Here is a 57671-nt window from a genome sequence, read left to right on the forward strand (position 1 = left end):
GCTGGGGCGGTTGACCCACAATGGCGTACCGCTCAATGCCCTGCTGGCCACAGTGGCGCTGGCGGCGCTGTGCTTCGTCAGCACCGTTGCCAGCCCCCAAGAGGTATACATCTGGCTGCTCAACACCGCCGGCATGACTGAATTCATCATCTGGCTGAGCATCGCGGTGAGCCACTACCGCTTCCGCAAGGGGTACCTGCTGCAAGGCCGCGACCTCTCCCAACTGCCCTACCGCGCCCGGTTGTTTCCGTTCGGGCCGATCTTCGCCTTCGCGCTGTGCCTGCTGATCACTCTGGGGCAGAACTACCAGGCATTCCTGCAAGACCGCATCGATTGGTACGGCGCTGCTGCCACCTACCTGGGCATTCCGCTGTTCCTGCTGATCTGGCTGGGGTATCGGCTCCGGCACAAGAGCCGGCTGGTGCCCTACCGGCAGATGGACTTCAGCGAAACCACCGACTGACCCGAGGTGCGCCATAGCCGCCTCGCCCGCTTACCCGAAACTCGACGATAAAAAAGGACCGCACCATGACTCATTACCTGGACGTCACCGACCTCGCCCGCCTGGTCAATCGCAAAGGCCTGCCCGCCATGCTCGAAGAGATGGCCGAATACATCCGCCAGGACTACCTGCGCTGGCACGACTTCGAAAAATGCGCGCGCCTGGCCAACCATTCACCTGATGGCGTGATTGAGCTGATGCCAGCCTCCGATGCCAACCTCTATGCCTTCAAGTACGTCAACGGCCACCCCAAGAACACGCATCAGGGCATGCTCACCGTCATGGCCTTCGGCGCCTTGGGCGATGTCGACACCGGCAAGCCCTTGCTGTTGAGCGAAATGACCCTGACCACCGCCATCCGCACCGCCGCCACCTCGGCCCTGGCCGCCCGCCACTTGGCCCGGCCGAACAGCCGGTGCATGGCATTGATCGGCAACGGCGCCCAGAGCGAATTCCAGGCAATCGCCTTTCACGCGCTGCTGGGCATCGAGGAGATCCGCCTGTTCGACATTGACCCGCAGGCTACGGCCAAGCTGGCTGAAAACCTGGCGGCCTACCCGGGCCTGCGCCTGGTCCGTGCCGATTCCGTGGCACAAGCGGTGCGTGGCGCCGATATCGTTACCACGGTCACGGCCGACAAAGCCTACGCCACCATCCTCACGCCGGAGATGATCGAGCCCGGCATGCACCTGAATGCGGTTGGCGGCGACTGCCCAGGCAAGACCGAGCTGCACCGCGAGATCGTCGAGCGGGCGCGGGTGATCGTTGAATACGAACCCCAGAGCCGTATCGAAGGCGAGATCCAGCAGATGCCGGCCGATTCGCCGGTCACTGAATTCTGGCAAGTGGTCAGCGGGGCCGAGGCAGGCCGCCAGAGCGATGAGCAGGTCACGTTGTTCGACTCGGTGGGCTTCGCCATCGAAGATTACTCGGCGCTGCGCTATGTGATGGATGCAGCGAAGGCCCTGGGAATCGGCCGGGCCATTGAGTTGGTACCAGCGCTGGCCGATCCCAAGAACCTCTATGCCCTGCTGCAACCAGCCGTGGCGCAGGTCGAGAAGAAACGCGCCTGAGGCAGGTCAATCCGTGCGAGGGTGGCTGACCCTACACGTCGCCCGGCAAGCCGGCCTCCCACAAACACCCAGCAGCGCCGCTTACCCCTGTGGGAGGGCGGCTTGCCGGGCGACGTGCAGGCCAGCGCTTCAGGTAAAGGTCATCTCGGGAATCTCGCCTTCAACCACCAGCTTCCCCGCCGTCCTGGCCTTGATCTCCTCCACACTCACCCCCGGCGCTCGCTCGCGTAACACGAAGGCGCCGTCGATAATCTCGAGCCAGGCAAGGTCGGTGAGCACTTGGCGGATGCACCCGGCACCCGTCAGCGGCAGCGTGCACTGCGGCAGGAGCTTGGATTCGCCGTCTTTGGACGCATGAGTCATCACCACGATGATGTTCTCGGCACCGGCTACCAGGTCCATGGCGCCGCCCATGCCCTTGACCAGCTTGCCAGGGATCATCCACGAGGCGATGTTGCCGTGCACATCCACCTCGAACGCGCCGAGCACGGTCAGGTCCACATGGCCGCCGCGGATCATCGCGAAGGACGTGGCCGAGTCGAAGATCGACGCCCCGGCACGGGCGGTGACGGTTTGTTTGCCGGCATTGATCATGTCGGCATCCACCGTGGCCTCGGTGGGGAACTCGCCCATGCCCAGCAGGCCGTTTTCCGACTGCAGCATCACGTCCATGCCGGGGGGCACATAGTTGGCCACCAGGGTCGGGATGCCGATGCCCAGGTTCACGTAGTAGCCGTCCTGAAGTTCGCGCGCCACGCGCTGGGCCATTTGTTCGCGGGTCAGTGCCATGGTGTTGTCCTCACGCCTTCAAGGTGCGTTTTTCGATGCGTTTTTCGAAGCGGCCCTGGATCACCCGGTCCACGAAGATCGCTGGGGTATGGATGTGCGCCGGGTCCAGCTCGCCGGGGGCGACGATCTCTTCCACCTCCACCACCGTAATGCGCCCGGCGCTGGCCACCAGTGGGTTGAAATTCTGCGCGGTGTGGCGGTAGACCACGTTGCCGAAATGGTCAGCCTTCCAGCCTTTGACGATGGCGAAATCGCCGGTGATGGCCCGTTCCATCAGGTAGTGCCGGCCGTCGAATTCGCGCACCTCCTTGCCATCGGCCACGGGCGTACCCACCCCGGTGGCGGTAAAGAATGCGGGAATACCGGCGCCGCCGGCACGCAGCTTCTCGGCCAGCGTGCCCTGTGGAGTGAGCTCCACTTCCAGCTCGCCACTGAGCAGTTGCTGCTCGAACAGCGCGTTTTCACCCACATAGGAGGCGATCATCTTGCGGATCTGCCGGTCTTCAAGCAGCACCCCCAGGCCGAAGCCGTCTACACCGCAGTTGTTGGAGACCACCGTAAGGTCACGCACCCCGAGCGTGCGAATGTGCGCGATAAGGTTCTCCGGAATCCCACAGAGGCCAAAACCGCCTGCCAGCACGGTCATGCCGCTGGCCAGGCCCGCCAGGGCCTCCTCGTAGGAATACACACGTTTGTCGAGCCCAGCCATGCTGCCCACCCCTTGTTGTTATTGCGTTGTGCGTTGGCCCAGTATTGGCTGTTTTGCATCCATTTGTTAATTTTGATTTCGTCATGGATTGTTCTGGAAAACAAATAAAAGATGAACATCAAGCACCTGCGGGCTTTCGTCGCTGTAGCCGAGCACCTGAGCTTCGCTCAGGCCGGTGAGCGCCTGCACCTGTCACAGCCAGCGTTGAGCCTGACCATCAAAGCGCTGGAGCAACACCTGGGCGGCGCTGTGCTGACCCGCTCGACCCGCCATGTAGCCCTCACCCCTGAAGGTGAAACGCTGTTGCCCCTGGCACGGCGCCTGCTCGCCGATTGGGACAACACCGAGGAGCTGCTGCGCCAGCACTTCACCCTGCAAACCGGCCGGGTGTCGATCGCAGCGATGCCTTCGTTCGCCGGCAACCTGTTGCCCCAGGCGCTCAAGCGCTTTCGCGACCGCCACCCCCGGGTGAACGTGGCCGTGCATGACGTGATCAACGAGCAGGTCCTGGACATGCTGCGCCAGCGCCGGGTGGAGCTAGGCATCGCCTTCGAACCGCAAAGCCTGCGCGACCTGCACTTCACCCCTCTGTACACGGACCGCTTCGTGGCCGTGGTGCCGAGAGACTCCCCCCTCGCCGCCCACGCAACCCTCACCTGGGCACAGCTGCGCCAGGCCGATTTCATCACCCTGCAGCGCCCCTCGGCGGTGCGCTTGTTGCTCGAAGAAGAAACGCTCGCCGCCCACGGCAGGCTCCCGGTGGCCTTCGAATGCCACCAGCTGAGCACTGTGGGCCGCATGGTTGCCAGTGGCCTGGGGGTCAGCGCGGTGCCATCGTTGTGCATCGGCCAGATGCACGAGCTAGGGGCCTTGTGCAAGCCGCTTGCGGAACCGCACGTGCAACGCAGGATCGGATTGATGCACCTGGGTGAACATGAACTGTCGACGGCGGCCTTGGCCTTGCAGGACGCGCTAATCAGCGCGGCACTGGCGCCAGCGCCGCTTCACGTGAAGGAGAACGCAGATGAACACCATTGAAATCGCAGGCCGCCGCGTGCCGAGCATCGGCCAGGGCACCTGGCACATGGGTGAAGACACCCGCCAGCGTGACGCCGAGATCGCCGCACTGCGGCTGGGCATCGAGCTGGGGCTGACCGTGATCGACACGGCGGAAATGTACGGCGAAGGCGGCGCTGAAGAGGTCGTCGGTGCCGCCATCGCGGGCCTGCGCGAGCAGATCTACCTGGTCAGCAAGGTCTACCCGCACAATGCCAGCCGGCAGGGGGTGGTCCAGGCCTGCGAGCGCAGCCTCAAGCGCCTGGGCACCGACCGTATCGACCTGTATCTGCTGCATTGGCCGGGCGCCTACCCCTTGGAGGAAACGGCCGAGGGTTTCGAGCAACTGCGCGCTGAAGGCAAGATCGGCCACTGGGGTGTGTCCAACTTCGACGTGGGCGAGTTGCTTGCGCTGCCGGCCGGCTGCGCCACCAACCAGGTGCTCTACAACCCTGAGGCACGGGGTGTCGAGTTTGATCTGTTGCCCTGGTGCAGGGAGCATCAGATGCCCGTCATGGCTTACTGCCCGATCGGCCAGGGCGGCCAGTTCCTCGGCCACCCCACGCTCAACGCGCTGGCAGCCAAGCACCACGTGAGCCCGGCCGAAGTGTGCCTGGCCTGGGTCACCCGTGACGGCAACACCCTGGCCATTCCCAAGGCGGTCGACCCGGTGCACGTGCGCCTGAACGCCCGCGCCGCCGAGCTGACCCTGGATGCCGAGGACTTGGCCGCGCTGGACAGCGCCTTCGCTGCCCCAACACGCAAACAGCGGCTGCGCATGGTCTAGCGATATCGTCTACATGAAGGAGTCCTCATGAGCCTGATTGGTAAAACTGCCTTGATCACTGGGTCTACCAGCGGCATCGGCCTGGGCATCGCCGACGTGCTCGCCCGCGCCGGTGCAAGCGTTGTGCTCAACGGGTTCGGCGACAGCCAGCAGGCTGTCCGGCACGTGCAGCGGCACGGCGGCCGCGTCGGCTTTCACGGCGCCGACTTGACCGACCCGGTACAGGTGGAGCAAATGTTCGACTACGCACGGCGCGATGTCGGCCACGTCGATATCCTGGTCAACAACGCAGGCATCCAGCATGTGGCCACCGTCGAGGCCTTTGCCCCGGAACGCTGGGATGCGGTCATCGCCCTCAATTTATCGGCGGTGTTTCATTGCACGCGCCTGGCACTGCCTTCGATGAAGGCACGCAACTGGGGGCGGGTCATCAATGTGGCTTCGGTCCACGGCAACGTGGGTTCGGTAGGCAAGGTGGCCTATGTGGCAGCCAAGCACGGCGTGCTAGGCCTGACCAAAGTAGTCGCCCTGGAAAACGCCCAAACCGGGGTGACCTGCAATGCCATCTGCCCCGGCTGGGTGCTCACCCCGCTGGTGCAGCAACAGATCGATGCCCGCGTGGCCGCGGGCGAAAGCCTTGAGCACGCGCGCCAGGCGCTGCTGGCCGAGAAGCAGCCTTCGCAGGCTTTCGTGACGCCGGAGCAATTGGGCGAACTGGCGCTGTTCCTGTGCAGCGACGCCGCCGAGCAGGTGCGGGGCGCTGCGTGGAACGTCGATGGCGGGTGGCTGGCCCAGTGACAGCCTCAGGGTTGCTCGTTCGGCTCGTCGCCTACCAGGCCCCAGCCCGTGGAGCCCGGCGTGTCGCTGCCGCGCGGCGCCGCCGGTGCACTGGTGTAGTCGCCGGGGTTGCCGCCTTGAAGCTTCAAGCGCAGGCGCAGGTTGTTCACCGAGTCGGCGTTCTTCAGCGCCTCTTCGTCACTGATCGCGCCCTCGGCCACCAGCTCGTACAAGGCCTGGTCGAAGGTCTGCATGCCCAGGTTGGTGGACTTTTCCATGATGCCCTTGAGCTCGCCGAATTCGCCGCGGTGAATCAGGTCGCGGATGGTCGCAGTGCCCAGCATCACCTCCACGGCCGCGCGGCGCTTGTCGTCGGTAGTCTTGACCAGCCGCTGCGACACGAACGCCTGCAGGTTGTTGCCCAGGTCCTGCAGCAGCTGCGGGCGGCGGTCTTCAGGGAAGAAATTGATGATGCGATCCAGCGCCTGGTTGGCATTGTTGGCGTGCAGGGTAGAAATGGCCAGGTGGCCGGTGTCGGCGAAGGCCAAGGCGTGCTCCATCGTCTCGCGGTCGCGGATCTCGCCGATCAGGATAACGTCAGGGGCCTGGCGCAGCGTGTTCTTGAGCGCCGCGTGGAAACTGCGGGTGTCGACCCCCACTTCACGCTGGTTGATGATGCATTTCTTGTGGCGGTGGATGTACTCGACCGGGTCTTCGATGGTAATTATGTGGCCGCTGCTGGTGCGGTTGCGGTGGTCGATCAACGCTGCCAGCGAGGTGGACTTGCCCGAGCCGGTGGCGCCGACGAACAGCACCAGGCCGCGCTTGCGCAACACCACGTCAAGCAGGATCGGCGGCAGTTTCAGGTCTTCGAAACGCGGGATATCCAGCTTGATGTTGCGCGCAACGATGGAAACTTCACTACGCTGCTTGAAGATGTTCACCCGGAAGCGCCCCACCCCACTGAGCGACAGCGCCAGGTTCATCTCAAGGTGCTTCTCGAAGTCATGCCGCTGCTCTTCGTCCATGATGGCGTTGGCGATCTGCGCCACCTCGCCTGGCTTGAACGGGTCGGTGCCCAGCGGCCGCAACACGCCGTTGAACTTGGCGCACGGCGGTGCGCCGGTGGACAGGTAGAGGTCCGACCCGTCCTGGGTGGCGAGTATTTTCAGCAGGGCCTGAAGGTCCATAGCGTAGGTGGCTCACGCATAGTCGTGGAAGAAGTAGGTATAGCTTGGCCGGTTTTGCCCCCGCCAGGCAACTTGGGGTGCAGAGAATGAACGATCCACAGGCGGCCGCCGCCTTGCAAGCTTGCCTCGCGGCCCTGGCGCAGGTGTCCGGAGATGCGCTGGGTACCTGGGACTGGGACATCCGCGACGACGTGTTTACTGCCGACGCGCCGTTTGCCTTGATGCACCACGTTGCCGGCCAGGGCAGGCCGATCGGTGCCTATGTCAACGCGGTGCACCCAGACGACCGTGGCCGCGTGGCCCAGCGCATCAAGGCTTGCCTGCACGGTGACGGGCTGTTCGCCGAGCAATACCGGCTTCGTGGCGATAACGGCTGGCGCTGGGTATATGCCTGCGGCCGCGGCCTGCGTGACAGCCATGGCCGCCCTGCCCGTTTCATCGGCGCCTCGCTGGATATCACCGAGCGGCGCCGCCAGGAGCAGGCCCTGCAGGCACTGACCGAAACCCTCGAGCTGAAAGTCGCCGAGCGCACCCAGGCACTGGCAGAGGCCCACGAGCGCCTGGTGGTGGAAACCCAGGCCCGCGCCCAAAGCGAAGAGGCACTGCGCCATGCACAGAAGATGGAAGCGGTTGGCCAACTGACCGGCGGCATCGCCCACGACTTCAACAACATGCTCACCGGAGTGATCGGCAGCCTGGAGCTGCTCAAGCGCTACCTGGCCGCCGGGCGCACCGAAGACACCGCCCGCCTGCTCGACGCCGCCTCCACCTCCGCCCAGCGCGCGGCCGAGCTGACGCACCGCCTGCTGGCGTTCTCCCGGCGCCAGCCGCTGAACCGCACCAGCGTCGACGTAGCCGCCCGGGTGGACTCCCTGCGCGATTTGATCAGCCGCACCACCGGCGAACGTATCCGTGTGAACCTGGCCATCGCCGAGGGCACCTGGCCGGTGGAAACCGACGCCAGCCAGCTGGAAAGCGCCCTGCTCAACCTGGTGATCAACGCACGCGACGCCATGCCCGATGGCGGCGAACTGACCCTGGGCTGCGAAAACCTCACGCTGGACCGTTCACGCCCGAACCTGCCCATGGAACTGATCGGGCCTGGCGACTATGTGGTGTTGAGCGTGGCAGACACCGGTTCTGGCATGACCGAAGCGGTGCGGGTCAAAGCGTTCGACCCGTTCTTCACCACCAAACCCACCGGCCAGGGCACCGGCCTGGGGCTGTCGATGATCTACGGCTTCGCTCAACAGAGCGGTGGCCATGTGGCCTTGCAGAGCAGCCCTGGCCAGGGCACCCGCGTCAGCCTCTACCTGCCCCGCCACCAGGCGCCCATGCAGGCGCCGCAGGCGGCCGAGCCACTGCCCGCGCCCTTGGCGGTGGCCGGCGAAACCGTGCTGGTGGTCGAGGACGACCCCGCCGTACGGGTGCTGATTCTCAACCTGCTGGACGAGCTGGGTTACCAGAGCCAGGCCACCGCCGACGCCGAAAGTGCCTTGCCCTTGCTGGCGTCCAGGCTGCGCATCGACCTGTTGATCACTGATGTAGGGTTGCCGGGAACCAATGGCCGCCAGCTGGCGGAGATCGCGCGGCAACGGCGGCCGGGGTTGAAGGTGCTGTTCATGACCGGGTATGCAGAGAAAGCGGCGCAGCGGGAGGAGATTCGCGCCCAGGGAATGGACATCGTGGGCAAGCCGTTCACCTTGGATGAGTTGGCGGTGAGGGTGCGGGGGATGTTGGGGGATCGGCGTTGAAATCAGGTCATTGGAAGTTGACTTGGTCGAGCGAACAGGAGGTTTTCGAGCGATTACACGAAGGGGAAGAGCGCGCTTGGGTGGACGGGCGCGTGGAATAAAGATACGGCTATTTGATATCCCGTCATAAATACTCGGAAGCTTGCTTGGTAGCCCCTTCTATTACCAGTGCCCGGCAACGCCGGCCGGTGTCACGGCATCGTCGATGTCGTTCTGCCACATTACCGTTAATGTTGTGAATTGTTGTGAAGGCTTCGCAGATTCGTCAAATGCGCATGCTAAGCTCCCGCACGTTGCATTTCATAGCATTTATGCACAGCGGCCGCGCACCCAGGCTGCACTTTGTTATTCATCAAACAGCCTCGGGTTAGTTGACCAGGAAGTTGCTTCGCCCTGCGCGTATGAACAGTGGCTGCGCAGCCCTTCATCAGGAGAATAACCATGGTATCGAAAGTCGAAACGACCCCAAAGGACGACGCGGTCACTAATAAAAAAAGTAACGTCGCTGCCTGGGAAAACTCCGTCGAAAAAGCGTCTGCGCAAAAGGATGAATTGGGTAAAGGCCAAAAGCGCCCCGAGGGCGATACCCGTTCGGCTCAACAAATCATCGATGACACGCCGCTGCTGGCCCGCTTGGGCAACCAGAGCGGGGTAAAAGACAACCTTAAAAAACAGGTCGGCGACTTCGAGAAAGATGCAGACGCCGCTTACCGCGCAGCCAAAGTGCTGGAGCACGTCGAATACGTCGATGAAAGCGGCAAGATGACCACTGGCGAAAACGTCGGCAACAACAGCATCGACGGCTTCACCAAAGATGGCGAAGCCCGGCACGGCACCGAGGCCGGTCGCCTGCAGGACTTCGGCAAGTACGGCTACTCAAGCCTGCGTGGCGAGGTGGTGAAGTCAGACCTGGGCGAGAAACAAAAACGCCCTGACGGCGATACCCGCTCGGCCGAAGAGATCATCGACGCGACACCGCTGCTGAAAAACCTGGGCAACCAGAGCCATGTGAAAGACAACCTCAAAAAACAGGTGGGTGATTTCGAGCACGACGCCGACGCCGCCTACCGGGCCAGCCAGGTGCTGGAGCACGTGGTGAGCCTTGATGAAAACGGCAAACTGCTGACCGGCTACGACGCACGCAACAAAGACAACGACAGCATCGACGGCTTCACCAAAGACAAAGAAGCCCGCCACGGCACCGAAGCCGGGCGTTTGCAGGATTTCGGCAAATACGGCTACTCGAGCCTGAAGGGCGACCTGATGCACGTGAAGGACGCCACGCACACCGACAAGGCCGCACCGCCCGACGAGCCCGAAGACGTGCAGGCCCTGCGCGACAAGTACCACATTCCCACTTTCGGCGCCGAAGGCCTGATGGACATGGAGTTGCCAAACGACAAGACGGTCGGCGGGCAGACCGCCGAGAACTTCGTGCAGGGCATTCGCGATGACATCAAGAGCGGCAAGTTGGCCGAAGACTCGGACGAGGCCAAGATCGTCAAGCTCATGGATGCCCAGGCAGCATTGGACAACGGCTACGACCTGTACGGCTATGCCGAGAGCATCAACTTGGGCAGCGGCACTTACCGCGAAACCGACAAAGACCCAACCAAATTGACGGGCAATGACGTCAAGGAAATGGTTGACGAGGAGAAACTCGCTAAAGAAATTTCCGAGCTGATGGGCAAGGAAGGCATCAAGAACCGCTACGACGATGAACTCCAGAAGAGTGTCAGTAGTTTGTCGGAAGATCGGCTGAACGAAGTGCGTGAACAAGTCTTCCCTGCGCTCTTCAAAGAGGGCACCCGCGAGGCCAACCTGGACTTCGAAAACTACGTGATTGCCATGAATGATTCAGGCGACCCGAAGAAGTCAGAAATCGCCGAATTGGACGTCGACCGCTATTTCGAGTCGCTGCGTATCCTTGAGCCCGACAGCTACACCGCACGGCGCCAGACGTTCGACCAGAACATGATGACGCACCAGCTCGACACCTACATGGAAAACCCCGACAAGGTTTCGCCGGAGAATACCGAAAGCGGGTTGAAGGCCACCTTCACCATGATCAAGGGTGGCGTGAACGCTGCGCTGCTTGGGATGGACAAGGGCGATAAAGCCTACGACATGTACAAGAAGATGAAGGATGAGATCGACATCCTCGACGGCCACATCAAAGGGCTGACCCCGGCCGAAAACCAGAAGATCGCCGCGGCCATACGCCAGGCGGCGGCCACTGGAGACCCCAAAGCCATCGACAAGGTGGTCGACACCCAGCTCAAGGGCCTGGGCGCTAACCGCGAGGCGACCGCAGGCTCCTTGAAGCAAGTGCTCCACACGGCCAGCTCCACCGGCGGGCTCAGTGCCATGGCAGGCACCATGAACTTGGTCAGCGGGGCCCTGCAGCTGGCCAATGGCGGCGGCAACATGACCGACGACCAGAAGATCGCTGCTGCCAAAGACCTGGTGTCCGGTTTGAGCTTCACCAACGACTTCCTCAAGTTCGGCTCGAACATCGTGGAAACCCTCGGCGGCCGCAAAACCTACGACCCAGCCGTGGACACCGACGGCAAAGGCCCCTCCAAAATCAAAGCCACCCAGTGGCTCGGCCTGCTCGATGAGAACCTGCCGGACATCTGGGGCAAGAAAACCGCTGAAAAATCTGATGCACTGGCCGCCTCCATCAGCACACGGGTCAAGGAAGCTTCCGAAACCCTGGAAAAACTCGACGTGGGCAACCTGTCGGCCGATGAGGTCAAGGAATACGACAACGCCGCCAAGGCGTTGGGCGAACAGATGGGCGTCAAGAATATCCCCGGCGGTGGCAGCTCAGCGTCGAAGTCCGAGATCGCCATCGCTTCGGGGCGCTCGTTCCTGCGCTTCATGGCCGGCTCCGGGCTGGACCTGACCGGCGGCGTGATGGACATCGTTTCCGGTGCGCGCAAATTGAAAAAAGCCAAGACCGCACTGGAGAAAACCGACGCCGCCTTCACCATTGGCGGCGGCGCATCCGGCACTGGGATGGCGATTGCCAACACCATCTCGATGTTCGCCCCCAAAGGGGCACACCTGGCCGGCAAACTGGCCGGCGACGTTGCCGCTACCGTGGTACGCGGGCTGGCCATTGGCGCCCGCATCGCAGGCCCAGTGTTCGCCGTGGCCGGGGTGATCTTCGGCGTAGCCGGCACCCTGATCGCCGAGGCGGTCGAGCACGCCAAACTGCAGAAGCTCACCGATTCCCAAGGCAAGTTCTTCAAAGACCTCGCCGACGCTGGCGTGACCAAGGACGACTGGGGCGACAAGCTCGAATACGCGCGCTATGCCACCTACATGTACGGCGGGCGCGACACGCCCGACGACAAGTCGATGTTCGAGTACCAGGCCGACGAGTGGAAACACTTCAAGGAAACCGAGAGCGAAAAAGGCAGCTCCCTGGCCCGGTTAGCACCCCATTTGCACAAGGACAGCGACCCCGACAGCAAGAACCTGTGGGAGAAATTCCTGGCAGGCGGCACCAGCTCCAGCGGGCCACACGGCAGCGAGCGGCACACCGACGACTGGCGGCCGTGGAGCAGCACCGACATGGACGCGGGCAGCAAGCGAAACGCCTGATGCTACGCCGGTAGGTGGGTGCAGCGGCGCGCTGCACACTGCCTTTGCTCGCTCACGTTTCGTAAACAACGAAGTAGCCGCTTGCGAACCGTTCGATACGGGCGAAACCCAGCGCCCCCAAGTGCATGCCTGCGACCATCAAATGGTCTGAGCTGGCAATGTCCAGCAGCCGAGCTCGCGTGGCCGCTGACACGAGCGGGTCATGGTCGAAGGCAATCGTCACTTGCGGGTGTGCAATCTGAATGTGAGGAAAATGCACGATATCGCCCCATATCAACAACCCCCCGCCCCCGGACTCGAACCGGTAGCCGCAATGCCCGGCAGTGTGCCCGGGCAATGCCTGCGCACTGATACCAGGCAGCACATCATTGGTGGTGAAGGGGCGCAGGTTTTTCCGATACCGCTCGAACACGCTTCGCGCTAGCAGGAAGTTTCCACGCGCCCGTTCACTGGCTTGGCCTAGATTGCCATCGTCTTCCCAGAACGCCAGCTCTCGCTCGTGCACGACCAACTCGGCATTGGCAAAGGCCATTCCCCCGGCTGCATCGATCAGGCCGCCGATATGGTCGGGGTGGGCGTGGGTCAGCAGCACGGTGTCTATGTCGGCAGGTTGCACGCCGGCCCGTGCAAGATGGTTTAGCAACTCCCCACCCCACTGGTTGAGCCCGCCGGCACCTGCGTCCACCAGAATCGTCCGGCCCCGGCCCTGCACCAGATAGCAATTGATATGGATTGCCGCAGGGTCACTGATGCCGGCGGCTAACTGAAGCTGGGCCGCGTCTTCGGGTGAGATGTTGGCAAGAAAATCCAGACGCGCGCCCAGGTAACCGTCGCTCAGGGCGGTGACCGTAAACTCGCCAACTTGCTGGCTTGGGAGCCTGCGTTGATGAAGGTCAGGGCTCATGGCTGTAACTGCTCGGTGAGCGGTTGGTACACATTCAGCCCTTGCAAGCTCAATGCCTTGGCCTGAATGCAGCTGATCTTGGCCCACCAGCGCTGTGCGGGGTGCTTATCCAATGCGGTCGCGTGCAACGCGACGGGCGTAAGGCCTAATTCAATGAACCTGTGCGGCGCGTGATCACTGACCACCAGGCGTTCATCCGCGGTCACGGCCTTCGCTCGATCTTGCCCGGCGTAGAGGTTGCGCTGCCAATTGGTGATGTGCGCCTGCCAGCGGGAGAAATTGCCACCGCCTTTATGGCGGTACTCATCGCTTTGCAATACCGCCAGTGTGTCGACCGAATGCACAGCCAAATAGGCTGGGCCCGTGCCGCTCAAGGCCTTGAAACGCTGTGAAGAGCGGAAACCGCTCACCGAGATCAGCGCCGGTAGCTTTACCAAACTGTAAAAGTCGTTCCACTGGGCTTCGCTGAGGGGGTCAGCGTAGTTGCATTCGACGGTGTAGATCATAAAGCCACTGTATTGATTGATGTTTAATCATGCTAATGGCAGCTTTCACCCTCATAAAACGATATTTTGGCACCCTTCAGTGACTGAACATCAAGCTGAACACCTAAGCCCCAGGAAACGACCATGCGCCGAAAGCTCCCCAGTAACGCTGCCCTGATTGCGTTTGAAACAGCGGCTCGCCACGGCAGCTTCGCCCGTGCCGCCAATGAGCTGGCCTTGACCGAGGGCGCAATCAGTCGGCAGATAAGCCGCCTCGAAACCTTTCTGGGGGTCACCCTTTTCGAGCGGGTGGGCAACCGTGTGCGGCTTTTACCGAACGGTGAACGCTATGCGATGCAAGTGCGCGAGCTGCTCGACCGGCTGGACAGGGAAAGCCAATACGTAATGGGCCAGCCTGAAAACAGCGCAAATCTGGATATTGCTGCCAGCCCAACCTTTGCCTTGCGCTGGCTGATCCCCCGTTTGGGTGGCTTTAGCCAGCAACACCCGAATATCTGCGTACATCTCGCGCAGCGCAGCGAGCCGTTCGTGCTGACCGGAAGTGGTTTTGATGCTGCCATCCATTTCGAGCACCCAGCGTGGGCAGGCATGCACACGCATCGCCTGTTGGACGAGGTGTTGATTCCCGTTTGCCATCCAGCACTGGTGCAACACAGCAAACAGCCCACCGCCCTGGATTCGCTCCCGCGGCTGCACCGGCGGCAGACCCCGGATGCGTGGCAGCGATATGCCCAGCAAACCGGTATTGGCCTGAGCAACCCGGCAATGGGCGCGCGTTACGATTTGCATGCGATGTTGATCGAGGCCGCACTGGCGGGGCTGGGCGTGGCACTGGTACCCCGCCTGTACGTAGAAACGGAGCTGGCCCAAGGCCGGCTGGTTTCGCCCTGGCCGCAGAAGGAAAATGTCGCCAAGACGTTTTGCCTGGTGTTAACCGAGCCGCTTGAGTTGAGCCCCGCGCCCGTCCAGACATTCGCGCGCTGGTTGTTGCAGGAGGCGCAGGTGAAGCAAGGGTTCACGCTCATCGGATGATCCAGTAGATCCCGCTCCGTCACACCGCAGTTCAACTACCGTTGTATCGCCCCCCACACCAGGCCAAGGACAGCGGTGCATGGGCACTCCGTACCGGCCTGTGACCCTCGGAGCTCCAATGACCACGATCTACTACAACGTTCGCGACTATGGCGCAGTCGGCGACGGCGTGACCGACGATACGGCCGCGATTCAGGCCGCCATCAGTGCTGCCGGCGCAGCGATCGACTCTGCCGACGAGATACTCGATGCCCAGATCTACCTGCCTGAGGGCACCTACATCGTCAGCGGCAACCCTGATCGGAGCGCCGGCAGTTGCCTCCAGCTTTCCAGCCGCATGACCCTCAGCGGCGACGGGGCCGGCTCTACCTCGATCAAGCTCGCCGATGGCTGGGACAAGGCGGTGACTGGGATCGTGAGAACCTCAGGCGAAACGCAGCACGTCGGCATCCATGACCTGACGCTCGATGGCAACAGGGCCAACACCAGCGGCCGCGTGGATGGCTTCACCACCGGTGGGGAGAACCTGCGCGACAACCCCGATACCAACGTCACCCTCAGCGGTGTGGCACTGATCAATTGCAGTGGTAACGGGCTCAATGCCCAGGAGAACACCTACGGCCTGAGCGTGACCGACAGCGTGGCCAGTGGCAACGGCCTCGATGGGTTCTATGCCCACCTGGTCGGAACCTTCAACCCCTATGTAGACGCCGGGGGCTTCCAGGACAATCGCAGCGAGAACAACGGCCGCAACGGTTTCACGCTGGTGCTGGACAATTACCAGACCACCCTGGCCGACAACGAGGCCGCCCACAACGGGGGGCGCGGCATTCTCGTTCAGGGGCCCTTGGGCGAAGACCCCGACGACAGCGTTCAGATCACCGGGGGCGAAGTGTATGGCAATGCAGAGGAAGGCCTGCTGCTCAAGCAGACCGACTTCAGCCGAGTGAGCGGCGTCGCCGTGCACGACAACGGTGGCGCGGCCATAGGCTTGTCGGGTAGCTCCGGGAATACCCTCGCTGGCAATACGCTCTACAACAATGCGCTGACCCACGGCAACGCGGAAGTGACCGTGCAGGCCTCGGACGACACCGACGTCACGTCGATAGACTCCGCCACCGGCAATGCGATTTACAACAACATCATCAGCGGCGGCAGCGGCAGCTACGCGGTGACCGAGCGCAACGAAGACCGCGTGGGCTTCAATACGGTGTTCGATAACTATTTCAGCCACTTGGCCGACCCCGCCACGGTGTTTCACGGCACCGACAGCAACGCCTTCGGCAACCATGCCGGGCTGGTGATCACCGGCACGGGCAACAGCGACACCCTGAACGCCAGCGATGTGGCCGATACCCTGCTTTACGGCGGTGCCGGCAACGACCGCCTGACCGGCGGCGCCTATGAGGACCTGCTGTATGGTGGCAGCGGCAGTGACCGCCTGACCGGGGGTGCTGGCGCAGACACCTTCCGCTACACCCACGCCAGCGACAGCGTGCGCGGCGCCAGCGACCTGATCACCGACTTCACGCCGGGCGAGGACAAGCTCGACCTGGCCAGCCTGGGTTATTCCGGCCTGGGTGATGGCCATGGCGGCACGTTGCGGCTGATCTACAACGCCAGCCTGGACCGCACCTACCTGAGAAGCCTGGACGCCGATGCCAGTGGCCACTATTTCCAACTGGCGCTCGCCGGCAATTACCAGGGCCTGCTGCAGGCTGCTGACTTCGAAACACTGCTTCAAGGCACCGGCGGCAAAGACACCCTCAGCGGCACTGATGCCGATGAAACGCTGGCAGGCCTGGCCGGGCGCGACACCCTTAACGGTGGCGCAGGCAACGACTACCTGATTGGCGGCGCAAGCGCCGACCGGCTTACCGGCGGCGCCGGGGCAGACACTTTCGTGATCAACACCCTGCACGACAGCTACGCCAATGACAGCCGGGGGGTGGACCTCAGCGATACCATCACCGACTTCGACTATCGCCAGGACGTGCTCGACCTTGCCGGGCTGGGCTTCACCTCGCTGGGGAGCGGGCATGACGGCACCCTTCAGGCCACACGCATCGGCAGCAGCGACATGGTGTTGCAGTCACTGGACGCCGACGCCAACGGCAACTACTTCAAGCTACTGCTTGAAAACGCCAATTACATCAACGATGCCGCTATCCGCTTCGGCGACCCCATCGCCACTCATTTCAACGAGCAACCTGCCAGCTACGACGACTACTACCTCGACCCGCCGACCAGCGGGAACGATGTCATCGTTGGCTATTTCAGTGACGACCGCATCAGTGGCCTGGCGGGCAACGACACCCTGCGCGGTGAAGCGGGGAATGACACCCTGGCGGGCAACGCAGGCGACGACACCCTCGAGGGCGGCAGCGGTAACGACACGCTGTCGGGCGGGGCCGGCAACGACCGGCTCAGCGGCGGTTCAGGGGACGATACGCTGATCGGCGGCGCAGGGGCAGACACGCTCAGCGCAGGTTCGGGCGCCGATACCTTCCGCTTCACCAGCAGCACCGACAGCCTGAGCGGCGCCCACGACCTGATCACCGATTTCACCGCACGCCAGGATGTGATCGATGTGGCGGCCTTGGGTTACACCGGGCTTGGAGACGGCACCGGCGGCTCGCTGAAGGTCAGCTACGACGCCGAGCTCGACCGCACCTATGTCCAGAACTTCACCGCCACCAGCAGCGGCCAGCACTTCGAGATCGCCCTGGCGGGCGACCACAGCCGCGACTTGGGCACCGGGCAGTTCATCTTCGCCGAGGTGAGCCCGGAACTGACAGTGTTGGGGGTGTAAGGCCTGGTTGATCCTCCAAGGCGAGGGTCATTCTGTGTGGTACAGGCTGCCAAGGCCACTGCCGGCCACCGCCGCGCTGGCGGCACCCAAAGGCAGCGGTAGCCCCTGCCCCCACGCCGCTGCCAGAGCCTGCACATCCCGCGCAGGGTCGGACGCCTTGGCACGGGCGTTGCGCAGGCGGCAGGTTTCCGGATCAGTGGCGAACAAACCGCGCGCGAACACACGGCCCTGCTCCGCCAGCCGGGCTGTCTTGGGTGCGCGCAGGTGGGCAAAGGTCTGGAAAGCCTCCTCCAGGCCTCCCCTTGCCCCCTTCAGGCACCGGGCCAGATGCCACGCATCCTCAAGCGCCTGGCAGGCACCTTGCCCCGATGTCGGCAACGGGGCATGTGCGGCATCCCCCACCAGCAGTACGTTCGCGCGGCTCCAGGTATGCAGTGGCTCCAGGTCATGCACTGCAATCAGCCTGATGGCCTCTTCGGGCGTCGCGCGAATGACGCGCGAAATCGGCTCAGGCCATTGCGCGAACAGCCTCTGGACCTCGTTGCGCCCTTGCCTGCCGGGCATGGGGTCGCTCAGCGGCCGTGCCTGCGCCGCCGCCCAATAGACCAGGTCAGGGCGCACCGCCACGCAACCAAAGCGCTCGCCAGCCCCCCAGAAGTCTCGAATGGAAATGTCACTCACCAGCGCATGTGGGCCCTGTGCGACGCCGATCCAGTTCACAAAGCCCTGATAGATGGGTGTGTTGTCGCCAGCAACGAACGTACGCGCCACTGACGCCATGCGGCCGTCGGCACCGATGAGCAGGTCGGGGCGAATGCTCGGGCCCTGTTCGAAGTGAGCCACGGCCCGGCCATGGCCCCCCAGCTCGATGCCCAAGGCCCGGCGCCCGAACGCCACCGCAACCCCGGCCTTCACCGCGTGGTTGAGTAACACGGCCTGCAAATCGCGGCGCAGCACCGTGCAGGTGGGGTATCCCATTGCCCGGTCCAGCAGGCCGATATCAAGCCCCCCCAGGCTGTTCCCGGCCGCATCCTGGCGATGCACCGCCAGCGGCCGACCACCCATGGCCTGGATGTCGTGAAGTACCCCCAGGGCTTCGAGCACAAAGCAGGCGTTGGGCCAAAGCGTAACGCCGGCCCCCGAGGTTGCCGGCCCTGCGCGGCGCTCATACACACTAGGGTTGTAACCCTGCTTGCGCAATGCCAGGGCCATGCTCAGGCCCGCGATGCCCCCGCCCAGTATTCCAATATCCATGCTCAAGCGCTCCCCGCTCCACACCGGCAAAAGGGCATCTTAGATTTCGCCACTTGTGTTAACCAGCATGCAAAAATGGGATGTTTTCATACCTTAATCGGGATAATCGATGCGCCAGACACTGGATCTTAATGCTGTGCGGGTCTATACGGCGGTGGTGGACGAACAGAGCTTTGCCGGCGCATCGCGCCTATTGGCCATGCCCTCCTCCAACGTCAGCCGCCATGTCGCGGCACTGGAGCGCGGGCTCGGGACGCGCCTGCTGGAGCGAAGCACCCGGCACCTGCGCATGACAGAAGCCGGCCGATTGCTCTACGAACGAGCGAAACCCTTGCTCGACGCCGTGTTCTCCACACAACAAGAGCTTGGCGCGGCGCAGCAGGAACTGCGGGGGCCGCTGCGAATGTGCATGCCGGGGGAGGCGCCCAGGCTGCTGGGGCCCATCCTGGCCGAATTTTGCAGCCTTCATCCAGGCATCGAGCTTGAATGCGATACCCGGATGACCGGGCTGGAGGTGCTTCGGGAAAACATCGATCTTTCCATCGTTTTCCACCGAGGGCCTCAGCAGGACAGCGAATTCATCACCCGCGAACTGGCCACGCTGCCCAGCATCGTGGTGGCCTCCCCCTCTCTTTTGGCCAAGACCGGGATGCCCCGCCGCGTACGCGAGCTGAAGTCTCTGCCCTGCATCACGACGCTCAGTGCACTGAAAGGGCAGCCATGGCAGTTTCTGGATGCGGCCGGGCAGATCGTCAAGGTGCCGATCCGCAGCCGCTACCGCGTCAACAGTGGAGAACTCGCCGTGGCGGGCGCACGGCAAGGCATCGGGTTTGCAATTGTGGCGGCTTATCCCTGCCAGGATGACCTTGCGGCCGGCCTTTTGCAGGAGGTGCCTCTAGACCTGCGCCCAGCGCCTCTGCAGTTATTGGGCGCGTACAGCCATCGCCATTCGGTGACTGCCCGGGTGCGAGCCTTGCTGGAGTTGATCAGCGTGCGCTTGGGCGATGCCCCCGCGGGCCTCGGCGCCGAACCCTCCTGAGCATGCCGCTGCGCCCGGAAGCGCGCGGGAGCGCGCATGGGTAGCGCCCCGGGCGCAGCGGGTTCACGGTGCTCACCCGCCCACGTGCACCACACGCTTGCGGGCCTCCAACGCGGCGACCAGTTGCTCCATCGCCGCCAGCAGCGCCGGCAATTGGTCCGCCTCCCGCCGCACCGCTTCGCACAATTCAATCACTGCCCTGGCCCGCACGATACGCGCGCCGCCCAGCACCCGGTGCAACACTTCACGATCCACACCTTCTCTGGCCAGCAACGCATGATCCTGGCGTAACGCATCGATCAGGGTCTGCGCCAGGTTGGCCAAGGTGGTTGGTTCAGCCCCCGCCAGGCCGTCGAGCACCTGGGGGTCGTAGGGCAAAGGGTTGTCGGCTCCACCCTGCGCCGCCTCACCCTGCAGCGCCTCGGCCAGCGCACGCAGCCCCAGCGGCTTGATCAGGCAGTCATCCATGCCCGCGCGCAGGCAACGCTCGCGTTGCGCGCTGCCCGGTTCTGCGGTGTAGCCCAGCAGGCGCACCGGCGTGCGCCCCTGGCGTCGCTCGGCCAGGCGAATCGCCCGCGCCAACTGGTAGCCGTCCATGCCCGGCATGTGGCAGTCGCAAATGACCCTGTCGAACGGCTCGGCCAGCCAGTCGCGCAATCCGGCCCGGCCGTCGTTGGTGAGGGTCACCTGGTGGCCGAGGTGGCGCAGTTGCTGGTCGAGCAGCAGGCGGCTGGGGGTGTAGTCTTCGACCACCAGGATGCGCAGCGGTGCTTGGCGTGGTGGCTCGCCGGCGGCCGGTATGGGCTGGCCGCCCGGCAGCTCGGTGCAGGGCAGCTGCAGGCTCAGTTGCACACGTGTGCCCTCGCCTAGTCGGCTGCTCAACTTCAACGCGCCGCCCATCAGCCGTGCCAAGTGATGGCAGATGTTCAGGCCCAGGCCCGAGCCTGGCAGGTTGCCTTGCTGATGGTTGGTCGCCTGCGACCAGGGCTGGCCGAGGCTCGCCAGATCGCTGGCGGGGATGCCGATGCCGTTGTCGATCACCACCAGGCGCACGTGCAGGTGACCCTCGCCAGGCACGGCCAGCAGGCGCACGCGCACCTGGCCTTTCGGAGTGAACTTGATTGCATTGCTCAGCAGGTTGCCCAGCAGTTGCCGTAGCCGCAATGGGTCGGCCTGCACCGCCCACGGCCCGCCACGCTGCGCCATTCGCAGGCGCACGCCGCGGTGGCGGGCCTGGCCATTGAACAGCCGCACGCAGGCTTCTATCACTTCGTTCAGGGCCACGGGTTGTGGGTGAAGGCTCAGCTGGCCCGCTTCGATGCGGCTGATGTCCAGCACATCGTCGAGCAGCGCCAGCAGGCCGGTGGCAGCCTCGCTGGCGACGTCCAGCGCCAGCTCGTTGACCTGGCCCTGCTCGGCATGCCTGCGAGCGAGCTCAAGCATGCCCAGCACGGCGTTCATCGGGGTGCGGATCTCGTGGCTGGCAGTGGCAAGGAAGCGGGTTTTGGCGCGGTTGGCGGCGTCGGCATCGTCACGGGCCCGGCGCACCGCCTCGTAAAGGCACTGGCGCTCGGTCACATCCACCCAGCCGCAGATCAGGCCGGCGACGGCACCGTCGCTGCCACGGTACGGCAAGGTCCAGTGGTAGAGGGTTAGCACGCGGCCATCGTCCAGGTTCACGCGGTAGTCGGCAATGACCGGCTCGCCGGTGGCAACGGCCTGCCGGTAGACCTGCTCGAACGCTTCGCGCTGTGCCAGGGCCAGCGGCAGGCTGTCGGTGGCCCGCCTGCCCAACAGCGATTCGCGGCGCACACCGAAGGTTTCGAGGTAGCTGGCATTGCAGTTGAGCAGGCGCCCGCGGCGGTCGCGTACGTACAGGGGGTGCGGCGTGCCGTCGATCAGCACCCGCATGAACTCCAGCTGGTCGGTCAGCGCAGCTTCCGCCGCCTTGCGCCACTGCACTTGCCGGCGAAGGTACCCGGCCCAGGCCAGTGCGAGCAGGCACAACAGCACGGCTGCCACCAACCCGGCCACGATGGCCAAGCCATAGCGCGGCCAGCTCGACTCCCCCATCGCCACACGCCCGCGCCAGCGCCGGCTGATGTCTTCCAGCTCGGTGGGCGCCAGGTAATCCAGAGCCTGATCGATGATCCGCTGCAGTCGCCCATCTTCAGGGCCCATGGCGAACCGGAAGCGCAGCGGCGGCAGGGGCAATGCCGCACTGATGTGAAGCTCGCCAGGGGCGTCGCGGGCGATCAGGGCACGGGCACTCACCAGGCTCACCAACGCCGCATCGGCACGGCCGCGGGCGACCTGCGCCAGCGCCTGCTCGGTGCCCAGTGCTGGCAGGCGGCGCACCGAGGGTGCCAGGGCCTGCGCGGCCTGCCAGCCAGGGCTGCCTTGGGGAATGGCCAAGGTGCGGCCGGCCATGTCGTTCAACGTCGCCGGGGCATCGGCCTGCCGGCGGCTGACCAGCACCATACTGCTGGCCAGCCAGGCGCGAGAAAACAGCAGATGCCGGCGGCGCTCGGCCGTGGCCGGCACGCTGGAGGCCATGCGCGCACGGCCGCTGTCCACCGCCTCGATCAACTCGGGAAGGTTGGCCACCGGCAACGCCTCGAAGCGAAGGCCGGTCAGCTGGCTGATGCGGCTGAGCACATCGCCGGCAATGCCGCTGAGCATGCCTTGGTCGTTCAAATGCGCCACCGGCACGAAACGCCCGTTCACTGCCACGGTGATGGTGGGCTGCGAGGCGGCCCAGGCGCGATCGGCCTCGCTCAGGTTGAGCCGGCCCTCAGGCATTGGCACCAGCGGGTTGACCGCCCACGTGCGCAGCAGATGGCTGGGCAGTTCGCTACCCATTGCCTCGATGGCGCGGTCGACCAGCCCGCGCAGCCGGGCTTGCTTGGGGTTGATGGCGAAACCCAGGCCTGCGGGGCTTTCACTGCGCAAGGGCGCCAGGCCCAGGTTGTTCAGTTGGCTGCGGTCCAGCTGCCGGCGCAGCGCAACCGCGTTGCCCAGCACCACATCGGCTTGGCCGAACGACACTGCAGCCAGCGCAGCCAGCAGCGACGGGTAAGTGGTTACCACAGCGTGAGGGCACAGGCTTACCACCCGTGCCATGGGCATGTAACCGGCGACCACCGCCGCGCGCGGGCCGCAGTCGGCGGCCAGGGTGGGGGTATCGATGCGGCGGGCCAGGCTTGGGTGCTCGGTTGCGTAAGGTACGCTCAGGGCGGCATGGTGCAACACGGCGTCGAAGGCTCCGGCACCGCCAACCAGGTCAACCTCACCTTCGCGCAAGGCAGTGAACGCGGCATCGCGGTCGATGAACCGATGCACCTGCACCGGCACGCCCAGCAGTTGCCCCAGCAGCCCGGCCATGTCGGCGTTGATGCCCTCATAGGCCGGGCCGTCGCCGCTCATGTCAAAGGGTGGGTAATCAAGCTGGCCTACGCCAATGCGCAACGCACCGCGCGCCTGAAGCCACTGCCGATCGCCGGCGCTCAAGGCCAGCCGGCTGTGCCAGCCAGGTGAGGCCTGTAGCCTGCCGCGTAAAGGTGGCTGATCTTGCCCGGCGCAGGCTGAAGCCCAAGCCAGCAGCCACAGCATCAGCCAATGGCAGGCCCGGCCGCGCTCAGCACAACGCATGGCGGCGGGCAACGTCGGCCAGCGAAACCAGCGAGCTGCAGTGCAGCTTTTGCATCAGCCGAAGTTTGTAGCTGCTCACGGTCTTGACGCTCAAGGCCATGTTGGCGGCAGTGTCCTTGTTGCTGAACCCGCGCGAAAGGTGATGCAGCACCATCATTTCGCGGTCGCTCAGTGATGCGAGCGCGCGCACTTCGGAGTCGCTGGCGTCACTGGTGCGAACGCTGCTCATGGCCACGGCGGGGAAATAACTGTAACCCTGCGCTACGGCCTGCACGGCATTGCGCAGTTCACCGAGGTCGTCCGCTTTGGAAATGAACGCCATGGCACCTGCCCGGCGGCAGCGCAGGGCGTAGAACTCCGCGGGTTGAGAGGTCAGTACCAGCACCCGGATCGGCAGGCACATCGCGCGCAGCCGGGCGATCACCGCCAGGCCATCGAGCTGCGGCATCGCCAGGTCGACGATGGCCAGGTCCGGTACCAGTTCACGGGCCAGTTGCAATGCCAGGCGCCCGTTATCGGCCTCTCCCACGGTGCGTACGCCGTCCTGGCCCAGCAACAGTGCAACGCTTGCGCGAATGAAGGGGTGATCGTCAACGATCAGGGCTCGGTACACGGGCGCTCCTTGGCACGAGGGTGCAATACTTGCGGAGCGCCATTATGCGAAGGGGGGTGCTGACACTTCTGTAGGATTTTTCAGCAACACTCATCAGAAAAATGGAAATTTTGGGGACCACTCACCACCATCACCCCGTTGTTTTGTAGGACTTTTCCCAAGCACTGCAGGTCAATCCTACAGAGCCATCCCACGGACGACCTGCCATGCCCGAACCGATCCTGCCCCCCAGCCTGCATTACGTCGACGACGGCCAACCCGGCTGGCAACGCCGCAAGGTGCGCGGCCGCTTCGCCTATTTCGACCTGGACGGCGAGCGCATCCGCGACAAAGCGACGATCGAGCGCCTGAACAAGCTGGCCATTCCACCGGCCTATACCGACGTATGGATCTGCCCCGACCCGGCCGGCCACCTGCAGGCCACCGGCCGCGATGCACGGGGCCGCAAGCAATACCGCTATCACCCGCTGTGGCGCGAGCTGCGCGATGCCGACAAATACGCGCGGATGATCGCCTTCGGCAAAGGCCTGCCCAAGGTGCGCAAGCAACTGGAAGCTCACCTGGCCACGCCAGGGCTGTCACGCGAGACGGTGATGGCACTGGTGGTGAGCTTGCTGGACCAGACGCTGATACGCATCGGCAACACCCAGTACGCCCGGGACAACCGTTCCTACGGCCTGACGACCCTGCGTAACCGCCATGCTGAAGTCCAGGGCGCAGCCGTGAAATTCCACTTTCGAGGTAAAAGCGGTGTAGAACACGCCGTTGAGCTCAACGATAAACGCCTGGCGCGGATCATCCGCAGGTGCCAGGAATTACCGGGGCAGCAGTTGTTCCAGTACCTCGACGATGACGGCAACCGCCACAGCGTCAGCTCCCACGACGTGAACGAGTACCTCAAAACCCTGCACGGCGAGGATTTCACCGCCAAGGATTACCGCACCTGGGCGGGCTCGGCGCTGGCGCTGTCGATGCTTCGCGAGTTGCCCTGGCAACCGGACGCCGAAGCTAAACGGCATATCGTCGATCAGGTGAAGGCCGTGGCCAGGGCACTGGGGAACACCCCGGCAGTGTGCCGGCGCTGCTATATCCACCCCGCCGTGCTCGAGCGCTTTGCCATGGGGGAGCTGGAGAAGCTGCCCAAGCCCCGCAAGCGGGTGGGGTTACGCGAGGAGGAAGTAGTGCTTGCGGCGTTCCTGGAGAAGCTGGAACAGGTGGCGCATCAACTCTGACGGGGGTCGGGGTTGGCAGGGGCGCGCTTGTGCTCACCCTTCTCATTGAGCTGCTTGTTCTGCTCGCCGACCTTACCGGCGTTTTCAGGCTTGTGGTCGAGGTCTTCGCGTTTGGCTGGGCCAGTCATGGCAGGGCTCCCATTCGAGTAATGACTGAACTTCGACTGCACGCTGGTTCTGATAATTCAGCCTGGAACTCTGCCAGCAGCCCGCCGGTCAGCTGACAGACGCTTACCGCACAGGCTAAAGACGATGAACATTTCACTGAGCAAGCAAGTCGCGCTGGTTACCGGCGCCAGCTCGGGGCTGGGTTATGCCTGCGCCGAGACTCTCGCGGCAGCCGGTGCCTGGGTTGCAATCAACTACCACAGCCACGCCGAGCCTGCCGAGGCCTTGGCCGCACGCATCCGCGAACAGGGCGGCCAGGCCATAGCGTTGGCTGGCGATGTGTCGAGCGAAAGCGATGTAAAGCGCCTGGTCGAGCAGACGGTGGAGGCCTTCGGTGCGCTGGATATTCTCGTGGCCAACTCGGGCCTGCAAAAAGACGCAGCGATCGCCGACATGAGCCTGGAAGACTGGAACACAGTGATCTCCACCAACCTCACCGGCCAGTTTCTCTGCGCGCGTGAAGCGTTGCGCCAGTTCCGCCGCCAAGGGCCCCGCCCCTGGCTGTCACGCGCCCACGGCAAGATCATCCACATGAGCTCGGTTCACCAGCGCATTCCCTGGGCGGGCCATGCCAACTACGCCGCGTCCAAAGGCGGTATCGACCTGCTGATGCAAACCCTTGCACAAGAGCTGGGCAGCGAGCGCATCCGCATCAACGCCATTGCGCCGGGCGCCATCGCCACCGCCATCAACGCCGAAAACACCCAGGGCGAGGCCGCCAAGCGCCTGCTGGAGCTGATCCCCTACGGCCGGATCGGCGAGCCGCAGGATGTAGCCAATGCCGTGCTGTGGCTCGCCTCCGACCTGTCGGACTACGTGCACGGCACCACCTTGTTCATCGACGGCGGCATGAGCCTGTACCCGGAGTTTCGTAATAATGGATGAAACCTGGCGCCCGCAACCGATCGCCGATCACGGCATCATCGGCAATATGCGCAGCGCCGCCCTGGTGGCCTGCGATGGCAGCATCGATTTCTGCTGCTGGCCGGATTTCGACAGCCCCACACTGTTCTGCGCCCTGCTCGATACGCCCAAGGCGGGGCTGTTCCGGCTTGCGCCGGTACTGCCGGATGCCCGCAGGATGCAGATCTACCTACCGGGCAGCAACGTGTTGCGCACCCGCTGGATCAGCGGCGACACCATGGTCGAAGTTACCGACCTGATGCCGATCACGGTGTCTGCTGAGGCACCGCCACGCATCGTGCGGCGGGTGCAGGTCGCCCATGGCCGTGCCCGTATCGAGCTGCACTGCCGGGTCGCCCACGATTATGCCCGGGCCCAGACGCACGCCCAGGCCCAAGGCAGCGCCGTGCATTTCAGCGCCCCCGGCCAGCCCAGCCTGCGCCTGGTGGGCAGCCAGCCGCTCCACGTGCAGGACCAGGCCGCGCACGCGTACTTCGACCTTGAACAGGGTGAATGCGCCGAATTCATCCTGGGCGCTGAGGATGACCCGCTGGTGGAGGCTGGCCATGCCGAGCGCTGCCTGAACGATACGCTTTCGTTCTGGCGCGATTGGCTGTCGAAGTCGCGCTATCGCGGCCGCTGGCGAGAGGCGGTAGAGCGCTCTGCGCTGGTGCTGAAGTTGCTCACCTCACGCCAGCACGGCGCGATTCTCGCAGCGCCCACCTTCGGGCTGCCTGAAACCCCAGGAGGGGAACGCAACTGGGATTACCGCTATACCTGGATCCGTGACGCCTCCTTTACCGTCTACGCCTTCATGCGCCTAGGCTTCAGCGAAGAGGCCAACGCCTACGTGCACTGGGTACGCGAGCGCGTCAGCGATTGCTGTGGCGAACAGCGCCCCCTTCGGCTCATGTACGGCCAGGACGGCCGTGAGGAGCTGCCGGAATCCACCCTGGAGCACTTGCGCGGCCACGGTGGCGCGACGCCGGTGCGCGTTGGCAACCAGGCCTATGAGCAGAAGCAGCTGGATATCTACGGCGAGCTGATGGACGCGGTATACCTGGCCAACAAATACGGCGAAGCCATGACCCACCAAGGCTGGCGCAACTGCCAGACATTGGTGGAGCACGTGTGTGCACATTGGGAAGAAGCGGACGTCGGTATCTGGGAAAAACGCGATGCACCGCAACACTTCCTGCATTCGCGGCTGATGTGCTGGGTGGCGGTAGACCGCGCCATCCGATTGGCGCAAAAGCGCTCGCTGCCCGCACCTTTCGCCAAATGGGAGCACGCGCGGCAGGCCATTCACAACGATATCTGGGACAACTTCTGGAACCAGGACCTGGGCCACTTCGTTCAGACACGTGGAGGCACCGGCCTGGATGGCGCGATGCTGCTGATGCCGCTGGTACGCTTCGTGGGCGCTACCGACCCGCAATGGCTCTCCACGTTGAGGGCCATCGAACGGGAGCTGGTACGCGACGGCATGGTGTATCGCTACCGCGAGGATGACGGCCTGCCGGGCCAGGAAGGGGCGTTCACGGCCTGCTCGTTCTGGTACGTCGAGTGCCTGGCGCGCGCTGGGGAAGTGGACCGCGCGCACTTGGAGTTTGAGCAATTGTTGCGCTACGCCGGCCCGACCGGGTTGTACGCAGAGGAGTTCGACTCGCACGCCCACCCCCTTGGCAATGCACCTCAAGCCCTGAGCCATCTGGCGTTGATCAGTGCAGCGACTTATCTGAATCGGCTGCTCGACGGCGAAGCCATACAGTGGCAACCCTGAAAGCGGTAATGGTGGCAATTGAAACAATTCATCCGCTCGTGCTAGGCGCCAGTGCCTGTTCAAGCGATACTTGTGTACGCCAAAGCGGTTTATTCCGTAAGCATTTTCTTATGTGTCTACACTGCTTTGGAATTAATCGTTAATTACAGCGTCTCTTGGTCAACGACATTACGTCACCCAGAGCGGTACCCCAGCAAGGATCAAGGAGCCTTACATGCTGATTCTCACGCGCAAAGTCGGCGAAAGCATTGTTGTCAACGACGATATCAAGATCACTATTCTCGGCGTGAAGGGCATGCAGGTGCGCATCGGCATCGACGCACCCAAAGACGTTCAAGTACACCGCGAAGAAATCTACAAGCGCATTCAGGCCGGCACCCCCGCCCCGGAAAAAGCCGAATAACCCCACCCTCTTCCGCCCAGGCCTGCCGGCCATTCAAGCCTTCCTCGATCGCCGGGTGACCGCCCGGCAGGCCCCAGTGAGACATTGCCCGATGACGCTTCGACATGCGCTTGCCGCCTGCCTGTTGTGTTTGCCGTTGTACGCCCAGGCCGCCCAGCCCGGCGACCCGGTGCCTGCATTCACCCTGCTCGATCAGTTCGACGCGCCCTTCACCTTGGGGCCAGACACCCAACTGATATTGGTCGCTCGCAGCATGAGCGCTGCGAAGTTGATGGATGCTGCGCTCAAGGATCAGCCTAGCGGCTACCTGGAAGCCCGCCACGCCGTGTACGTGGCCGACATCGAGCGCATGCCGGCGGTGGCTAAAGTCTTCGCCATCCCGTCAATGCGCTCGGCCAAATACCGCATCCTGCTTGACCAGCAAGCGCGCGTCGCCGGCCCTCTGGACGGTGACCGCGACACCGTGCAATGGCTGGCCGTACGCGGCGGCAAGGTGGCTGAAGTGAAGAAATTCGCTGACGCCCAGCAACTGCGCGCGGCTCTGGAAGGCGTCGCCAAAGCCGCCAGCTGAACCGAATGGGCGGCCCCGGCCGCCCAGTACGGGCCTACAGGTAGACGGCCGTGCGGCTGTTGGCGCACGTACCGATATCGGCCGGCCTGCCGGCATAGACGATCTGCCCGCCCTCCTCGCCCGCGCCTGGGCCGATGTCCAGCAGCCAGTCGGCCTGGGCGACCACGCGCATGTTGTGCTCCACCAGCACCACCGTACTGCCCTCATCCACCAGCCGGTGCAGCTGCGCCATCAACCGGTCAACGTCGCTGGCGTGAAGGCCGGTAGTGGGCTCATCGAGCACATAGAGCGTGCCGCCCCGCTGCGCCCGCTGCAGTTCGGTGGCCAGCTTGATACGCTGCGCCTCACCACCGGACAGCTCCGTGGCTGGCTGGCCGAGGCGCAGGTAGCCAAGGCCGATGTCGCGCAGCACCGCCAGCGGCCGCGCCACCGCTGGCTGCTCGGCGAACACCGTGCAGGCCTGCTCCACGGTCAGGGCCAGCACCTGGGCGACGGTAAGGCCCTGCCAGGTCACTTCAAGGGTCGGCGGCGCGTAGCGTGCGCCTTCGCAGACTGGGCAGGGCGCGTACACCGACGGCATGAACAGCAGCTCGACGCTGACGAACCCCTCACCTTCGCAGCGTGGGCAGCGCCCCTTGGCAACGTTGAAGGAAAATTGCCCGGCATCGAAGCCGCGCGCCTTGGCCGCTTCGGTGCCAGCGAAGAGTTTGCGCACCGCATCGAACAGGCCCGTGTAGGTGGCCAGGTTCGAGCGCGGGGTGCGCCCGATCGGCTTCTGATCCACCCACACCAACCGGCGCAGGTGCTCCAGCCCCTCCACCACCGTGCCCTGGGTGCGCTCCAGGGAGAGGTCTTCAAGCTCCGCTTCGGCTTCCGGCACTTGCGGCGCCTTGCCCAGGCCTTGCTCTACCAATTCCAGCAAAGCCTGGCTTACCAGGCTGGATTTGCCCGACCCCGACACCCCGGTCACCGCCGTGAGGCACCCCAGCGGGAAAGCAGCCTCCAGCTCGCGCAGGTTGTTGCGGGTGACTCCGGCAAGCCTCAGCCAGCCGTGGGTCGGCCTGGCCACCCGCGCCTCGACCGGCACCTGGTCGAAGAGGTAGCGTGCAGTGTGCGAACTGGTCACCTCGGCCAGCCCGGCCAGCGGCCCGCTGTAGAGCACCTGGCCGCCTTGCTCACCCGCATCGGGGCCGACGTCGACGATCCAGTCCGCACGGCGCAGGGTGCGCAGGTCATGCTCGACCACGAACAGCGAATTACCCGCGCGCTTGAGCCCCTCCAGGGCTTCAAGCAAGGCATCGCCATCGGCCGGGTGCAAGCCGGCAGAGGGCTCATCGAGCACATACACCACACCAAACAGTTGCGAGGTCAGTTGGGTGGCCAGGCGCAGCCGTTGCAGCTCGCCCGATGATAGCGTGGTAGTGCCGCGCTCAAGGGTGAGGTAGCCAAGGCCCAGGTCGGTGAGCGTGGCGATGCGTGTCAGCAGCCCAGCAGCCATGTGCTGCGCGGCGAGGGCTTTCTCGGCGCTTAGGCCCTCGCCAGGTTGCCCGCCGGCGACTGTTTCGAGCAGCACCGCCAGGCGCGTGAGCGGCAGGCGCTGCAGCTCGCCGATGTCCAGCCCGGCAAATCGCACGGCCAGTGCCTCGGCCTTGAGCCGCTTGCCATGGCAGGCCGGGCAGAGGCTACCGACCATGAACTGGCTCACACGTTTTTTCATCTGCGCGCTTTGCGAGTGGCTGAAGGTATGGAGCACATAGCGGCGTGCGCCGCAGAACGTGCCCATGTAGCTAGGCTCCAGCTTCTGCTTGAGGGCGCGCTGGGTCTGCTCGGGGCTCATGCCGGCGTACACCGGCACGGTGGGCGTTTCGTCGGTGAACAGAATCCAGTCCCGTTGCGCCTGAGGCAGCTCGCGCCATGGCCGGTCGACGTCGTAGCCGAGCGTGACCAGGATGTCGCGGTAGTTCTGCCCCTGCCAGGCGGTGGGCCAAGCCGCGACGGCCCGCTCACGAATAGTCAATGAGTCGTCCGGCACCATCGAACGCTCGGTGACTTCATACACCCGCCCCATCCCGTGGCAGGTGGGGCAGGCCCCTTGGGGGGTATTGGGCGAAAAATCCTCGGCATAAAGCATCGCCGCACCGTCGGGAAAGTGCCCCGCCCGCGAGTAGAGCATGCGCACCAGGCTGCCCAGGCCGGTGACACTGGCAAGGCTCGAGCGGGTGCTGGGGGTCCCGCGCTGCTGCTGAAGCGCAACCGCAGGTGGCAGCCCGTCGATGCTGTCGACGTCCGGAACGCCGACCTGGTCGATCAACCGCCGGGCATACGGCGCCACTGACTCGAAATAGCGCCGCTGCGCCTCGGCATACAACGTGCCGAAGGCCAAGGAGGATTTGCCAGAGCCCGAGACACCGCTGAAGACCACCAGTGCATCGCGCGGGATGTCGACATCGACGTTCTTGAGATTGTGTTCACGAGCACCGCGAACGCGGACGAAACCTGAAACAGATGACATGAAAGGCGGCCGTCCTGGAATGGGCAAGCCACCCACGCTACCCAAACTTGGCCAGTGGCTCAAGCATGAGGCTCGACCCGATTGCGCCCCTTCTGCTTGGCCGCATACACAGCGGCGTCGGCGCGCTGCAGCAAGGCATCTCCACCCTCCCCGGCCTGCCAGCTGGCCACACCGAAACTGCCGGTCACCACACCAACGCCGTCCACCGGCGCTCGCTCCAGCGCCTGGCGCAGGTCTTCAGCCAGGGCCTGCGCCTGGGCGCCGTCGGTGCTTGGGCAAAGGATGATGAACTCCTCGCCGCCCAGGCGGCAGAAAATGTCATTGCGCCGCAACCGCGCCGCGACCCGGCGGCACAGGGCTTGCAAAACCGTGTCACCCAGGGCGTGGCCGAAACGGTCGTTGACCGACTTGAAGTGATCGACATCCAGCATGATCACTGACAACGGTGTACCGTCGCGGCGGGCGCGTTCGAGCTCGGCCTGCAGGCGCTCCTGAAAGTAGCGACGGTTATTGATGCCAGTGAGTGCATCGGTGATCGACAGCGCACGCAGCTCTTCTTCCACCCGCTTGAGGTCAGTGATGTCGAACAGCGAGCCATGCCAGATGATCGCGCCGTCCGGCATGGCTTCAGGGGTTGCCTCGCCACGCACCCAACGCAGGCCCTGGCGCGGCAGGCATACGCGGTACTCTTGGCGCCAGCGGCTGAGCTCTCGGGCAGATACCCGGATCGACTCGCGCACCATATCCACATCGGCCGGGTGCATGCGTTCGAAGGCCGGAGCCCCATCGGCATAGAGCCGCTCAGGTGCCACTTCGTAGATGTCCTGCATGCCGCGGCTCAGGTAAGTGAAGCAGTTGCTGCCATCGGCGCCCAGGCGGAACTGGAAGATTCCGCCCGGCACTTCAGCGCTGAGTTTTTCCAGCAGGCGATCGCGCGCCGCCAGGGCCTGCAAGGTGCGCTGGCTTTCAGTCACGTCCTGGCACACTGCCAAGTGGCCGATGGCCTGTTGATGCTCATCGTGCACGGCGGTCACCAGCATGCTGACGGCGACCTGAGCGCCGTTGCGCCGGACCAACGTCCAGTGCTGTGCTTGCGGGGCCTCATCGCGCAGGCTGGCTTCAAGCATTGCCCGCGCCGGCGAGCAGGGCAGCCCTCGCTCATCTACGCAGTCACGTACCCGTTCGCGCAGCTCATGATGGACATGCAGGTCGGCCAGGCTGAGTTTGCCCACCACCTGCTCGGCGCGGTAATCCAGCATGCGCTCGGCCCCGGCGTTGAAGGTTGTGATGCAGCCTTTCAGGTCGGTTGCGATGATCGCAACTTCGGTCGCGGCGTCCAGCACGTTCTGTAATTGCCCATGGATTCGGCGCAGGCGCGTTTCGCTCTCGGACAGCTGCGCGGTACGCCGTGCAACCAGTGCCAGGGCCCGCTGGCCTTGGCTCACCAGGCTGAAGAGCAAGCCAGCCACCAACACACTGAGCAAGCCACCGAACAGCAGCGCGACCTGTGCGGTGGAAGTGCGGTTGGCAAGGGCGAATACTTCGCTGGGCACAATCGCCAGTTGATACACGCGCCCACCCATCTGCAACGTCCGGGTTTGCATCAGCGGCATGCCAGGTGCGCTCGCACCGGTGCTGTATAGCAACAGCGGCTCAGCCGGAAGGGTCACATCTCGCACAGTCAATCGCAGGTTGTCCTCCCCAGGCTTGGGCAAACCTTCGGTCATCAATTGACCGATGCTCACCGCAGCGGTTACGAACCCCATGGGCGGCCCTGCGCCAGCCGGGGTGCCAGCCTGGTAGACCGGGGCCACCAGCAGCAAACCTTGGGCCCGTTCAGGTTCGATGCCCATCAGCTTCAACGGCGCGCTGGCCGCTGCTGCCGCAGTCGCCACCGCCTGGTTGAAGGCAGCCGCGCGCACCGGCTCGCTGCGGGGGTCCAAGCCCAAGGGCATTTGCATCCGGCTCGCACTACGAAGATAGAAGACCGGGTAGTAGTCGGCGCGCCGTCCAGCCGGGGCCGGCTTTGCGCCGTTCCAGTCGAGAATGGAAAAGCCCGGCAAGCCCTCGACCCTGGCGCGGCGCTCGAAGGCGTCACGCTCGGCATCAGTGATGCGCGGCAGCCACGCGTAGGTTTGTGTCAATTGCAACAACGGCCCCGCGTAGCCGTTGAACTCGCTGCGGCTCACCTGTTCGGAAAAGGCGAAAAACCGCTGAAGGCTGGCCAAGCGCTGTTGCTGGTCGAAAAAACGTTCCTGCAGCCGGCTGAAGCGCTCCTGAGCCAACAATTCGAAGCGCTGGTGGAGTTGCTCCTGCGCCAGGTGGTCCAGCCCCGACGCAATCATCACACTGACCAACCCGCCGCCCAACAGCCCCACGCATGCGACCAGCCAGGCTGATGCGCCTTCGCTGATGAAACCGAGGATTCTGGGGCGAGCGGACGGCGGCATCGGCTTTTCTCACAAACGCGTCACACGGTTATAGCGATTCGCCACCCAAATGAATAGCCCCGGCGCCCCGGGGCATCGGCTCAAGCCGTGGTGATGCGCCACGCACGGTGGATCTTGTCGTTACGGGCAAAGTCCGGTGCCCGGGTGCTCGCGGTGATCTCCTCTACCCGATAGCGCTGCTGCAGGGTTTCGTCGAGCACGAACTTGCGGAAGTTGTTGGAGAAATACAGCACGCCGCCTTCGGCCAGGCGGGCCATGGCCAGGTCGATCAGGCGTACGTGGTCGCGCTGCACGTCGAACACCCCTTCCATGCGCTTGGAGTTGGAGAAAGTCGGCGGGTCGATGAAGATCAACTCGTACGCCTCGCGATGGCCTTCGAGCCACTCCATGACGTCGCCCTGCTCCAGGCGGTGCTTATCGGAAAACCCGTTCAAAGACAGGTTACGCCGCGCCCAGTCAAGATAGGTACGCGACAGGTCGACGCTGGTGCTGCTACGTGCACCGCCCTTGGCGGCATGCACCGTTGCGGTACCGGTATAGCAGAACAGGTTGAGAAAGCGCTTGCCGGCAGCCTCCTGCTGCAGCCGCAGGCGCATTGGCCGGTGGTCAAGAAACAGCCCGGTGTCCAGGTAATCGGTCAGGTTCACCAGCAGCCGCGCGCCGCCTTCACTGACTTCCATGAAGCGCCCTTCGCTACCCTGGCGTTCGTACTGGCGGCTGCCAGCCTGGCGCTCGCGGCGTTTGACCACCACCTGGCGCGGGTCGACACCCAGCGCCGGTGGGATCGCTGCCAGCGCGTCGAGCAAACGCGCCTGGGCCTTTTCCGGGGCGATCGACTTGGGCGCGGCGTATTCCTGCACGTGCACCCAGTCGCGGTAAAGGTCGACAGCCACGGCGTACTCGGGCATGTCGGCGTCATACACCCGGTAGCATTCCACCTGCTCCCGGCGGGCCCACTTGCCCAGTTGGCGCAGGTTCTTTTGCAGGCGATTGGCGAACATCTGCCCGCCCTCCGACAGCCGCGCCGGGGCATTGGCCGGGGAAGGTGCAACGCCCTCCTCGCCTTGCGGGCGCTCGCCCCGCTCGGTAACGAACTGCGCAGGCACTACGTCGATCAACAACAGCTTGCACGGCAGCGCGCCGTTCCAGAAGGCGTACTGCTTGTGGCTGCGCAGGCCCATGCGCTTACCCAGGTCGGGGGCGGCGGTGAACACCGCCGCCTGCCAGTTCAGGCAAGCCTGGCGCAGCCGCTCGCCGAGGTTCTGGTAGAGGTAGAGCAGGCTGGCTTCATCGCCGAGGCGCTCGCCATAGGGCGGGTTGCACACCACAAGGCCTTTCTGGTGCTGGTCAGGGCGCGGTTCGAAAGTGGCCACTTCACCTTGGTAGATCTTGATCCAGTCGCTCAGGCCGGCACGCTCGACGTTGTTGCGCCCTGGCTGGATAAGCCGCGGGTCGGCTTCGTAACCGCGAATCCACAGCGGCGGCCGTGCCAGGCCCGCTTCGGCGCGCGCCTGAGCCTGCTCGTGCAGCTTGCGCCACACGGCCGGCACGTGCCCCTGCCAGGCGCTGAAACCCCAGCGTTCACGCTTGAGGTTGGGTGCGATGTCGGCGGCCATCATCGCCGCCTCGACCAAGAAGGTGCCCACGCCACACATCGGGTCGGCCAATGCCCCGCCTTCGGCAGCGATACGGGGCCACCCCGCGCGAATCAGGATAGCGGCGGCGAGGTTTTCCTTGAGCGGTGCAGCGCCCTGCTGAAGGCGGTAGCCGCGCTGATGCAAGCTGTGCCCGGAGAGGTCCAGCGAGAGGATCGCCTGGCCTTTGTCCAGGCGCAGGTGGATACGCACATCAGGGTTGAGCTTGTCGACCGAGGGGCGCTCGCCCGCAGCGTTACGCAGGCGGTCGACGATAGCGTCCTTTACCTTCAAGGCGCCGAAATGGGTGTTGTCGATGCCGGAACCATGGCCGCTGAACTCCACCGCCAGGCTACCGGTGGGTGCCAGGTGTTCCTGCCAGTCAAGGCTGTGCACGCCGTGGTACAGATCTTCGGCGTTGGCCATCTGGAAGCGAGAGAGCACCAGCAACACGCGGTTGGCCAGGCGCGACCAGAGGCACAAACGATAGGCTGTTTCCAGCGAGCCCTGCCCGCGAATAGCCGCGGTGGCCTGGCGAACATCCTCAAGCCCCAGGTTGGCGGCTTCATCGGCCAGCAGGCCCTCAAGGCCCTTGGGGCACGTCAGGAACAACTCATGCATCTCAGACATCGATCATCTACCTCATCAAGGCCACCGCGCACGGTGAGCCGGGTTACTGGCGCTGGTCCCGCAGCGCCACGGCGATGCCACATGGCATCAGGCCACCTGCCGATGGCAGGCAGTTCAAGGGCACAGGTTACAAAAAAACCCAGACCCTTCGTCTAAATTCCTACGCAGGCATCAACCCATCAAAAGTAATAGCCTAATGCTTGCAACTTCCACAGAGCGCCCTGATTGAGAGCTTTTCACAAATAGCAACCCCGAAATTATTCGGTTACTTATCGTGCTTGATGCTAAACATGACGTGGTTATGACAAAACGATCATTCCCCTCGCCGCCTTATTTGAATTAGAAATCACCTCAGGCGGTTCATATGCACCGCCTTAGACGCCCGCGACGCCGGCAGCGGGCACAACATCACCGGCAGAACGATTCTGCCCGGCCTCCCGGAGGCCGATGCGACGTCAACAACGAGGGCCTACCCCTATGAGAAGACTCAAGCGTGATCCGTTGGAACGAGCATTCAGCAAAGGCTACCAATATGGTGTGAGCGGTAAGTCCCGCGAGCTATGCCCTTTTACCTTACCTACCGTTCGCCAAGCCTGGATCAACGGCTGGCGTGAGGGCCGCAGCGATCAATGGGACGGCATGACCGGCACCGCAGGCATCCATCGCCTTAACCAACTTCACGCGGTCGGCTGAGCCGCCGACACCTCTCTAGTGCAACACCGTTATGACCAGCCCGCCTGATCCGGGCGGCGGGTGAGTGGCAAGGCTGGAACGCCTGCCACGTGACCCCAGGGGCCTCCGTCGAGGCCCCTTCACAACGCTTCAGCGCATCGCAGCGATTGCGTCGACCGCCTCGCGAATCAACGACGGCCCCCGGTAAATGAAACCCGAATAGACCTGCACCAGGCTCGCGCCTGCGGCGATCTTCTCTGCCGCGTGCGCGCCTTCGGTGATGCCACCGGCGGCGATGATCGGCATGCGCCCACCCAGCTCGGTTGCGAGCACACGTACGGTGTGAGTGCACTTCTCGCGCACCGGGCCGCCGGAGAGACCCCCGGCCTCTTCGGCATGCGCCAGCCCCTCGACGCCCTCACGGCCGAGTGTGGTGTTGGTGGCAATCACCGCATCCATACCCGAGGCCAACAGCGCCTGCGCAACCTGGGCAGTTTCCTCGTCGGTCATGTCCGGCGCGATCTTGATCGCCAATGGCACCCGTTTGCGATGCTCAGTGGCCAGCACCTCGCGGCGCTCGGCTAGCGCGTCCAGCAGTTGCTTGAGTGAGTCACCGAATTGCAGGCTGCGCAGGCCGGGCGTGTTTGGCGAGCTGACGTTCACGGTGATGTAGCTGGCATGGGCGTAGACCTTGTTCAGGCCGATCAGATAGTCGCTCACCGCGGCCTCGACCGGGGTGTCGAAGTTCTTGCCGATATTGATGCCCAGCACGCCCTTGAACCGTGCTGCCCGCACCCGCTCAATCAAATGGTCGACGCCCAGGTTGTTGAACCCCATACGGTTAATGATCGCCTGCGCCTGCGGCAGCCTGAACAGGCGCGGCTTGGGGTTGCCCGGCTGCGGGCGCGGAGTGACGGTGCCGATTTCAACGAAGCCAAAACCCAATTGAGCAAACCCGTCGATGGCCGCGCCATTCTTGTCGAGCCCTGCCGCCAGCCCGACAGGGTTGGGAAATTGCAACCCCATGACCGTCACCGGGTGCAAGGCCGGCGGCTTGGCCAGCAGGCCATTGATACCCAGCCGGCCACCGGCGCCGATCAGGTCAAGGGACAGATCGTGGGAGGTTTCCGGAGAAAGTTTGAACAGCAGCTGGCGGGCCAGGTTGTACATGGGCGGAGCACGCTCGCGGGTGGAAATTGCAGGGGCGCCGATTATAGCCACAACCGCCGCCGGCTTTAAGCTCAAAGCGCGCCAAGCCGATAGCCGACGCCAATCTCTGTCATGATGTAGCGCGGTGCGGCCGGATCATCGCCCAGCTTCTGGCGCAAGTGGCCGACAACGATACGCAGGTAATGGCTGTCTTCGGCGTGGGTAGGGCCCCAGATGTCCATCAACAACTGGCGCTGGGTGATCACCCGGCCAGGGTGGCGGGCCAATTGGGCAAGCACTGCGTATTCCTTGCGCGTCAGCGCCAGCGGCTCACCGGCCAAGGTCACCCGGCGCGCGGCCAAGTCCAGGTACAGCGCACCTACCTCTACCAGCAAGGCCTGCTCGGGGGGGTGATTGCGGCTCTGGCGCAACAGACCTCGCACACGCGCCAGAAACTCCTGGATGCCAAACGGCTTGGTCATGTAGTCATTGGCGCCGGCGTCCAGGGCGCGCACCTTCTGGTCTTCGCTGGCCCGTACAGACAGCACCATTACCGGCACCTGGGTCCATTCGCGCAGTTCGCACACCACTTGCTGGCCGTCGAGGTCGGGCAGGCCGAGGTCAAGCACGATCAGGTCTGGCTGGCCGAGGGCAGCCTCCGCCAGGCCAGCCTGGGCCGTGGATGCCTCCAGCACGCGATAGCCTTGCGCGGCCAGGCTGATGCGCAGGAACTTACGGATCTGGGCTTCGTCGTCGATGACCAGAACGGTGCTGGCTGGGGTCATTGGCAGGTTTCAAGCGCTGAAGGATCGAAGGCGCCAAGCATAGGCCGATGGCCAGCGACATGCTACCCCGCTTCCCTGCTGCTTCAGCGGCACTGCATAGGCTGAGGCAGGCCTTCTAGAATGGCGGCTTGCGCTCAGTACGCTGCTCGACCAGCTTGTCTTCGATGAATCGCAAGTACTGCCAGGCACCGCCATTAGGGCCGTACACCCAGATACTGATGCGCACCGCGCCGTAGATAGGCGCTGGCTCTTCAACATACTTATAGGCCGGCGGCCCGCACTTGCTCAGCACCTCACCCATGCGTGCGTCGCTGCTGACCACCGAAGTGCCGCATCGGAATGTTGCCTGGGCGCCGGTTGCCCAGCTCAGCATGGCCAGGCCCAACCAGAAATTAACGGTTTTCATGCGCCCAAGCTTAGCCCAAGCGCAGGGTTCAGGCGTAATAGTCGACCAGGCTACTGCCCACCACGGCCTGCGCTGCAGGCGCCTCGATGGCATCCAGACCCTCGTCGGCGCCAGTACCGCGCCCGCCATTGCCACCGCGCTCACCGCTGCCCTGGCCCCGCTGGCTGGCCTGGGCCTGCTGCTGTTGCTGCTGTTGCTGTTGCTGGCGGGATTGGTCGGCGACATTCACATCGACGTTGTTCAAACCCTGCTGCGCCAGCATGTCGCGCAGGCGCCCCTGCTGGCTCTCAAGCGCTTCGCGCACGGCGATGTGCGCACTGCTGAATGTCACTTGGGTCTGCTGGTCGGCGGTCACGTCCACACGTATGTCCAGGCGGCCGAGTTCGAGCGGGTTAAGCTTGATATCGGCAGATTTCAGGTTCTGGCTCGACAGGTACATCACCCGGTTCACCAGCCCTTCGGTCCAGCCGCTCTGCTGCATCTGCAGCGGTTGGGCCGCGGCGCTAGCCTGGGCCTTGGCCGTATCGGTCACCGCCGGGCCGGACAGGCCTTGCAGGCGAGTTGCGAAATCTTCGAGCCGAGTACTGCGCTCGGGGCCCGCGCCGGGCTGGTGCTCGTCATCCGGCGCGTTCCCGAGCTGGCTCGCGTCACCCTGGCCGGCCGACTTGCCTTGAGCCAGCGTATCGAGCACTTCACTGAATGGCTGAGCCTCGGCCTTTTCACCGCCTTGGCTTGCGGCGTGGTCATCGTCCAGGGCATGCGCGGAGGTCGTACCGTTGGCCTTGGCATTGTGTTCCAGTGCCATGCGCACCATCGGCAGGTCGGCCAGCGCATCACCCGGTGGCCCGCTCTCATCGCCATCGGTGCTGGCTGCCGCTGCCTGAACGGCAGGTTGTGGCTGAACCACAGGCGGCGGCACCACGGCCTCAGGCTGAGGTTGCGACGCTGCCACGGTGGGCTCTGGCGTAGGCGCTGTAGGGGGCATCTGCGCCAGCGGATCCTTCAAGGTGCCGTCGTCGACTGCAAGATCATCGTCTTGGTCATCGGCCGAGACGCTGTCATCGGCAACATCAGCCTTGTCTTTGGGGCTGGGCTTGGTATCGGCCTTGGCGGAGGAAGAGGCCTTGTCGTTGCCGCTAGGCCGGTCATTGGCCTTGGCCGGCAAATCCTTGCCGCCGGCGGCAACCTGATCCTTTGCACCGGGGGCATGGTCGGGCGCTGACGGTTTATTGTCGGCGGCGTCAAATGCATGACCACTCGCCTTCGACGCCGTATCCGGCCGATTGAAGGCTGCCGCCGGCTGCTGGCTAGCATAAACCTGAGAGAAGCTCTGGCCTGCGTCGTTGGTGAAACTGGCCGGCTTGGAAGGCGAACTGCCCGCAAGGGCATTAGCGCCCTTGGCGGCACCGACGCCGGAATTGGCTTGCAGCAGTGGATTGGAAGCGACAGCCATGTAGAACACCCCATAGCGCTGAATAGATGGCACAGTGCAAAGGGTTTAGCAATTAACGGGCCAGGCTCAGGGTACGCAGCGCTGCCGTTCGTCTTCGAAGAGCTTGCGTACCGTGCCGAATTCGATGCCTATGCGGTTGACCAGGTCTTCGATGCCCTGAAATGGGCCCCGTGTGGCGCGCTCTTCGAGCTCACGGCACAGCTCTGCCAGGTACACCGCGCCCATATTGCTGCTGCTGCCCTTGAAGCTGTGCGCAGCTTGGCCCAGCACCTTGGCGTCACGCACCTGGTGCAAGTGGTCGACACGCACGGCGGAGTCGCTCAGGAAGGTCTCGAGCAACAGGGGGTATTCATCTTCCATCACTTCCCTCAGCGCACTCAGCACTGAATAGTCGAGGTGTTCAATAACCACAGTGTCCTCCTTGATCGCGCGCAATTATGCCTCAGTCCTCCAGATGAATTCCACGCGGGCGCAGCGCCCGTCGTCGGACCATTGCGCCTGGTGCGCTAGCTCCCTGATCAATTTCATGCCACGCCCTGAATAGCTCTGCTTGCCCAAGGGGGCCTTGACGTCGAAGCCGGGGCCGCTGTCGCGCACGCTGATCGCCAATTCGCCACCGCCACCTGCTAGCGGGTGTATATCCAGGTCTACCCGCACATAACCTTCTTCGAGCGCCTCCAGGCGCGCCTGACGTTGAGCGTAGTACTCGGCGAACCCTTTTGCGTCGGCTTTCAGGCTCGACGCCAAGCCCAGAACGCCGTGCTCCAGAGCGTTGGAGTATAGCTCGGTAAGCACCGTATAAAGCGCGCCGCTCTGGTCACGCAAGCCCTGCACCTCCAGCAGCAACTGCAGGAGGAACGGCAGGGGGTTGTAACGGCGCAGCGTCTGGGCGCGAAATTCAAAACCGACCGACCAGTCCCGGGGTGTCAATTGCCCGCTGTCCACCGGCGCCAGCACTGCCTCGCTCGCCTCACCGGGTGCCCAGCCACGAATCTGCACCATGCTCACATCATCCCGAGACTCGCCTCTGAATTCGGCAAGGGCCTCGCGGATGTCTTCGAACAGGCGCTCGGGGTCTTTGTTGTGATCGAACACGCGATGCAGACGGTCCAGGCCAAACAGCTCGTCGTGTTCGTTCGCCGTATCGATCACGCCATCGGACATCAGAAACACGCGATCCCCTGGCCTGAAGGGCATGGTCTCGAACGCGCTGTCGAAACTTTTGCTTTCGAGGATGCCCAAGGGCAGGTGACGCGACACAACAGGGGTACGTGGCCCGTCGGCAGGCTGCAGGTAACCATCAGGCATGCCGCCGCTCCACACCTCGAGCACCTGCCGCCGCGGGCTGATATTGAGTAAGGTAGCGCAGCAGAACATGTCTACGGGCAGGATGCGCTTGAGCTTGGCGTTCATCTCTCGCAAGGTCTCAGCCAGCCCATAGCCTTTGGCTGCCATGCCATAAAAGGCTTCCGCGAGCGGCATGGCCCCCACGGCCGCGGGCAGGCCGTGGCCGGTGAAATCACCCAACATCACGTGCATGTCCCCACGGGGGGTGTAGGCCGCCAGCAACAAGTCGCCGTTGAACAACGCATAGGGCGATTGCAGGTAGCGGATATTCTCGGTGTTCAGGCAGCCAGAGTGCGCTACCTGATCGAAAACCGCCTTGGCCACCCGCTGCTCGTTCAGCAGATGGTTGTGGTGGTGAGCCAACAGGTCGCGCTGCTCCAGCACAGTGGCCTGCAGCCTGCGCATGCGCTCCATCGCCTTGATCTTGGCGCCGAGCACCACCTGGTTGTAGGGCTTGGCGAGAAAATCATCGCCACCTGCCTCCACACACTGCACCAGTGCCTGTTCCTCAGTGAGCGAGGTCAGGAAGATGATGGGGACCAGTTCATCGCCTGCCCTCGCCTTGATCTGCCGCGCCGCCTCGAACCCATCCATGACCGGCATCATTGCATCGAGCAACACCAGCTGCGGCCGTACCTGTTCGAATATCCTGACGGCTTCCTCACCATTGCCTGCCTGGAGCACATGGTGCCCCTGGCGGCGGACGATGCCCGACAGCAACATGCGGTCGGTCATGTTGTCATCGGCAATCAGGATGGTGAGGGCCGGCGCGTCACCGACCCTCATCAATTACCCTGAATGTCGAACAGTTTGTCGAAGTTCGAGATGGCGAGAATTTTGCGAACATCAGTGTTGGGGCGCTTGAGCCGAACGCGGGCAGCCTCGCCACCGGCGTAGTCTCGCAGCAACAGCAGCATGCCGAGAGCAGAGCTGTCGAGGTAGGTCGCGTCGCCAAGGTCCACTTCGTAGACCCCGGCCTCTTTGCCAAATCGTTCGTAAGCAGTACGAAACTCGTGATGTGCGCCGAAATCGAAGCGACCGCTGACGGTAATGGTCACTACGCTCCCGTCCTGGGACAGATCGGATGTTACAGCCATGGTGGCATCCTTTTTCTAGGTGGCAGCTGCCAGAAATGTTTGGCACTGGGAAAACCGACCATAGTCGATAGATCGGTGTTTTTCATCCTCAGTAACTATGAGACCGCGGCAGCCGCTGGGAAAGTTCATCGAGCAGGCGTTGTTCACGCTTATCTTCGGCCGCACGCGCTTCTGCAAGGTAGCGTTGCACCAGTTTGCGCAGCCCCTCTACTCGCGCATACGCGTCCTGCCAGGTCTTACGAGCGTTGTCGAGGTTGTTCTGGTGCCAGGCCAGGCTACGGTGCTGCTGGCCCACCGCCGTTTCGAGCTGGCTGAGAAAGCGCTGATAGTTCATCAGCCACATGCCCGACACCCCTTGGGTGCCGTTGTGTATCCATTGTTCCTGATAGGTCGCGCGAAACTGCTCCAGCTCCTGGAGCTTGACCTGAGCCAGGCGTACCTGGCCCTGAAAATGACCCAGGCGCTGCGCAGCGGTGCGCTCGACCTTCTCGGCCATTTCCACCACTGGCGCCAGGCGGGCGGCTCGGCTAACGGCCATGATCGTTTAACTCGGTGCCACGGCGGGTTTGAAGATCATCGACAACCGCTCGGCACTTTCCTGCATGTTGTCGGTTTCGGTCAGCCCTTGGCGCAGGAAGTGCACCAGCTTGGGGTGCAATGCGATGGCAAGGTCGGTTTCACGATCGCCCCCTGGCACGTAGGCGCCCACGCTGATCAGATCGCGGCTTTGCTGGTAGCGCGACCACAGCTGCTTGAACTGCTGGGCCTGGCTCAAGTGCTGCGGCGTCACTACCGCCGGCATGACCCGGCTGATGGACGCTTCGATATCGATGGCTGGGTAATGCCCTTCTTCGGCCAACCGGCGTGAGAGCACCAAGTGCCCGTCCAGCACGCCACGGGCGGAATCGGCGATCGGGTCCTGCTGGTCATCGCCTTCGGAGAGCACGGTGTAGAACGCAGTGATCGAACCGCCGCCTGCTTCGCCATTGCCAGCACGCTCGACCAGCTTGGGCAACTTGGCGAATACCGACGGCGGGTAGCCTTTGGTGGCGGGCGGTTCGCCAATGGCCAGGGCGATCTCACGTTGGGCCTGGGCATAACGGGTGAGTGAGTCCATCAGCAACAGAACGTTCTTGCCCTTGTCGCGGAAATATTCGGCGATGCGTGTGCAATACATGGCAGCACGTAGTCGCATCAGGGGGGCGTCATCGGCCGGCGACGCCACCACCACCGATCGCTTCAACCCTTCTGCGCCGAGGATATGCTCAATGAATTCCTTCACCTCACGGCCCCGCTCGCCGATCAGGCCGACCACGATGATCTCCGCCTCGGTAAAACGGGTCATCATGCCCAGCAGCACGCTCTTGCCCACGCCGGTACCGGCGAACAGGCCCAGGCGCTGACCACGCCCGACCGTCAGCAAGCCGTTGATGCAACGGATGCCGACGTCCAGAGGTTTACTGATAGGGTCGCGGTTCAGAGGGTTGATCGTGGGGCCGTCGAGGGGAACCCAGTCTTCGGCCTTCATGCCGCCCTTGCCGTCCAGTGCCCGGCCGGCGCCATCAAGAATACGCCCCAGCATACTCATGCCCATGGGAAGACGGCCCGTGTCAGCCAATGGCACCACCCTGGCGCCCGGGGCGATGCCGGCAAGGCTACCGACTGGCATCAGGAACACCTTGCTGCCGGAAAACCCCATGACTTCGGCCTCGACCTGCGAGGGGTCGTAGCTGTCATCGTTGATGACCAGGCAGCGGGTGCCCATGGCAGCGCGCAAACCCTCGGCCTCAAGGGTAAGCCCGACCATGCGCAGCAAGCGCCCTTCCACTACCGGCTGGCGCGGCAGGTCGATGGCCGGAGCGTAGGTGCTCAGGCGCTTTGCGAAGCTGGTGCGCTCAAGCACCATCGCTGGCTTCCAAAGCGATCTGCAAATCCGGGGTAGCCGGGTTCAGGCCCTGTTCGTGCAGCTGATCGAACAGCTGCGCCAAGGCCTGTCTGATTCGGGTTTCCATCGTGGCGTCGATACGGCTGTGCTCGGTTTCGACACGGCATCCTCCCGGCAACAACGCAGGGTCTTCCAGGATGCGCCACTGCTCTTCGTGGCGCTCCCGCAACGCTTTGATCTGCTGGAAATCGACAGGGTTTACGAAGATCCGGATATTGTTCGCCCCCATCGGCAACAGCTTGAGTGCTTCATGCAGCACCCGTTCGATCTGTGCGGATTCCATCTTGAGCTCGCGCTGCACCACTTCCCGGGCGATATGCCCCACCAGCTCGATCAGCGAACGCTCAATCTGGGTATCCTGCTCGGCAATGGGCGCCATCAACTGCTCCAGCACCTGCTCAAGCGTCACAAGCCGCGCGGCAAGGGCGGCATCGGCTTCGGCCTTGCCCTTGACCAACGCGCTGTGGAACCCATCGCGCTCACCCTGGGCGAAGCCTTCGTTGTAGGCCTCCTGGCGAATCGCCTCAACGTCTTCCAGCGTCAGCGGCTGCACCTCGTCGAGGGGCACCTCTTCGATTTCAGGTTCCTGAAGCGGCTCCGGTTCCGGCTCGGGCCGTTCAGGGTCGAAGCTGGGCAAGCGCCACAGATCCACGGCGCGGGCTGCGCTGCCGCGTATCAGATCACTGGGCGGGTCGTTGCTCGCTTGGCTCATCGGTTATTCCATCTCACCTGGGCAGGCGCCGCGGGCAGTAGCCACGCAGCGGCTTAAAACTATAGGACAAGCATAGCCCCGGTTAGATCATCTCTTCGCCGCCTTTGCCGCCGAGCACGATTTCGCCGGCCTCGGCCATGCGACGGGCGATGGTGAGGATTTCCTTCTGCGCGGTTTCCACTTCGCTGACGCGCACTGGCCCTTTGGCTTCCAGGTCGTCGCGCAGCAGCTCCGACGCCCGTTTGGACATGTTCTTGAAAATCTTCTCGCGCACACCGTCGTCGGCACCCTTGAGTGCCACCACCAGTACATCGGAAGACACTTCGCGCAGCAACGCCTGGATACCGCGGTCGTCGACGTCCTTGAGGTTGTTGAAAACGAACATGAGGTCTTCGATCTGGCCGGAAAGGTCCTGATCGATCTCGCGAATCGAATCCATGAGCTGGCCTTCGACGGAGCTGTCGAGGAAGTTCATGATGTCGGCTGCCCGCTTGATACCGCCCAGGCTCGTGCGCGCGGTGGTCGAGTTACCCGCGAACTGCTTCTCGAGGATGGTATTGAGTTCCTTGAGCGCAGCAGGCTGCACGGTATTGAGCGACGACACGCGCAAGATGATATCCAACCGCGCCTTGTGATCGAAATGGCCAAGCACTTCACCGGCCTGGTCAGGGTCCAGGTAGGCCACCACGATGGCCTGGATCTGCGGGTGCTCGTACCGAATGACGTCTGCCACGGCGCGTGGCTCCATCCATTTCAGGCTGTCCAGGCCGCTGGTGTTGCCACCGAGCAAGATGCGGTCGATCAGGCCATTGGCCTTGTCTTCACCCAAGGCTGACGTCAGCATCTTGCGGATATAGCCGTCGGAGCCGACGCCCAGGCTGGTCTGGTCGCCCACGCTGACGACGAACTCGTTCATCACCTGCTCGACCTGTTCGCGGTGCACATTGCGCATCTGCGCCATGGCAACGCCCACCCGTTGCACTTCTTTCGGCCCCATGTGGCGCAACACTTGCGCAGCATCGGTTTCGCCGAGTGAGAGCAGAAGAATGGCAGCCTTGTCGACCTTGGTCAGCTTGGGTGCGGCGAGCGCTTGATTGTTACTCATCGGCGTTGATCCACTCTTTCACGACCTGGGCCACACGGCCCGGGTCTTCGGCCACCAGACTCTTGATTGCATTCAACTGCGCGTCATAACCATCGCTTGGGCTGGGCAGCAAGATACTTTGCGGGCCACCGAGGCTGACGCGGTCGTCTGCCACGCCACCTTCGAACCCTGCGCCACCCATGCCTGCCGCACCGCCCATCATGCCGCCTGCCATGCCGCCTGCGCCGCCCTCGGCCAAGGCCAGTTGCTTGCCTTTGCCGCCGCCGGTGATGTTGTTGAGCACAGGGCGCAGCACACCAAACACCAGCACCAGGATGAACAGCACGCCCAGCACCTGCTTGATCACGTCCCAGAACCAGGGTTGCTGGTAGAACGACGGCTCGGAAATCACCTCGCCCTTGTCGGCACTGAACGCCGCATTGATCACGGTCACACTGTCGCCCCGGCTGGCGTCGTAGCCTACGGCATCCTGTACCAGGCGAGTAAAGCGAGCCAGGTCATCGGCGCTCCAGGGTTGGTGCGTAACCTGGCCATTGGCCGGGTCAAGCTTGGCCTGGTCGTCGACTACCACCGCCACCGACAGCCGCGTCAGGCGGCCCTGTTGCTGGCGGGTATGGCTGATGGAGCGGTCCAGCTCGAAATTCTTGGTCGACTGCTGGCGCTTGTCGGCCGGGAACGGCGCAAGCATCGGTTGGCCGGTGGCCGGGTCCATGATCTGCTGGCCGTTGGCATCGAGCAGCGGCTGGCCAGGCGGAATCGCCTGCGGCGTATTGGCGCCCGCGCCCCCACCGGTGCGCTGCGGCGCCGAGGCAGGCGTAGGCGGCTGGTTGCTCAGCGCGCCGGGCACCCCACCGTTGGCACTCCCGCTGGAGCGCTGCTCACTGGTGGACTGCTCGCTGCGCAGGGCGGGTTGGTCGGGGTTAAATTGCTCAGAGGTGGATTCGACTGAAGTGAAATCCACATCGGCCGACACCTGCGCCTTGAAGCGATCATTGCCGATCACTGGTTGCAGAATGTTCTGCACTCGCTGGGTCAGCATGCCCTCCATGCGCCGGGTGTAGTCGAACTGCTTGCCAGCCATCGACAACGCGGAGTTGTCGCCCAGGTCAGACAGCAGGTTGCCCTTCTGGTCGACCACAGTCACACCCGACTTGTCCATCTCAGGCACGCTGGTAGCCACAAGGTTGACGATGGCCATGACCTGGCCTGGGTCGAGCGTACGGCCACCGTACATCTCGACGAGCACCGAGGCGGTCGGCTTGCGGTCGTCACGTACGAACACCGAGCTTTTCGGAATGGCCAGGTGCACGCGAGCGGCCTTGACGCCGTTCACCGCACCGATGGTACGGCTGAGCTCACCTTCCAGGCCACGGCGATAACGGGTGGCCTCCATGAACTGGCTGGTCCCCAGGCCCTGGTCTTTGTCGAGAATCTCATAGCCGACGTTGCCGTCGCCTTGGGTAATGCCGGCCTGAGCCATTTGCAGGCGCGCACGGCCGATGTCTTCGGCCTTGACCAGCAGGGCCCCGGAGTTCGGTTCGACCGTGTAAGGAATATTGGCTGCGTTGAGGGTATCGGTCACCTGCTTGGCGTCCATACCGGCCAAGCTGGTCATCAGCGGGCGGTAGTCCGGTTGCTGGGACCACAACACCACCGCGAAACCGATTGCGACACTGGCGGCCAGGCCTACCAGCAGCCCTACCTGCCGCAGTACCGGCATTTTCGACAGGTTCTCCAGGAACGACATACCTGGCAGTGACCTGCCTGGGGCGGCGCCCTTCGCCGGAACGTTATCGGTTGCTTCAGCCATGACCTAATCTGCCCTCAAACCGGCATCTGCATGATGTCTTGGTACGCCTGAACCAGCTTGTTGCGTACCTGCGTCAGCGCCTGGAACGACACACTGGCTTTCTGCGACGCAATCATCACATCGGTCAGGTCTACGCCTTGATTGCCGATTTCGAACGCATTGGACAACTGCTCGCTAGCCTTCTGGGTATCGGCTACCTTGTTGACGGCACCGCTGAGCAAATCAGCGAAGCTGCTGCCGGCAGCCGGGGCCACAGCGTTCTGGGCGGCGGCCTTGGAGCTCCCCATCGCTTCCATCTGCATGGAGCGCATGTCCATTAGCAGACGATTGAATTCGATACCCGTGGTCATGCTCGATCTCCCGGCCTTGCAGAATATTGACGCTGAAACAGTTCGTTATAGGTGAAGTAGCAAGAGCAATGCCAACGGCCACAGGCCGGTGGTTTTTCCCGCTAACTTGCGAAGAGCCAAGCGTCTACATCCAGCCCGGCATCGCGCATTTGCGCCAACTTGTAGCGCAATGTACGCGGGCTGATACCCAAACGTTCCGCTGCCTCCTTGCGCCGCCCACGCTCACTGCGCAGGGTCTGGATGATCACTTCGAATTCACGCCGCCTCAGATCGTCATCCAGTGCAGTGGCGCCCTCACTAGGGGTGACCGCCAAAGGCAGTGGCTGTTTCGACGCGCCCGACGGCTGGCCCGTCAATATTTCAACGCTGATGGGTGGCTGCGGTATGCCGGCGAGGCAGAAATCCTCGACGTTGATCACCCCACCCTGCTGCAGGATAAGCGCTCGCTGAATGGCGTTGTCCAACTCCCGCACATTGCCGGGCCAGGCATGGGCCTCAAGGCATTGCCGCGCAGAGGGCGAAAGCGTGACCTGGGCGTGTTGCATCTTGCCTGCATGGCGAGCCAGCAAACGTTCGGCCAACGGCAGAATATCGGCGCGACGTTCGCGCAGGGGCGCCCAGGCCAACGGGAAAACCGACAGCCGGTAATAGAGGTCTTCACGAAACCGCCCGGCCGCCACTTCGCCTGCCAGGTCGCGGTTGGTCGTGGCAAGCACGCGGATGTCCAGGCTGATAGGCCGGCGCCCGCCAACCCGCTCGACCTCACGCTCCTGCAGCACCCGCAGCAGCTTGGCTTGCAGCCCCAACGGCATTTCGGAAATTTCGTCGAGCAACAGCGTGCCGCCATTGGCCTGCTCGAACTTGCCCGGCTGCGAGGCAATGGCGCCGGTAAACGACCCCTTCTCATGGCCGAACAGCGTAGCCTCCAGCATGTTGTCCGGAATCGCAGCGCAGTTGATGGCGATGAAGGGCTTGTGGGCACGCATCGACCGCTGATGAATGTAGCGCGCAAGCACTTCCTTCCCGGTGCCGGATTCACCGGAGATCAGCACGGTCGACTCGCTCCTCGCTACCCGCGCTGCCAGGTCAAGCAAGCGCAGGCTGGCAGGCTCGCGAGCAATGGGCCCATCGTTGGCTGGCTCAGGCAAGTGCCCCAGGGCATGACGTGCCACCAGGGCAAGCAGCGCACCTGGCTCGAACGGTTTGACCAGATAGTCCACCGCCCCTTGGCGCATGGCATCGACCGCTCGCTCCACTGCGCCGTGAGCGGTCATCAGCAGCACCGGCAGCTGTGGATGGCTGGCACGCAACCGTGCGAGCAACTGGTGGCCGTCCATGCCCGGCATGTTCACATCGCTGATCACCAGGTTGAAGGGCTCAAGGGCAGTGGCCTGGAGTGCAATCTCGGCACTGCCCACCGCCTCGAAGGCGTAACCGGCCAAGGTCAGCGTGTCGGCCAGCGCTTCACGAAGCGCGCGGTCATCTTCGACCAGCAGGATCTTCACCACGCTATACCTCCTCGGCCTGCAGCGGCAGCATCAACAAGGCACAGGTGCCGCGCCCTGGGCGTGAGCGCAGTTGCAACTCGCCGCCATGGGCACGCGCCACCGCACCAACCACCGCCAGCCCCAGGCCAGTCCCAGTCGGCTTGGTCGTGAAGAAAGGCTCGCCCAAGCGAGCCAGGGTCTGGGTATCGATGCCAGTGCCCCGATCGCTGATCGCCAAGCGCAGCGTGCGCCCGCGTGCATAGAGGTGCACTTTGAGGCGGGCAGCCGGCCCGCTGGCCTGCAGCGCGTTTTCGATCAGGTTCAACACCACGCCCACCAGCGTGTCGCGATTGCACAGCAGACGCTGGCCGCGCACATCACACTGCCAGCGAATCGCAACCCCCTCGGTGAGGGTGGCCGCCGCCCGGCGCAGCGCCATGAACAGGTCTGCGGGTGTGACCTGATCGTGCATGGGCAGCTCGCCGCGTGCGAAAACCAGCATGTCGCGCACTTGATGTTCAAGCTCGTGCAAACGCTCCTTCAAGCGGCCAGCAAAGCGTTGTTGGGTCTCCACGGGCAACGACTGCTCTTGCAGATGGCCGGCGTACAACATGGCAGCCGATAACGGTGTGCGAATCTGATGTGCCAGTGATGCAACCATCCGTCCGAGCGACGAAAGCCGTTCGTGGCGGGCCAATTCGTCCTGCAGGCGGCGGGTTTCCGTCAAGTCGTTGAGAACGACCAATTGGCCGGGCTCACCTTCGAGCGAGCGCGTGGCGATGGACAGCCGGCGCCCATCACGCAGCGAAATCTCGTGCCCGTCGTCGTGGCGAGGGGCAAAGCACCGGTTGATCACTTCACGCCAGCGTTCGCCTTTAAGCGGCCCGCCCAACATAGCGATGGCAGCCGGGTTGGCCTCGGCGACCTCCCCGTGCGCATCGAGCACGATCACCCCGCCAGGCATCACATCCAGCACTGTCTGCAACCGGCTGGCCAGGCGCTCCTTCTCGGCGAGCTCCGCAAGCCTGCGCTGGCCGGCGTCTGCCAACTGATCCTTCAACTCCCCTACCCGGCTTTCCAGCAGCTGGTAGGAGTCGCTCAATTGCGCGGACACCTGGCTGAACAGGGCGAAAGCCTGTTCAAGGTTCGGGTGGTCAAGGCCTTCGGCAGGCCCGGCGAATTCGGGAATGGCGACCTGGGACATCGTGCTCTCTCGGTGGCTGACCGTCAGGAAACGGTTTCGACGAGAGCAGGTTTGCAATTGACGTGCCGGTTGCCGTAAGCGAAAGGTTACAAACTGCAAGCTACAAACTGAAAGTGGGAAGCCGGCTTACCCGGCGGCGCCCCCTTGCGCCTCGCCCGGCAAGCCGGCCTCCCACTGGAGCAAGTGCCGGCAGCGCCGGCCTTGTGTCAATCGTCGACGGCTTCGTCGCCATCGCCGCCCTGGCGGCTCATGCCGTACTTACGCATCTTCTCGACCAAGGTAGTGCGGCGAATACGCAAGCGCTCCGCAGCGCGAGCCACTACGCCATTGGCGTCGTCGAGCGCCTGCTGGATCAGGCCTTGCTCGAGCCCACCCAGGTAATCTTTCAGGTCAAGGCCTTCTGGCGGCAGCATGGCACTGGAAGCGAAATCCGGAGTGTGGCCGTTGATCGCCACGCGCTCTTCGAGATCCGAACGCAGGCTGTCGACCAATTGCTCATCTTCGTCATCGACATAGCGAAACTTCTTCGGCAACTCTGCCACGCCGATAACCCCGTACGGGTGCATGATCGCCATGCGCTCGACCAGGTTGGCCAGCTCGCGTACGTTGCCAGGCCAGCCGTGGCGGCACAGCGACATGATCGCAGCAGAGTTGAAGCGGATAGAGCCGCGCTTCTCGTGCTCCATGCGCGAGATCAGCTCGTTCATCAGCAAGGGGATGTCTTCCACGCGCTCGCGCAGCGGGGCCATTTCGATGGGGAAGACATTCAGGCGGTAGTAAAGGTCTTCGCGGAAAGCACCGGTCTCGATCATGCTTTCGAGATTCTTGTGCGTCGCGGCGATGATGCGCACGTCGATGCTCTGGGTCTTGTTGCTGCCCACGCGCTCGAACGTGCGTTCCTGCAGCACACGCAGGAGCTTGACCTGCATCGGCAAAGGCATGTCACCGATTTCGTCGAGAAACAGAGTACCGCCATTGGCCAGCTCGAAGCGGCCGGCCCGGCTGGTGATAGCACCGGTGAATGCGCCCTTTTCATGCCCGAACAGCTCGCTTTCAAGCAGCTCGGCGGGAATTGCACCACAGTTGACTGGCACGAACGGCGCCTCGCGGCGCTTGGAATGATAATGCAGGTTTCGGGCGACCACTTCCTTGCCCGTGCCGGATTCGCCAAGGATCAGCACGCTGGCATCGGTGTCGGCGACCTGTTGCATCATCTGCCGAACATGCTGGATGGCGCGGCTTGTACCGACCAGGCTACGGAACAGGTTGGGCTCACGCTGGCGGCCGCGCTCACGGGCCTGGTCATACATCTCGCGGTACACCTGGGCACGGTGCAGGGAGTCGAGCAGCTTGGAGTAACTCGGCGGCATCTCCAGGCTCGACAGCACGCGGCGGCGAACGTCGTCAGGCAACTCTGGCGCAGTGCCTTCGCCCAGCAGCAGCACGGGCAGGAATTCATCCCACGCGGCGATGGTCTTGAGCAGCCCTGGCAGCTGGCCGGCCGTATGCACCTCGCCCACCAGCACGCACAACACCTCGCGACTGGAAGCCAGGCCTTCGACTACCGCCTGCCAGTCGCCACTGGCACAAGGCAGGTTGTCTTCGCCGAGGAAATTAAGAATGACCGCAAGGTCACGGCGCCGAACGCTGTCGTCATCGATCAGCAGGATCTTGGTTTCACGCCACATGCAATAGCAACTTCCCTAGTCAACCAGATGCCCGGACGGGCGCACCGAAGTGGAGTGCATTGTATAGCCACACCAGCTCAGAATGTGAAATTCGTCACTAGTAAAGTCAAAAAAAACGCCATAGTCAAATTTATGGCGCAAAAAAATTTACCACTAGGTCGTCAGATCAACGAAACAGATTATAGACCTTAGACGCACTGCTTCCCTGGCGCATGTGAGTGATCTCGTCGACCACTTCCTGGCGCGCCTGGCGAGAGGCATCGAGCAGATGGCGGTATACCCCAAGCAGGGCCTCCAGGCTCTGGCGAACCTCCGGCTGATGATCCGGGCCGGCCGACATCACCAGCTCCAGGTGCGAGCGGCATTCGATGTCCAGCGTACTGATGGCTTGCCAGTCCTGCACGGCCAGGGCATCCACCAGGGCCAGGCGGGTGGCATCGATCTTTTGAACGGCGCTCATGCTGCTTACCTCATTCTTGTACGCGGCACTCATGGTGCAACCCTCACTGTGCAGCGCTGGTCGCTGCAGTGGGCGCGATGGCGTCCCAGCCGGTCTTGACCGTCTGCAGTAGGCCCGACACCTCTTCAAGCATGGCCACGCTGGTCTTTACGTTGGCTTCGGCCAGGCGCTTCATCATGTAAGCATAGAGGCTATCCAGGCGCGCCAGTTCGGCGCCGCGGTTTTCCAGGTCAAGCCCTTCGCGCAAGCCGCCCACGATGTCGATGGCCTTGCCGATGGCGATGCCTTTGGCACCGACGTCCTGACGCTCGATGGCGCCCTTGGCCTGAGCGATTCGATCCAGGCCGCCTTCCATCAGCATCTGCACCAGGCGATGCGGGCTGGCTTCGGACGTCTGGGCGACACTGTTGACTTTCTGGTACTGGCGCAGCGCGCGCATCGGATTCATATGACCTCCTCGGGGTGCAGGGCCTATCGCTTGATACCTGTATCGGCCCTGCGTCAAAAACCTTTAGCCTTTCAAGCCGAAAGCCCGGCCCGAAGATTTCGGCGCCGGGCTTTTGGCAGTGGAGCGCTGATCAGCTGTTCTGCTTGTTCATCGCATCGAACATCGACGTGATGCTGCTTGCTGTGGCCTTGAGCTGGCCGACAACGCTATCCATGTCGTTGTATTTCTTCGTCAGTGTTGCGGTCAGGGTCTCGACCCTGCGGTCCAGGGCCGCCTGCTGGTTATCCAGGTCAGTCTTGACCTTGTTCAGCGAGGTCGTGCGGGCATCGAGGATCCCCCCCGCCTGGCTGTAAGGCAGCATCGCGGCGCTCATGCGCGAAAGCAGGCCGTTGTTGCCGCTGAAGAAGTTCTGCACTTCACCGGCGAGCCCCTGGGTACCGACTGCCTTTGTGAACGTATCGCTGTTGAACTCAAGAGTACCGTCGGACTGAGTGGTCTTGATGCCCAGCTGCGACAACGCCGTGAGTTGGTCCCCTGCACCGCTGGACACCAACACGTTGCGCACGGTCGAAATCAGAGACCGGGCGGTGGCATCGTTGGTCAGAGCAGCCTTGACGGTGTAGTTGCCGTCGCTGTCCTGGCCTACGGCAGCGCTGAGCGTATTGACCGTACTGATCAGTGTGTTATAGGCGCTGACAAAACTCTGGATGCTGGTTTTCAAGCCATCGGTGTTGGTCGCTACAGCCACGGTCGCCGGCGTACTGACTGCGGCGCCTGCTGCGGTGGTCACCGCATTGAAGGTGAAGCTTAGGCCACTGATGGCGGTGTCGACCTGGTTACTGCTGCTGGTCATTGCCAGGCCATCGATGGTGTATTTGGCATCTACTGCCTGGGCAGAGATATAACCTGCACCAGAGCTGCTGGTCTTCATGCTCTGGGTGCCGTCGATGGTCAGATCGGCGATGCCCGAAACGCTCAGGTCAGTGCCAGCCCCGGTGGTGGTCGAGCTGAGCACCAGCCGCGCGGCACCCGTAGAATCGGTAATGATGTTGGCGCTGAGGCCTTTGCTGGTCAGGTTGGTATTGATCGAATCACGTACATCCTGCAGCGTGGCATTGGCCGCCACATCCACTGTATAGGTATTGCTGCCCTGGCCAATGGTCAGTTGGCTCGCGGACGCGCCGCCAACCACCGCCGTTGCGCCGCCAGCAATCGATTTGCTTGCGACCTTCGACCCTGTGGCCAGTTGTGTAACGTCGATGGCATAACTGCCTGCTACCGCCGAGTTGCTGCCAGTGGCAGTGATCGCGGTGCTCGATGAGGTGGCGGCGTAACCGGTGAACGCAGGCTTGGTCTTGTCGCCGAGCGTCTGAATCGCCGTCTGAAACGAGGTCAACGCACTCTTGAGCTGTGCGATGCCCGAAATCGTGGTGGTGGTCTGTTTGGTCTGGTTGGTGATCTGCGTCTGCTTGGCGGATTTGTCGGAATTGACCAACGCTTCCACGATGCTGGCGATCTGCAAACCCGACCCGATACCCGTGGTCGAGGTGATTGGACTTGCCATGGTGAGGTACCTCTCTAAAAACCGCCGGCCCTGTGACGCTTTTCAGCGCCGCAAGGGCCGGAAACAAGTTTCATGCCAACGCTCAAGCCTTCGAGTCGAAGAGATTGAGCTTCGACTCCTTCAGGCTTTCGGCCAGCTTGAGCGCTTCTTCCGAGGGCAACTGGCGGATGACTTCGCCGGTTGAGCTGGCGATGACTTTCACCACCACATCACCGGTGCCTTCATCGATCGAAAAGTCCAGATTGCGCCGGGTGGCGTTCACGAACTGGTCGATCTGCTTGACCGCGTCGCTGACGGCCTCCTTGCTGGCAGGCTTGGCGGGCGGCTGCTTGGCCGAGTTGGCTGCATCGGTTGGGACATCTTTTCCTACCGGCCTTTCCACGGGCGGATTCGCCGCGCGAACCGAAGGAAGGGACGGGGTATTCGTCGCACTTATGTCCATATCCGTAACCTCTCAACGCCAAAGGGAGAAGCACGCCGTAACGTACCTCTCCCCCTTGGTGCCGGTTGCTATTACTGCAGGAGTTTCAGAACGGCGTTCGGCAGCTGGTTGGCCTGAGCCAGTACTGCGGTCGAAGCCTGTTGCAGGGTTTGCTGTTTGGTCAGCTCAGCGGTCTCGGCAGCGAAGTCGGTGTCCTGTACGCGACCCAGTGCAGCGGAGGCGTTCTGGTTGACGTTCTGCAGGTTCGAGATGGTCGAGCTGAAGCGGTTTTGTGCAGCACCCAGGTCCGCACGGGTGGAGTTGATGGTCTTCAGTGCGGCGTCGATGGCGGTGATCGCGGCGTCGACGTTGGTGTGTGCGGCGCTGTTGGACGAACCGGAGATCGAAACGCTACCGCTGGCAACGCTCAGGCTGGTGGCATCGAAGCCGCCGGTCAGCGAGAGGCTGATGTGGTCAGCGGAAGTGGTGTTCGAGCCAACCTGGAACTCCATGGTGCCAGCGGTGCCGTCGAGCAGGTTCTTGCCGTTGAGGTTGGTGCTCTTCGAGATACGGGTCAGTTCGTCCGACATCTGGCCGAATTCGGCGTTCAGAGCGGTACGGTCAGCAGTGCCGTTGGAGTCGTTGCGGGACTGAACAGCCAGTTCACGCATACGTTGCAGAATGTTGGTCGACTCTTGCAGCGCGCCTTCAGCGGTCTGAGCGATCGAGATACCGTCGTTGGCGTTTTTGATCGCCATGGTCTGGCCTTTGATCTGGCTGGTCATGCGGGTAGCGATCTGCAGGCCAGCGGCGTCGTCTTTGGCGCTGTTGATTTTCAGGCCCGAAGACAGACGGGTCATCGAAGTCGACAGAGCGTCAGAAGACTTGCTCAGGTTTTTCTGAATTGCCAGGGAGGCGGTGTTGGTGTTTACGGTCAAAGCCATGACGAAATTCCTCGTAGATGGGGATGCTGCTTCACTTTGGCTTCCGGCCCTGGCATGTCGCGCCGGGTGTGGCCTAGAGAACCTTCGTAATAGTTATCGTCGTATCCGGTGGTTGCTTGAGGGCTTTTGGCAATTTTTTTTGCTGGCCCTTATTTTCTTTCGAATCAACCACTTGGCAGCAGACCACAGCACCCGGAAAAAACCCGCCTGGCCATTTTGTGAACCAGTTCCGTTTTTGCCTGGCCGCCTGCCGGCTGCCCCACGACGCGAGAAGGAAG

The 57671-nt window shown here is 63.4% G+C and carries 49 protein-coding genes (1 of these 49 cut by a window edge); 16 read left to right on the forward strand and 33 right to left on the reverse strand.

Features of this window, described 5'->3' with window-relative positions; genetic code table 11:
* Both F474_RS13740 and F474_RS13745 read left to right on the forward strand, forming a co-directional pair.
* On the forward strand, positions 1–463 hold the 3' end of the coding sequence (locus F474_RS13740; protein WP_371916142.1) for an amino acid permease. Its footprint begins 1001 nt before the window's first position; 463 of the gene's 1464 nt are visible here — the last part of the coding sequence; its start codon lies off the left edge, out of view; it ends in the stop codon at positions 461–463.
* Between the two features lie 65 nt (positions 464–528).
* Positions 529–1575 carry an ornithine cyclodeaminase gene (locus tag F474_RS13745; protein ID WP_097085056.1) on the forward strand — a complete coding sequence of 349 codons (1047 nt, stop codon included), beginning with the start codon at positions 529–531 and terminating at the stop codon, positions 1573–1575.
* 129 nt (positions 1576–1704) lie between these two features.
* On the opposite strand, the gene F474_RS13750 is transcribed toward F474_RS13745, so the two are convergent.
* Positions 1705–2364, reverse strand: coding sequence for a CoA transferase subunit B (locus F474_RS13750; RefSeq protein ID WP_097085055.1), 660 nt, complete (start codon positions 2362–2364; stop codon positions 1705–1707).
* 10 nt (positions 2365–2374) lie between these two features.
* Positions 2375–3073, reverse strand: coding sequence for a CoA transferase subunit A (locus F474_RS13755; RefSeq protein WP_097085054.1), 699 nt, complete (start codon positions 3071–3073; stop codon positions 2375–2377).
* Between the two features lie 111 nt (positions 3074–3184).
* Here F474_RS13755 and F474_RS13760 point away from each other — a divergent pair, with 111 nt between their 5' ends.
* Genes F474_RS13760 through F474_RS13770 form a run of 3 tightly spaced genes read left to right on the forward strand, consistent with a single transcriptional unit; the run spans position 3185 to position 5714 of the window.
* A complete protein-coding gene (locus F474_RS13760; protein ID WP_097085053.1) occupies positions 3185–4111 on the forward strand; it encodes a LysR family transcriptional regulator in 927 nt (308 codons plus the stop codon).
* Positions 4098–4916 (forward strand): aldo/keto reductase, encoded by an 819-nt coding sequence (locus F474_RS13765; protein WP_097085052.1) that lies wholly within the window; start codon positions 4098–4100, stop codon positions 4914–4916. The genes F474_RS13760 and F474_RS13765 overlap by 14 nt, the downstream gene beginning before the upstream one ends.
* Positions 4917–4943: 27 nt before the next feature.
* Positions 4944–5714 (forward strand): 3-hydroxybutyrate dehydrogenase, encoded by a 771-nt coding sequence (locus F474_RS13770; protein ID WP_097085051.1) that lies wholly within the window; start codon positions 4944–4946, stop codon positions 5712–5714.
* Positions 5715–5719: 5 nt separating this feature from the next.
* On the opposite strand, the gene F474_RS13775 is transcribed toward F474_RS13770, so the two are convergent.
* Complete coding sequence (locus F474_RS13775) at positions 5720–6883, reverse strand: PilT/PilU family type 4a pilus ATPase (RefSeq protein ID WP_097085050.1); 1164 nt, start codon at positions 6881–6883, stop codon at positions 5720–5722.
* A gap of 86 nt (positions 6884–6969) precedes the next feature.
* Here F474_RS13775 and F474_RS13780 point away from each other — a divergent pair, with 86 nt between their 5' ends.
* Together F474_RS13780 and F474_RS13785 are read left to right on the forward strand one after the other, a co-directional pair.
* Positions 6970–8637 carry a PAS domain-containing hybrid sensor histidine kinase/response regulator gene (locus tag F474_RS13780; protein WP_097085049.1) on the forward strand — a complete coding sequence of 556 codons (1668 nt, stop codon included), beginning with the start codon at positions 6970–6972 and terminating at the stop codon, positions 8635–8637.
* Between the two features lie 441 nt (positions 8638–9078).
* Positions 9079–12249 (forward strand): hypothetical protein, encoded by a 3171-nt coding sequence (locus tag F474_RS13785; RefSeq protein WP_097085048.1) that lies wholly within the window; start codon positions 9079–9081, stop codon positions 12247–12249.
* 52 nt (positions 12250–12301) lie between these two features.
* Here F474_RS13785 and F474_RS13790 read toward each other — a convergent pair whose 3' ends face one another.
* Complete coding sequence (locus F474_RS13790) at positions 12302–13153, reverse strand: MBL fold metallo-hydrolase (protein WP_097085047.1); 852 nt, start codon at positions 13151–13153, stop codon at positions 12302–12304.
* Entirely contained in the window at positions 13150–13659 is a 510-nt protein-coding gene (locus F474_RS13795) for a sugar ABC transporter (protein ID WP_097085046.1), read from the reverse strand. The genes F474_RS13790 and F474_RS13795 overlap by 4 nt, the downstream gene beginning before the upstream one ends.
* Before the next feature lie 123 nt (positions 13660–13782).
* On the opposite strand from F474_RS13795, the gene F474_RS13800 reads away from it, so the two are divergent.
* Positions 13783–14691: a LysR substrate-binding domain-containing protein gene (locus F474_RS13800; RefSeq protein WP_097085045.1), complete on the forward strand. Its 909-nt coding sequence runs from the start codon at positions 13783–13785 to the stop codon at positions 14689–14691.
* Between the two features lie 118 nt (positions 14692–14809).
* On the forward strand, positions 14810–17503 hold the full coding sequence (locus tag F474_RS13805; RefSeq protein ID WP_165830316.1) for a M10 family metallopeptidase C-terminal domain-containing protein: 2694 nt from the start codon (positions 14810–14812) through the stop codon (positions 17501–17503).
* 27 nt (positions 17504–17530) lie between these two features.
* On the opposite strand, the gene F474_RS13810 is transcribed toward F474_RS13805, so the two are convergent.
* A complete protein-coding gene (locus F474_RS13810) occupies positions 17531–18757 on the reverse strand; it encodes an FAD-dependent monooxygenase (protein WP_097085043.1) in 1227 nt (408 codons plus the stop codon).
* A 109-nt stretch (positions 18758–18866) separates the two neighbouring features.
* Here F474_RS13810 and F474_RS13815 point away from each other — a divergent pair, with 109 nt between their 5' ends.
* Positions 18867–19796 (forward strand): LysR family transcriptional regulator, encoded by a 930-nt coding sequence (locus F474_RS13815; RefSeq protein WP_097085042.1) that lies wholly within the window; start codon positions 18867–18869, stop codon positions 19794–19796.
* Between the two features lie 72 nt (positions 19797–19868).
* On the opposite strand, the gene F474_RS13820 is transcribed toward F474_RS13815, so the two are convergent.
* Both F474_RS13820 and F474_RS13825 read right to left on the reverse strand, forming a co-directional pair.
* Positions 19869–23447, reverse strand: coding sequence for an ATP-binding protein (locus F474_RS13820; RefSeq protein WP_097085041.1), 3579 nt, complete (start codon positions 23445–23447; stop codon positions 19869–19871).
* On the reverse strand, positions 23434–24060 hold the full coding sequence (locus F474_RS13825; RefSeq protein WP_097085040.1) for a response regulator transcription factor: 627 nt from the start codon (positions 24058–24060) through the stop codon (positions 23434–23436). The genes F474_RS13820 and F474_RS13825 overlap by 14 nt, the downstream gene beginning before the upstream one ends.
* A 206-nt stretch (positions 24061–24266) precedes the next feature.
* Here F474_RS13825 and F474_RS13830 point away from each other — a divergent pair, with 206 nt between their 5' ends.
* The gene (locus tag F474_RS13830) at positions 24267–25292 is read left to right on the forward strand and encodes a DNA topoisomerase IB (RefSeq protein WP_097085039.1); all 1026 of its coding nucleotides are present in this window, start codon (positions 24267–24269) and stop codon (positions 25290–25292) included.
* Here the strand turns inward: F474_RS13830 and F474_RS22685 are convergent.
* Positions 25283–25420, reverse strand: coding sequence for a hypothetical protein (locus F474_RS22685; protein WP_097085038.1), 138 nt, complete (start codon positions 25418–25420; stop codon positions 25283–25285). The genes F474_RS13830 and F474_RS22685 overlap by 10 nt on opposite strands.
* Positions 25421–25544: 124 nt before the next feature.
* Between F474_RS22685 and F474_RS13835 the strand changes: the two genes are divergently transcribed.
* The 4 genes from F474_RS13835 (at position 25545) to F474_RS13850 (ending at position 29120) form a co-directional block, all read left to right on the forward strand.
* Positions 25545–26345 (forward strand): SDR family oxidoreductase, encoded by an 801-nt coding sequence (locus F474_RS13835; RefSeq protein WP_097085037.1) that lies wholly within the window; start codon positions 25545–25547, stop codon positions 26343–26345.
* Positions 26335–28146 carry a glycoside hydrolase family 15 protein gene (locus F474_RS13840; RefSeq protein ID WP_371916141.1) on the forward strand — a complete coding sequence of 604 codons (1812 nt, stop codon included), beginning with the start codon at positions 26335–26337 and terminating at the stop codon, positions 28144–28146. The genes F474_RS13835 and F474_RS13840 overlap by 11 nt, the downstream gene beginning before the upstream one ends.
* A gap of 214 nt (positions 28147–28360) precedes the next feature.
* Complete coding sequence (gene csrA / locus F474_RS13845) at positions 28361–28549, forward strand: carbon storage regulator CsrA (protein ID WP_097085035.1); 189 nt, start codon at positions 28361–28363, stop codon at positions 28547–28549.
* Between the two features lie 91 nt (positions 28550–28640).
* Positions 28641–29120 carry a hypothetical protein gene (locus F474_RS13850; protein ID WP_097085034.1) on the forward strand — a complete coding sequence of 160 codons (480 nt, stop codon included), beginning with the start codon at positions 28641–28643 and terminating at the stop codon, positions 29118–29120.
* Between the two features lie 34 nt (positions 29121–29154).
* On the opposite strand, the gene F474_RS13855 is transcribed toward F474_RS13850, so the two are convergent.
* The 3 genes from F474_RS13855 to rlmKL form a co-directional block, all read right to left on the reverse strand.
* Positions 29155–31632 (reverse strand): excinuclease ABC subunit UvrA, encoded by a 2478-nt coding sequence (locus tag F474_RS13855; RefSeq protein WP_097085033.1) that lies wholly within the window; start codon positions 31630–31632, stop codon positions 29155–29157.
* A 59-nt stretch (positions 31633–31691) separates the two neighbouring features.
* Positions 31692–34082: a diguanylate cyclase gene (locus tag F474_RS13860; protein WP_097085032.1), complete on the reverse strand. Its 2391-nt coding sequence runs from the start codon at positions 34080–34082 to the stop codon at positions 31692–31694.
* Between the two features lie 80 nt (positions 34083–34162).
* Positions 34163–36346 carry a bifunctional 23S rRNA (guanine(2069)-N(7))-methyltransferase RlmK/23S rRNA (guanine(2445)-N(2))-methyltransferase RlmL gene (rlmKL, locus tag F474_RS13865; RefSeq protein WP_097085031.1) on the reverse strand — a complete coding sequence of 728 codons (2184 nt, stop codon included), beginning with the start codon at positions 36344–36346 and terminating at the stop codon, positions 34163–34165.
* A 477-nt stretch (positions 36347–36823) separates the two neighbouring features.
* Here rlmKL and rmf point away from each other — a divergent pair, with 477 nt between their 5' ends.
* On the forward strand, positions 36824–37039 hold the full coding sequence (rmf, locus tag F474_RS13870) for a ribosome modulation factor (RefSeq protein WP_097085030.1): 216 nt from the start codon (positions 36824–36826) through the stop codon (positions 37037–37039).
* A 129-nt stretch (positions 37040–37168) separates the two neighbouring features.
* Here rmf and F474_RS13875 read toward each other — a convergent pair whose 3' ends face one another.
* From F474_RS13875 to F474_RS13975, 21 genes are all read right to left on the reverse strand, one after another.
* Positions 37169–38188 carry a quinone-dependent dihydroorotate dehydrogenase gene (locus F474_RS13875; RefSeq protein WP_097085029.1) on the reverse strand — a complete coding sequence of 340 codons (1020 nt, stop codon included), beginning with the start codon at positions 38186–38188 and terminating at the stop codon, positions 37169–37171.
* A gap of 71 nt (positions 38189–38259) precedes the next feature.
* Positions 38260–38952 carry a response regulator gene (locus F474_RS13880; RefSeq protein ID WP_097085028.1) on the reverse strand — a complete coding sequence of 231 codons (693 nt, stop codon included), beginning with the start codon at positions 38950–38952 and terminating at the stop codon, positions 38260–38262.
* 115 nt (positions 38953–39067) lie between these two features.
* On the reverse strand, positions 39068–39358 hold the full coding sequence (locus F474_RS13885; protein WP_097085027.1) for a DUF2845 domain-containing protein: 291 nt from the start codon (positions 39356–39358) through the stop codon (positions 39068–39070).
* Between the two features lie 28 nt (positions 39359–39386).
* Positions 39387–40811 carry a flagellar hook-length control protein FliK gene (locus F474_RS13890; protein WP_097085026.1) on the reverse strand — a complete coding sequence of 475 codons (1425 nt, stop codon included), beginning with the start codon at positions 40809–40811 and terminating at the stop codon, positions 39387–39389.
* A 66-nt stretch (positions 40812–40877) separates the two neighbouring features.
* Positions 40878–41171, reverse strand: a complete 294-nt coding sequence (locus F474_RS13895; protein WP_176510725.1) for an Hpt domain-containing protein — start codon at positions 41169–41171, stop codon at positions 40878–40880.
* A 75-nt stretch (positions 41172–41246) separates the two neighbouring features.
* Positions 41247–42944, reverse strand: a complete 1698-nt coding sequence (locus F474_RS13900) for a fused response regulator/phosphatase (RefSeq protein ID WP_097085025.1) — start codon at positions 42942–42944, stop codon at positions 41247–41249.
* Positions 42944–43255 (reverse strand): STAS domain-containing protein, encoded by a 312-nt coding sequence (locus F474_RS13905; protein WP_097085024.1) that lies wholly within the window; start codon positions 43253–43255, stop codon positions 42944–42946. Before F474_RS13905 ends, F474_RS13900 begins: the two co-directional genes overlap by 1 nt.
* A gap of 88 nt (positions 43256–43343) precedes the next feature.
* Positions 43344–43793: a flagellar export protein FliJ gene (fliJ, locus tag F474_RS13910; protein WP_097085023.1), complete on the reverse strand. Its 450-nt coding sequence runs from the start codon at positions 43791–43793 to the stop codon at positions 43344–43346.
* A 6-nt stretch (positions 43794–43799) separates the two neighbouring features.
* A complete protein-coding gene (fliI, locus tag F474_RS13915; RefSeq protein ID WP_097085022.1) occupies positions 43800–45161 on the reverse strand; it encodes a flagellar protein export ATPase FliI in 1362 nt (453 codons plus the stop codon).
* Positions 45151–45912 (reverse strand): flagellar assembly protein FliH, encoded by a 762-nt coding sequence (fliH, locus tag F474_RS13920; RefSeq protein WP_097085021.1) that lies wholly within the window; start codon positions 45910–45912, stop codon positions 45151–45153. Before fliH ends, fliI begins: the two co-directional genes overlap by 11 nt.
* 82 nt (positions 45913–45994) lie before the next feature.
* Positions 45995–47017, reverse strand: a complete 1023-nt coding sequence (gene fliG / locus F474_RS13925; protein ID WP_097085020.1) for a flagellar motor switch protein FliG — start codon at positions 47015–47017, stop codon at positions 45995–45997.
* Positions 47010–48827 (reverse strand): flagellar basal-body MS-ring/collar protein FliF, encoded by a 1818-nt coding sequence (gene fliF / locus F474_RS13930; protein WP_097085019.1) that lies wholly within the window; start codon positions 48825–48827, stop codon positions 47010–47012. The genes fliG and fliF overlap by 8 nt, the downstream gene beginning before the upstream one ends.
* 14 nt (positions 48828–48841) lie before the next feature.
* On the reverse strand, positions 48842–49177 hold the full coding sequence (fliE, locus tag F474_RS13935; protein ID WP_097085018.1) for a flagellar hook-basal body complex protein FliE: 336 nt from the start codon (positions 49175–49177) through the stop codon (positions 48842–48844).
* 101 nt (positions 49178–49278) lie between these two features.
* Positions 49279–50685 (reverse strand): sigma-54 dependent transcriptional regulator, encoded by a 1407-nt coding sequence (locus F474_RS13940; protein WP_097085017.1) that lies wholly within the window; start codon positions 50683–50685, stop codon positions 49279–49281.
* A 1-nt stretch (position 50686) separates the two neighbouring features.
* Complete coding sequence (locus F474_RS13945) at positions 50687–51868, reverse strand: PAS domain-containing sensor histidine kinase (protein WP_097085016.1); 1182 nt, start codon at positions 51866–51868, stop codon at positions 50687–50689.
* Positions 51869–52074: 206 nt separating this feature from the next.
* On the reverse strand, positions 52075–53556 hold the full coding sequence (locus tag F474_RS13950; RefSeq protein ID WP_097085015.1) for a sigma-54 dependent transcriptional regulator: 1482 nt from the start codon (positions 53554–53556) through the stop codon (positions 52075–52077).
* Between the two features lie 166 nt (positions 53557–53722).
* Positions 53723–54016 (reverse strand): flagellar protein FliT, encoded by a 294-nt coding sequence (gene fliT, locus F474_RS13955; RefSeq protein ID WP_097085014.1) that lies wholly within the window; start codon positions 54014–54016, stop codon positions 53723–53725.
* A 43-nt stretch (positions 54017–54059) separates the two neighbouring features.
* Complete coding sequence (fliS, locus tag F474_RS13960) at positions 54060–54464, reverse strand: flagellar export chaperone FliS (RefSeq protein ID WP_097085013.1); 405 nt, start codon at positions 54462–54464, stop codon at positions 54060–54062.
* Between the two features lie 130 nt (positions 54465–54594).
* A complete protein-coding gene (fliD, locus tag F474_RS13965) occupies positions 54595–56028 on the reverse strand; it encodes a flagellar filament capping protein FliD (protein ID WP_097085012.1) in 1434 nt (477 codons plus the stop codon).
* Between the two features lie 82 nt (positions 56029–56110).
* Complete coding sequence (locus F474_RS13970) at positions 56111–56470, reverse strand: flagellar protein FlaG (protein WP_097085011.1); 360 nt, start codon at positions 56468–56470, stop codon at positions 56111–56113.
* Between the two features lie 71 nt (positions 56471–56541).
* Positions 56542–57393 (reverse strand): flagellin domain-containing protein, encoded by an 852-nt coding sequence (locus F474_RS13975; RefSeq protein ID WP_097085010.1) that lies wholly within the window; start codon positions 57391–57393, stop codon positions 56542–56544.
* Positions 57394–57671 lie beyond the last annotated feature (278 nt).

The organism is Pseudomonas sp. URIL14HWK12:I12 (assembly GCF_003097135.1).
Taxonomy (GTDB): domain Bacteria; phylum Pseudomonadota; class Gammaproteobacteria; order Pseudomonadales; family Pseudomonadaceae; genus Aquipseudomonas.

Bases quoted from the DNA above. Each gene is read 5' to 3' on its own strand.
- F474_RS22685 (WP_097085038.1), bottom strand. From the start codon at position 25,420: ATGACTGGCCCAGCCAAACGCGAAGACCTCGACCACAAGCCTGAAAAC.
- F474_RS13815 (WP_097085042.1), top strand. From the start codon at position 18,867: ATGCGCCAGACACTGGATCTTAATGCTGTGCGGGTCTATACGGCGGTG.
- F474_RS13830 (WP_097085039.1), top strand. From the start codon at position 24,267: ATGCCCGAACCGATCCTGCCCCCCAGCCTGCATTACGTCGACGACGGC.
- F474_RS13810 (WP_097085043.1), bottom strand. From the start codon at position 18,757: ATGGATATTGGAATACTGGGCGGGGGCATCGCGGGCCTGAGCATGGCC.
- F474_RS13775 (WP_097085050.1), bottom strand. From the start codon at position 6,883: ATGGACCTTCAGGCCCTGCTGAAAATACTCGCCACCCAGGACGGGTCG.
- F474_RS13785 (WP_097085048.1), top strand. From the start codon at position 9,079: ATGGTATCGAAAGTCGAAACGACCCCAAAGGACGACGCGGTCACTAAT.
- F474_RS13905 (WP_097085024.1), bottom strand. From the start codon at position 43,255: ATGGCTGTAACATCCGATCTGTCCCAGGACGGGAGCGTAGTGACCATT.
- F474_RS13880 (WP_097085028.1), bottom strand. From the start codon at position 38,952: ATGACCCCAGCCAGCACCGTTCTGGTCATCGACGACGAAGCCCAGATC.
- fliE (WP_097085018.1), bottom strand. From the start codon at position 49,177: ATGACCACGGGTATCGAATTCAATCGTCTGCTAATGGACATGCGCTCC.
- F474_RS13800 (WP_097085045.1), top strand. From the start codon at position 13,783: ATGCGCCGAAAGCTCCCCAGTAACGCTGCCCTGATTGCGTTTGAAACA.
- F474_RS13820 (WP_097085041.1), bottom strand. From the start codon at position 23,447: ATGCGTTGTGCTGAGCGCGGCCGGGCCTGCCATTGGCTGATGCTGTGG.
- F474_RS13895 (WP_176510725.1), bottom strand. From the start codon at position 41,171: ATGGAAGATGAATACCCCCTGTTGCTCGAGACCTTCCTGAGCGACTCC.
- fliF (WP_097085019.1), bottom strand. From the start codon at position 48,827: ATGGCTGAAGCAACCGATAACGTTCCGGCGAAGGGCGCCGCCCCAGGC.
- F474_RS13945 (WP_097085016.1), bottom strand. From the start codon at position 51,868: ATGTCCCAGGTCGCCATTCCCGAATTCGCCGGGCCTGCCGAAGGCCTT.
- fliJ (WP_097085023.1), bottom strand. From the start codon at position 43,793: ATGGCCGTTAGCCGAGCCGCCCGCCTGGCGCCAGTGGTGGAAATGGCC.
- csrA (WP_097085035.1), top strand. From the start codon at position 28,361: ATGCTGATTCTCACGCGCAAAGTCGGCGAAAGCATTGTTGTCAACGAC.
- F474_RS13770 (WP_097085051.1), top strand. From the start codon at position 4,944: ATGAGCCTGATTGGTAAAACTGCCTTGATCACTGGGTCTACCAGCGGC.
- F474_RS13750 (WP_097085055.1), bottom strand. From the start codon at position 2,364: ATGGCACTGACCCGCGAACAAATGGCCCAGCGCGTGGCGCGCGAACTT.
- F474_RS13835 (WP_097085037.1), top strand. From the start codon at position 25,545: ATGAACATTTCACTGAGCAAGCAAGTCGCGCTGGTTACCGGCGCCAGC.
- fliS (WP_097085013.1), bottom strand. From the start codon at position 54,464: ATGAATCCGATGCGCGCGCTGCGCCAGTACCAGAAAGTCAACAGTGTC.
- F474_RS13860 (WP_097085032.1), bottom strand. From the start codon at position 34,082: ATGCCGCCGTCCGCTCGCCCCAGAATCCTCGGTTTCATCAGCGAAGGC.
- F474_RS13875 (WP_097085029.1), bottom strand. From the start codon at position 38,188: ATGTACAACCTGGCCCGCCAGCTGCTGTTCAAACTTTCTCCGGAAACC.
- F474_RS13885 (WP_097085027.1), bottom strand. From the start codon at position 39,358: ATGAAAACCGTTAATTTCTGGTTGGGCCTGGCCATGCTGAGCTGGGCA.
- F474_RS13850 (WP_097085034.1), top strand. From the start codon at position 28,641: ATGACGCTTCGACATGCGCTTGCCGCCTGCCTGTTGTGTTTGCCGTTG.
- F474_RS13970 (WP_097085011.1), bottom strand. From the start codon at position 56,470: ATGGACATAAGTGCGACGAATACCCCGTCCCTTCCTTCGGTTCGCGCG.
- F474_RS13795 (WP_097085046.1), bottom strand. From the start codon at position 13,659: ATGATCTACACCGTCGAATGCAACTACGCTGACCCCCTCAGCGAAGCC.
- F474_RS13765 (WP_097085052.1), top strand. From the start codon at position 4,098: ATGAACACCATTGAAATCGCAGGCCGCCGCGTGCCGAGCATCGGCCAG.
- F474_RS13780 (WP_097085049.1), top strand. From the start codon at position 6,970: ATGAACGATCCACAGGCGGCCGCCGCCTTGCAAGCTTGCCTCGCGGCC.
- fliG (WP_097085020.1), bottom strand. From the start codon at position 47,017: ATGAGTAACAATCAAGCGCTCGCCGCACCCAAGCTGACCAAGGTCGAC.
- F474_RS13855 (WP_097085033.1), bottom strand. From the start codon at position 31,632: ATGTCATCTGTTTCAGGTTTCGTCCGCGTTCGCGGTGCTCGTGAACAC.
- F474_RS13745 (WP_097085056.1), top strand. From the start codon at position 529: ATGACTCATTACCTGGACGTCACCGACCTCGCCCGCCTGGTCAATCGC.
- F474_RS13790 (WP_097085047.1), bottom strand. From the start codon at position 13,153: ATGAGCCCTGACCTTCATCAACGCAGGCTCCCAAGCCAGCAAGTTGGC.
- F474_RS13760 (WP_097085053.1), top strand. From the start codon at position 3,185: ATGAACATCAAGCACCTGCGGGCTTTCGTCGCTGTAGCCGAGCACCTG.
- fliT (WP_097085014.1), bottom strand. From the start codon at position 54,016: ATGAGCGCCGTTCAAAAGATCGATGCCACCCGCCTGGCCCTGGTGGAT.
- rmf (WP_097085030.1), top strand. From the start codon at position 36,824: ATGAGAAGACTCAAGCGTGATCCGTTGGAACGAGCATTCAGCAAAGGC.
- F474_RS13950 (WP_097085015.1), bottom strand. From the start codon at position 53,556: ATGTGGCGTGAAACCAAGATCCTGCTGATCGATGACGACAGCGTTCGG.
- rlmKL (WP_097085031.1), bottom strand. From the start codon at position 36,346: ATGTCTGAGATGCATGAGTTGTTCCTGACGTGCCCCAAGGGCCTTGAG.
- fliI (WP_097085022.1), bottom strand. From the start codon at position 45,161: ATGGTGCTTGAGCGCACCAGCTTCGCAAAGCGCCTGAGCACCTACGCT.
- fliH (WP_097085021.1), bottom strand. From the start codon at position 45,912: ATGAGCCAAGCGAGCAACGACCCGCCCAGTGATCTGATACGCGGCAGC.
- F474_RS13900 (WP_097085025.1), bottom strand. From the start codon at position 42,944: ATGAGGGTCGGTGACGCGCCGGCCCTCACCATCCTGATTGCCGATGAC.
- F474_RS13975 (WP_097085010.1), bottom strand. From the start codon at position 57,393: ATGGCTTTGACCGTAAACACCAACACCGCCTCCCTGGCAATTCAGAAA.
- F474_RS13890 (WP_097085026.1), bottom strand. From the start codon at position 40,811: ATGGCTGTCGCTTCCAATCCACTGCTGCAAGCCAATTCCGGCGTCGGT.
- fliD (WP_097085012.1), bottom strand. From the start codon at position 56,028: ATGGCAAGTCCAATCACCTCGACCACGGGTATCGGGTCGGGTTTGCAG.
- F474_RS13805 (WP_165830316.1), top strand. From the start codon at position 14,810: ATGACCACGATCTACTACAACGTTCGCGACTATGGCGCAGTCGGCGAC.
- F474_RS13755 (WP_097085054.1), bottom strand. From the start codon at position 3,073: ATGGCTGGGCTCGACAAACGTGTGTATTCCTACGAGGAGGCCCTGGCG.